Here is a 54913-nt window from a genome sequence, read left to right on the forward strand (position 1 = left end):
GGGCGTCGTCGCCATCCAGGGCACCAACGAGATCGTGCTCCGTGCCTCCCGCGACGCAGCCGTGCGAACGGCTGCCCCGGCGACGGCGCGGGCCGTCGCTGACGGTGTGATTCCTTGGCGGGTCGCACGCGCGGCACGGCTTTCGCGAGGCGGATGGCCGCTTCTCTCACGCCATCCGACCCCCCTCCCGGCGCAAGGCCGCCGTCGCCGCGAGATCGAGGCATGGGCGGTCCTCGCCGGCGATCACCACGCCGTACCGGGCTCGCGCCGCCGCCCTGCTAACCTTTTCGTCAATCACGTCCTGGAGCACCAGGGCGGGGTCACGGGTGAGAGGATCGCCCCAGCCGCCGCCGGAGGGCGTGACGTGGAGGAAGATGTCGCCGCGGCGCAGCCGGACCGGAACCGTCACCAGAACCGGCAGGGTGCGCTCGGCATCGCCCGAGAGCACGCGGTTGACCGGTCCGCTGCCGGCCTCTCCTCCGTCGAGCCCGTGCGGGGGGAAATCGCGCTTGTCCGACCGCAGGGTGAGGACGCCGCTCTCGCCCAGAAACTCGTATTCGCGCAGGAGCGCGTGGCCGCCGCGCTGGCGCCCGGGGCCTCCCGTATCCGGGGCGATGCCGTAGCGCCGGACCCGGATCGGGAAATTGGCCTCGATCAGCTCGACCGGCACGTTGGCCTGGTTGGCGCCCATATGCGGCACGCCCTCCTGGCCGTCATGGCCCCGTGCCGCGCCCCAGCAGCCCATCAGGGTCTCGGAGAACACGAACGGGCGCCCGTCGTGCCAGCCGCCGATCGCCGGCACCGAGGCGCCGCCCGGACCGTCCGCCGTGACGCGGTCGGGCAGGACCGGGGCGAGCGCCGCGATCACGCAGTCGATGATGCGGTAGCCGGTGATGCCGCGCGCGCCGGTCGGCGCCGGGTAGACCGCGTTCACCACGGTGCCGAGGGGGGCCGTGACCGTCACCGCCCGGGTGAAGCCGTGGCAGTTCGGCAGCTCGGAGCCCATGATCGAGCGCAGCGCCGTGTAGACCCCCGCCTTGGTGAAGGGCAAAGGCGTGTTGACCCCGCCCTCGACCTGGGCCGAGGTGCCCTCCCAGTCGATCGTGATCGCGTCGCCCGCCACCGTCACGGCGACCTGGAATACGATCGGCTCAGGGGTCTCGCCGAGGCCGTCGATGTGGTCGGTGAAGCGGTAGGTCCCGTCGGGAATCTCGCGGATCTCGGCCCGGGTCAGGCGCTCGGTGTAGTCGTGCAGTTCCTCGGCATAGGCCAGCACCTCCTCGACCGAGTAGCGGGTCATCAGCTCGGTCAGGCCGCGCCGGGCGGCGGCGCAGGCGGCGATCTGGGCGTTGAGGTCGCCGGTGAGCTGGTCGGGCACCCGCACGTTCAGGCGCAGCATCTCCCACAGCTTGGCGTCCGGCCGGCCGCGCTCCTCGAGCTTGAGGAAGGGCACCCGGATCCCCTCCTGGATGATCTCGGTCGCCCCGAGCGCGTTCGAGCCCGGGACGATGCCGCCGACATCGGCGTGGTGCGCGACCGTGGTGGCCCAGCCGACGAGGCGCCCGGACAGGAAGATCGGCTGCACGATGTAGAAGTCGGGCAGGTGCTGGCCGGCCGCCGCGTAGGGATCGTTCCCGATGAAGGTGTCGCCCTCGTGCACGTCGCCGGCGTAGCGCGTGATCAGGTGGCGCATGGCGTCGTAGAACGAGCCGAGATGCATCGGCGTCGTCACGCCTTGCGCCAGGGTCTGCCCCTCGGGGTCGCAGAGCGCGGTCGAGAAGTCCATCGAGTCGCGCACGATCGGCGAGTGGGCGGCCCGCATCAGGATCAGGGCCATCTCGTCCGCGATGGTGTCGAAGGCGTTCTTCATCACCTCGAGGCGGATCGGGTCGATGTCACGCATGGGTGGGGCTCCGCTGGGCTGGGTTCCGCGCGGTGCCCGCCGCGGCGGCTCCGAGCGCGATCAGGATGTTGCCGTCGGGATCGAGGCGGGCGGTGCATCCGGGTGGCACCAGGGTCGTGCCCTCGTACTCCTCGACCACGAGGGGGCCGGGGCGCGGGACCGGGCCGAGGTCGGCCCGGCCGATCACCGGGGTGTCGTGGGCGCCGAGGTCGCGCCCGAAATAGACCCGCCGGGTCTCCCGGGGCGTCGCCACGGCGCGGCCGTGGCCCGGAGCCGATGCGTCCCGGGGCAGCCGCCCGGTCACCCGCAGGGTGACGATCTCGATCGGGTTCCCCGGCAGGTCGTAGCCGTAGCTGCGCCGGTGCGCCTCGGAAAACAGCCGCGCCGCCTGGGCGAGGTCGCGGCCCGCGTCGAGGTCGAGGGTCAGCTCGAAGGCCTGGCCGGCATAGCGCAGGTCGGCGGCGCGGGTGAGGACCAGCCGCTGCCGCGTCTCGCCGAGCTCGGCGAGGACCTGCTCCTCCAGGGTTTCGTAGGCGGCCTCCAGGGCGTGGGGCTCGGCGGCGTCGAGGCGGCGCGGATGCGCGACGGAGGCGCCGGTCTCGACCTCGGCGTAGAGGAGGCCGAGCGCGCTGAACACGCCGGCCCCCGGCGGCACCACGATCCGGGTGATGCCGAGCGCCCGGGCGAGGGACGCCGCGTGGATGCCGCCATTGCCCCCGAAGGCGAGCAGCGCGAAATCGCGCGGGTCGCGCCCGCGATAGGTCGAGACGCTCTTCACCGCCCGGGTCATCACGGTCGTGACGAGTTCGTGCACGCCGTGGGCGGCCTCGTCGAGGGACAGGCCGAGGGGCTCGGCCACGCTCTCGCCGAGCGCCCGCCGGCTCGCCGCGGCGCTGATCGGCACGCTGCCGCCGGCGAGCGCCCGCGGGTTGAGGTAGCCGAGGACGACGTTGGCGTCGGTGACGGTCGGGGCGGTGCCGCCGGCCTCGTAGCAGGCCGGGCCCGGCACGGCGCCGGCGGAATGCGGCCCGACCTTCAGCGCCCCGGCCTTGTCGATCCAGACGATCGAGCCGCCGCCGGCTCCGACCTCCGAGATGTCGATCACCGGCAGCTTGAGGGCGTAGCCGCCGCCCTTCGACAGCTTGGACGAGAGCGAGATGCCGCCGCCGACCTCGTACTCGTCGGTGCGCGAGAGCGCACCGTTCTCGATCAGCGATGCCTTGGCGGTGGTGCCGCCCATGTCGAAGGAGATCACGTCACGGTATCCCGCCGCAGCGCCGCGATGACGGGCGCCGAGCACCCCGGCGGCCGGACCGCACTCGACGATCTGGGCCGGGCGGCGCATCACCGTGCGGGCATCGACGATGCCGCCGGCCGAGTGCATCATGAACAAGCGCTCGGGCAGCCCCTCGGCGGCGAGCCGGGCGACGAGCGATTCGAGGTAGGCCCGCACCGCCGGTCCGACATAGGCGTTGATCACCGTGGTCGAGGTGCGCTCGTATTCGCGCATCTCCGGCAGCACGTCGACCGAGAGCGACACGAAGGCGTCGGGCAGGCGCTCGCGCAGGAGTACGCCGATGCGCCGCTCGTGCTCCGGGTTGGCGTAGGAATGCAGCAGGCAGACCGCGACCGCCTGGACGCCCTCGGCGGCGAGCCGGTCGATCGCCCGGATTACGCTTCCCTCGTCGAGAGGTTCGAGCACCCGGCCGGCGAAGTCGAGCCGCTCGTCGACCTCGAGACGCAAGGAGCGCGGCACCAGCACGGGGGGCTTGCGGTAGAGCGGGTCGTAGAGCCGCGGCACGCGGATGCGGCGCAGCTCCAGCACGTCGCGAAACCCCGCCGTGGTGATGAGGCCGGTCTTCGCGCCCTTGCCCTCCAGGATCGCGTTGGTGGCGACCGTGCAGGCGTGCAGCACCTCCGACACCGCGCCGACCGGCACGCCCTCCGCCGCCAGGATCTGGCGGATGCCCTCGACGACGCCGCCCGCGTAATCCGCCGGGGTCGATGGCACCTTGCGGGTGGCGATGCGCCCGTCCGGATGGATCAGCGCGACGTCCGTGAAGGTGCCGCCGATATCGGCGGCGACCCGCACGCCGCCCCGTTCTATGCCGCTCGTCATGCCCGTCATCACGGCGCTCCCCATCCGCCCCCGCAGGGGGTCTCCACGATCACCATCTCGTCGGCGCCCACGCCGTGCGAGCCCTTGCCCGGTACGGTCCGGGCCGCGCCGTTCCGGTCGACCAGGCGGTTGATGCCGGGCCGCCCGTCCTCGCCGCCGTGCAGGCCGTAGGGCGCGTGGCGGCGCCGGTCGGTCTGGAGCGAGACCCGGGCCTCGTGATCGAGGACCCGCAGTGCCCGCACGACGCCGCGCCCGCCCGGATGCAGGCCGCCCCCGCCCGGCACGTCGCGGAGCTCGTAGCGCTCGACCCGCAGGGGATAGGCGATCTCGAGCGATTCGACCGGCGTGTTGAGCGTGTTGGTCATGTTGACCTGGACCGCATCCATGCCAGGTCCGCGCGGGCGTCCGCCCTGCCCGCCGCAGATCGTCTCGATGTAGGTGTAGGATCGGCCGGTGCGCGGATCGCGTCCGCCGATGCCGATCAGGTTCATGGTGCCCTGGCTCGCCGCCGGGATGCGATCGGGCGCGACCTGCGCGAAGGCGCGCAGCACCGTGTCGCAGACCCGTTGCGTCGTCTCGGTGTTGCCGGCGCAGACCGCCGCCGGGTGGCGGGCGTCGAGGACGCTGCCTTCCGGGATGCGGATCTCGATCGCCCGCAGCACCCCGGCATTCGGCGGCAGGGTCGGGTCGGTCAGCACCTTCACGGCGAAGAAGGCGGCCGATTGCGCCATCGGGGCGACCGCGTTGACGTTGCCGGCGCGCTGCGGCGCCGTACCGGCGAAGTCGAGGATCAGCCGCTCCGGCGAGACCGTGACGGAGACCCGGATCGGCACCGGCTCGTCCGAGGTGCCGTCGTTGTCGAGGCAATCCTCGGCCACGTAGGTTCCGGGCGGCAGCTCGGCGAGGCGGCGCCGCATCCGCCTCTCGGAATAGTCGAGGATCGCGTCGAACCCGGCGACGAGCGTGTCGGCGCCGTAGCGCCCGGCGATCTCGGCGAGGCGGCGTGCGCCGACCCGGAGGCAGGCGAGCTGGGCGTTGAGGTCGCCGCGGCGCTCCTCCGGCGTGCGGACATTGGCGAGGATCAGCGCCATCACGTCGGCCTGCTCGGCGCCTGCGCGCACCAGGCGCACCGGCGGGATGATCAGGCCCTCCTGGAACACCTCGGTCGAGCGGCCGGGCATCGAGCCGGGCTCCATCCCGCCGACGTCGGAATGGTGGGCGCGGCAGGCGAGGTAGCCGACGAGCCGGTCGCCGTGTTGCGCGTCTCGGACATGGACCGGCGCCACCAGGGTGATGTCCGGCAGGTGGGCACCGCCGACGAAGGGATCGTTGACGACGATCACGTCGCCGGCTTCGAGCGGCCCGGAGCGGGCGAGGATCGCCGGCATCGCCCGCATCATCGCGCCGAGATGGACCGGGACGTGCTCGGCCTGGGTGACGAGCTGGGCGCGGGCGTCGAAGATCGCCGTCGAGGCGTCCATGCGCTCCTTGATGTTCGGCGAGAAGGCGGTGAGCTTGAGCACCGCGCCCATCTCCTGCGCCACCGCCTCCAGGGCGTTGCGCAGCACCTCGAGGGTGATCGGATCGACGGTCATGCGGGCATCTCCACGATCAGGCTGCCGGACGCGTCGGCGACGGCGCGGTCGCCCGGGTAGAGGATGGTGGTGGCCGAGACCTCCTCGATCACCGCCGGGCCCTCGACGACGTTGCCGGCGCGGAGCGCGGCGCGGGCGAAGACCGGTGCGTCGTGGAAGCCCGGGATGTCGGTTCGCGACAGCGCCTCGAAATAGACCGGGCGCGAGCCGGTCCGTGCCTCCGGCGGGGGCACCGCCCCGCCCTCCTCCAGGACCGGCAGGACCGGGGTGTCGATCCGCCCGACCGCGGTGACGCCGAAGCTGACGCACTCGACGGGGGCGGACGCGTCCGCATGGCCGAACCGCGCGCGGTGGGCGTCGTGGAAGCGGGCCGGTACGCCCGCCCAGTCCACCTCGTCGAGGCGCGCGGGAAGTGCGATCGGCAGCTCGTAGCTCTGGCCGACGTAGCGCATGTCGACGAAGGCGGAGACGGTCCGCCGGTCCGGCGGGACCGTGTCGGCGGCGAGCAGCGCGTCGCCGCGGGCGGTCAGCGCCGCGACGATCCCGGCCGCCCGCTCGGCTGCGAAGTCCGCGTGGGCGCCGACATGGGTCTCGACGAGGTCGTGGCGCAGGTCCGACACGAGCTGGCCGAGCGCGCACAGGATGCCGGGGGTCGGAGGGACCAGGAGGCGCGGGATCGCCAGGTCGCGGGCGACCGGGGTGCCGTGCATCGGCCCGGCGCCGCCGAACGGCACCAGGGCGAAGTCCCGCGGATCGAGCCCGCGCTCCACCGACACCACCCGGATGCCGCGCACGATGGTGGCGTGCGCCACCCGCAGGATGCCGGCCGCCGCCGCGACGACGTCGAGGCCGAGCGGCGCGGCGATCGTCGCGACCGCCGCCCGCGCCGCCGCGAGGTCGAGGGTCAGGTCGCCGCCGAGCCTCGTGTCGGCGCCGAACCGGCCGAGCACCAGGTTGGCGTCGGTGACGGTAGGCCGGGTGCCGCCGCGACCGTAGCAGGCCGGGCCCGGCACCGCCTCGGCGCTCATCGGTCCGACCCGCAGGGCGCCGCCGTCGTCGATCCAGGCGATGGATCCGCCCCCGGCCCCGATGGCGTTGATGTCGATCACCGGCAGGCGGATCGGCACCGTCTCGAGCCGGGCCTGTCGGGTGAGGATCGGTTTCCCCTCGCGGATCAGGCTGATGTCGGTCGAGGTGCCGCCGATATCCATCGTGACGATGTCGCGGATGCCGGCGAGCCCGGCGACGTGGGCGCTGCCCACCACCCCGCCGGCGGGCCCCGACAGCACGGTGTGGACCGGCTTCTCGCGGGCCGAATCGAGGGTCATCAGGCCGCCCGAGGCCTCGATCACCATCACGGGGCTGGTCTCGGGCAATCCGAGCCCGTCCTCCCGGTCCGCGAGCAGACCCGCCAGGGAGCCGAGATAGGTTTCCATGATCGGGCGCAGATAGGCGTTGAGCACCGCGGTCGAGGCGCGCTCGAACTCGCGGAATTCGGCGACGATCTCGGTCGAGGCGCAGACCGGCACGCCGGGCAGGAGGCGCTCCAGCAGGGCCTTGGCGGCGCGCTCGTGCGCCGGGTTGGCGTAGGAATGCAGGAACGTCACGGCGACCGCCTCGACGCCCCGTGCCCGCATGTCGGCGGCCGCCGCTTCGAGGTCGGCGAGCGAGAGCGGCTCGATCTCACGCCCGGCGGCATCGATGCGGCCGGCGGCGGTGTAGCACAGCTCCTGCGGCACCAGCGGCGGCGGCCGGACGTCGTCGAGATCGAACAGGCTCGGGCGGTCCTGGCGGCCGATCAGCAGGAGGTCGCGAAACCCCCGGTTGGTGACGAAGGCGGTGCGGCCGCCCTTGCGCTGGATCACCGCGTTCGTCGCCGTGGTCATGCCGTGGCCGACATAGGCTATCTCGGCGCCGGAGAGACCCTGCGCGGCGACCGCCCGCTTCAGGCCCGCCACCGTGCCCAGCGCGCGGTTGCCGGGCGTCGTCGGCACCTTGGAGACGCTGATGCGGCGGCTCGCCTCGTCGTAGGCGATGCTGTCCGTGAAGGTGCCTCCGACGTCGGAGGCTACACGAAGCCGGGAGGCGGCCATGATCGCTCCTCTCAATTTGAGTGTAACAGTACCGTTTCCGTTACTTTTATCTCTAGGGAAGTGGGCTCGGGGGGCCCCTCCCCTACTTCACGAAGGTCCGCGACAACCCGGCGGTGCGATCGACCACCAGCACGATCACCACCGTGAGCGCGATAAGCAGCACCGAGACCGCGGCGACGAGCGGGTCGGCCTCGTTCTCGACGTGGTGGAACATCCAGACCGGCAGGGTCGTCAGGCGCGGCCCGGTGAGGAAGAGCGAGATCACCACCTCGTCGAAGGAAACGAGGAAGCAGAGCGAGGCCGAGGCCGCGAGCCCCGGGCGGATCGCCGGCAGGGTCACGCGCCAGAACACGCGCAGGGGCGAGGCGCCGAGCGTGGCCGCCGCCTCCTCGGCCGCGAGCGGCGCCGCGGCGAGCGCGGTCGAGAGGACCCGCAGGGCATACGGCAGCGTCACCACCAGATGGGCGCCGACGAGGCCCGGGAAGGTGGCCAGCAGCCCGAGCGGCGCGAACACGATCAGGATCGCGAGACCGAGCACGATCGCCGGCAGCAGCAGCGGAGCGGTGAGGAAGCCCTCGAGGGCGCTGACCCACCCCCAGCGCAGCCGCACGAGCGCGACCGCCGCCGGCAGGGCGGTCAGCAGGCTGAGCGCGGTGACGATCAGCGCCAGGACCACGCTGGTCGCGAAGGCGTCGAGCACCGCACCGCCGGAGAACGCGGCGCGGTACCAGCGCAGGCTCCAGCCGGAGGGCGGGAAGGACAGGTAGGGATCGGCGCTGAACGAGATCGGGATCGTGATCAGCACCGGCGCCAGCAGGAAGGCCAGCAGCGGCACCGCGAGCAGAACCAGGCCGGGGGACACCTTGCGCTCGTCCATGGTCATCCGCTCCTTCGTTACCCGATCTTGCGCACGAGGCGGCCGTAGAGGACGAGGGCGAGGCCGAACATCGCCAGGATGACGATCGACAGGGCGGCGGCGAGCGGCCAGTTCAGGGTGACCATCGCCTGGTCGTAAATCTCGGTGGCGAGCAGGAAGACCCGGCCGCCGCCCAGCAGCTTCGGGGTGATGAAGGAGCTGAGCGCCAGCACGAAGGTGAGCAGGCAGCCGAGCGCGATCCCCGGCAGGGTGAGCGGCAGCACGACCCGCAGGAAGGTGCGCAGCGGCGAGGCGCCGAGCGTCGTCGCCGCCTCCTCGCAACGCGGATCGAGGCGCCCGAAGCCGGCGAGCAGCGACAGGATCATGTAGGGCATCAGGATCTCGGTGAGCCCGATCACCACGCCCACCGTGTTGAACATCAGCCGCAAGGGGGCCGACATCCCGAGCGCCATCAGCACGCCGTTGACGAGTCCCTGGTCGTAGAGGAGCGCGACCCAGCCATAGGTGCGCACCACCGCCGAGGTCAGGAGCGGGGTGATGACGAGCACGAGGAGCAGGGTGCGGACCGTGCCGCGGCAGCGGTGGATCAGCAGCGCGATCGGGTAGCTCAGGACCAGGGTGAGCCCGGTGATGAGCGCACAGGTGCGCACGCTGTCGACGAGGAGTTCGGCGTAGAACCCGTCGGTGAGGATCGCGCGCCAGCTCGACAGGTCGAAGCTCTGGCGCAGGGTGCCGATCGCGTCGACCTTGAGGAAGGACAGGCGCAGCAGGTTGAGCACCGGCGCGACGAAGCCGAGCAGGTTGACGGCGACGATCGCCGCCAGCAGCGCCGGGCCGGCGGGCAGGCGCCTCGGGTTCGGCATGTCGGGGGGCGGCACGGCGAGCGCGGCGGTCACGGGCGCATCCTCTCGTCTCACGCGGCGGCTGCGAACAGCAGGGTATCGTCCGGCCGCCACGACAGCCGCACCGGAGTACCCGGCGCCACCGGCCCGGCATGGGAGCGCGTCGCCTCCTCGACGCAGAGCATGGCGCCGCCGACCGCGACCTCGTAGTGCAGCACGTCGCCCGCGAAGGTGGTGCGTGCCACGGTCCCGGCGACGGTGTTGAGGGGCGCGTCGGACGTCTCGGCCGGGGCCGAGGCCGGGGACAGGGCGATGCGGTGGGGCCGGATCATCACCTCGACCGGTCCCTCGGCCGGCCCCGCCCCGGTGATGCGCGCCTCGCCGAGGCTGACGGTGCCGCCGGCGGCGCGGGCCCGGAACTGGTTGATGCGGCCGACGAAGCGGGCGACGAAGGGGGTCGCGGGACGCTCGTAGAGGTCGAGGGGGGTGCCGAGCTGCTCGAGCCGCCCGCCATTCATCACCGCCACCTTGTCGCACATCGTCAGCGCCTCGACCTGGTCGTGGGTGACGAAGATCGCCGTGATGCCGAGGCGCTGCTGGATCTCGCGGATCTCGACCCGCATCTCGTCGCGCAGCTTGGCGTCGAGGTTGGACAGGGGCTCGTCGAGGAGCAGGATCTGCGGCCGGATCACCAGGGCGCGGGCGAGCGCCACCCGCTGCTGCTGCCCGCCGGAGAGCTGGGCCGGGCGATGCTCCTCCTTGCCGGTGAGGCGCACGAGGGCGATCGCCTCGCGCACCCGCGCGTCGCGCTCGGCCCGGCCGATGCCGCGCATCTCCAGCCCGAAGGCGACGTTGCGGGCGACCGAGAGGTGCGGGAACAGGGCGTAGGACTGGAACACCAGGCCCATGTCGCGCCGGTGGGTCGGCACGCCGGTGAGGTCGCGCCCGCCGACGACGATCCGTCCGCCGCTCGCCGGCACCAGCCCCGCCACCATCCTGAGCGACGTGGTCTTGCCGCAGCCCGAGGGGCCGAGGAAGGCGAGGAGTTCGCCGCGGGCCACGTCGAGATCGAGGCCGTCGACGGCGGTGAAGCCGCCGTAGCGCTTCGTCAGGCCGCGGATCGCGAGGTGGCCGGGCGCGTCTGTGGTCATCGGCGCCTCCCTAGCGGCTCAGCGGGATGACGCGGCGGCGCCACTGTTCCAGGATCGCGTCGCGCCGCCCGGCCATGGCGATCCAGTCGAGGGGGATCATCCGGTCGGCGTGCTTGAGCGCCGTGCGGTCGATCGCCTCGGGCGAGACCGCCGCCCGCGCCTTGGCGTTCGAGGGGACGTAGAACATCGCCTCGGTGAAGGCCTTCTGGGCTTCGGCGCTCAGCGCGTAGTCGATGAACTTCTTGGCGGCGGCGGCATTCGGGCTGTTGGCCGTCAGGTTGATGGTGTTGGCCTGGAAGACGCTGCCCTCCTTGGGCAGCACGGCCGCGAGCTTGCCGCCGGAGATGTCGTGGTTGAGCTGCGCCCGGGCGTTCCAGCCGGCCCCGATCGCGGCCTGCCCCGAGACGATCGGCGCGTAGACCTCCGGCCGCGGGTCCCAGGTCTGGACGTTCGGGGCGATGGTGCCCAGAGCCGCGATGCCCTTGTCGACAGTCTTCAGCGGATCTTGCCCGCCCTCCGCCTTGTCGAGGATCACCGTCAGCGCCAGCCCGACGATGTCGGGCATCGCCGGAATCGCGACCCGTCCGGCATAGGCCTTGTCGCGCAGGGCGTACCAGGAATCCGGGCGTTCCTTGACGAGGTCGGTGTTGGTGAGGAGCACGAGGTTGTCGAAGGTGACGCCGACCCCGGCGAGCTCCGGGCGGCGTGCCTCGGGCACCAAGTCCTTCATGTTCGGGATCTCGGCCTCGTCGAGCTTGGCGAGCAGGCCCTCGTCGGTGCCGGCCTTCGAGACCGCCAGGTCCATGATCACGACGTCGATCTGAGGCGCGGCCTTCTGGGCGCGCAGCGTGCCGAGCATCTGGGCGGAGCTCGGAAGGCCGAAATAGCTGACCTTGATGCCGGGATTGGCCTTCTCGAACGGCGCGATCACCGCCTTGGTGTAGCGCTCCTGGAACAGCACCGGGAACGACATCAGGTTGACGGTCTCGGCGGCGGCGGGCCGGGCGAGCAGCCCGAGCAGAAGGGCGGCGCCGGACAGGATCCGGGTAACAGGGCTCATCGAACACCTCGCGGAAACGGGGTTGTCGGGACGCGCACTTCTCGGGATTTGATGTTTTTGTAAAAAACGCCACGCTCTGGTTTTCGCTGCTCGCGAAAATCCGGCTGGGACTACTGTCGAAATCACCCCAGGGAGGGGATCCCGCGTCGCTTTCCTCGGGAGAGCTGCCCAGCCGTTCGGGGCCGCGCCCCTCTCGCTCGTAGGCTCACCCAAAGAAAGGTAACAGTAACGGTCCCGTTACTCAAGTGGGCATCGCATCCGAAGGTGCGGGTTTGTCCGCCACCGGTGCGAGAAAGGCGTGCACCACGCTGAGGATGTGAGCGAGACGATCGGCGCCGATCGCGGGGTTCGCGGCCGCCGGACCGAAGGTCGCCGCGATGGTGTACTTGTTGGCGACCGAGAACCAGCACATCGCCGCGATCGAGATCCACAGTTGCACCGGGTCGATGCCGGGGCGGAACTCGCCGCTTGCCTCGCCGCGCCGCACGATGTCCCGTATCAACTCGACCAGCGACGACCGCAGGCGCGGCAGGTGCTCGGAGGCGGCGATGTGCTCGGCCTTGTAGAGGTTCTCGGTCGCGACGAGCGAGATGAAGTCCTCATGCTCGAGGTAGTACGTCCAGGTGAACCGGATCAGCCGGTCGACGGCGTCCCGGGGCGCCAGCAGGTCCAGGCCGAGACCCTGCTCGGCCTGGCGCATCGCCGCGTAGGCGGTCTCGAGCACCGTCCGGAACAGCTCGTCCTTGCCGCCGAAATGGTGGTAGACGAGGCGCTTGTTGGTGTTGGCAGCCTCGGCGATGTGCTCGATCTTGGCGCCGGCGAACCCTTCGCGCACGAAGACCGCGTGGGCGGCATCGAGGATGCGCTGGCGCGTGCGCATCGAGCGCTCGGCCTGGCTGCCGGGCCGGTGAGCCGGCTCGGGACGGTCCTTGGAGGCGCGGTCTGTCGTCGTCATCCCGTCCATCCGCGGCGAGTGATCGCCCGCCGGCGCGGGACCGCCCCCGTCCTAGCCGGGGGATGGGAGACGAACAACTGCCAAGGCGTGGACCGAATCTAGGCCATGCCGAGGACGATGGCCAGCGAGCGGGTCACCGCCAGCAGGCGCTCGTCTTCGAGACGGCCGAAGGACGATCCGATCGTCTCCCGCTTCGCCGACATGGGTGAATGGGGCGCAAGCCCGCCGCCCGCAGAGCATCGCGGCGCTTGCGAACCCTCCGACCGGCGAGCACCGGCATGCACGCCTCCGTCGATCCGTTGCATGGAGCGGATAAACGGTGAATCGACGAGGCAACGAGCGGACGGCGCCCTACCGCGAAAGCCGCCCCTCGTCATCGATCAGCGTCAGGCGTGCGGGTATCGCCCCAACGCCGCAGGACGAGGTTCGGGTCCTGGTCGCCCGCCCCGGGTGCGAAGCTGCGAACCGGGAGGCCGTGGAAGCCCTCGCCCATGAGTCGCCGCGCGAGGCCTTGCGTCGGCGCCTCGCCCAGCGCCCGCATCCGGTCGCGCCGGGCCGGGTCCGCGAGGCCGTCGCGGTCCTTGCCGACCGTTCTCAGCGCGGCCTCGTCCCGGCCGTCGAAGACGGGATCGATCTCGGCTTCATGGGAAACCAGCGTGGTCGGCTGCAGACTGCCGATGTGCAATCTCTGTGCGCTGCCGCTGCGGCTGACGCGAGATGGCGCCGGATCGTGCGGCATCCGAGAGGCGGCGCCCCGGACTCAGCAATCCAGCGTCGTATCCCGTTCCCACTGGGTCAGGTGGCGGCAATAGGCGCTCCACTCCTCGTGCTTGAGCTTCAGGTAGCTCGGCACGAAGTCCCCCAGGGCCTCGCTCAGGACGGCGTTGCCCTCCAGCGCCCGCATCGCGTCGAGGAGGTTGAGCGGAAGGCGCTTCACGCCCTCCACCGTGTGGCCGTGAGTGTACATGTTGAGGTCGAGCCGCGGGCCGGGGTCGCGGCGGTGGCGCATCCCGTCGAGGCCGGCGGCGAGGATCGCGGCCTGGAGCAAGTAGGGGTTCACCGCCCCGTCGGCGAGGCGGAACTCGAAGCGGCCGCTGCCGGGAATGCGGATCATGTGGGTGCGGTTGTCGCCCGCATAGGTCACGGTGTTGGGCGCCCATGTCGCCCCGGAGGCGGTGCGCGGGGCGTTGAGGCGCTTGTAGGAATTCACGCACGGGTTGGTGATGGCGGCCAGGGCCTCGGCCGAGTGGATCAGCCCGCCGATGAAGTGGTAGCCGGCCTGCGACAGCCCGACGGCGTCGCTGCGGTCGCAAAAGGCGTTCTCGCCCCCGCGCCACAGCGAGACGTGGGCGTGGCAGCCCGTGCCGGTCAGGTCGGCGAAGGGCTTTGGCATGAACGTCGCCCGCAGGCCGTGCTTCTCGGCGATCGAGCGGGCCATGTACTTGAAGAAGGTGTGGCGGTCGGCGGTGACGAGGGCGTCGTCGTACTCCCAGTTCATCTCGAACTGGCCGTTCGCGTCCTCGTGGTCGGTCTGGTACGGCTTCCAGCCCAGCGCCAGCATCGCGTCGGAGATCTCGCTGACGACGTCGTAGCGCCGCATCAGGGCGGACTGGTCGTAGCACGGCTTCATCTGCCGGTCGGCGGTGTCGGCCGGGGCCGCGCCGTCGGGCGTGATGAGGAAGAACTCGCACTCGACGCCGGTCTTCATCTGCAGGCCGTCGCGGGCGGCCTCGGCGATCAGGCGCTTGAGGAGGTTGCGCGGCCCCTGCGCGACGGGGCGGCTCGCCATCGCGAGATCGGCCGGCAGCCAGCCGACCTCGGGCTTCCAGGGCAGCTGGATCAAGCCGTCGGGATCCGGCACCGCGACGAGGTCGGGATCGGCCGGGGTCATGTCGAGCCAGGTAGCGAAGCCGGCAAAGCCCGCGCCGTCGCGACAGGCCGACCCGATCGCCGCCGCCGGCACCAGCTTGGCGCGCTGGGTGCCGAACAGGTCGGTGAAGGAGACGAGGAAGTACTTGATGCCGCGCTCCCTGGCGGCGGTCTCGAGGTCGAGCGACATCGCGAAAAACCCTCTGGTGGGCGAGGACGGCCGGATGCGGGAGCCGCGCCCGTCCGGGGCGCGGCTCGGAGGGGCGTGAACGGGCGGCTTCAGAGAAGTCCCTTGCCGGGGATCCAGCCGGTCCCGGCGAGCGGCACCTGCGCCATCGCGGCGGCCTCGATCGTCAGGGCGACGAGGTCCTCGGGTTCGAGGTTGTGCAGGTGGCTCTTGCCGCAGGCCCTGGCGATGGTCTGGGCTTCCAGCGTCATCACCGCGAGGTAGTTGGCGAGCCGCCGCCCGGCCAGTTCGGGGTCGAGGCGGGCGGACAGTACCGGGTCCTGCGTGGTGATGCCCGCGGGGTCCCTGCCCTCGTGCCAGTCGTCGTAGGCGCCGGCGGTCGTGCCCAGGGCCTCGTACTCGGCCTGCCAGCGCGGATCGTTGTCGCCCAGCGCGATCAGCGCCGCGGTGCCGATGGCGACCGCGTCGGCCCCGAGCGCCAGCACCTTGGCGACGTCGGCGCCCGAGCGGATGCCGCCGGAGACGACGAGCTGCACCTTGCGGTGGAGACCGAGATCCTGCAGCGCCTGCACCGCCGGGCGGATTGCGGCCAGCGTCGGGATGCCGACATGCTCGATGAACACGTCCTGCGTCGCCGCGGTGCCGCCCTGCATGCCGTCGAGCACCACCACGTCGGCGCCGGACTTCGCCGCGAGCGCGGTGTCGTAGTAGGGTCGCGAGGCACCGACCTTGACGTAGATCGGCTTCTCCCAGTCGGTGATCTCGCGCAATTCCTCGATCTTGATCGCGAGGTCGTCGGGTCCGGTCCAGTCCGGGTGGCGGCAGGCCGAGCGCTGGTCGATGCCCGGAGGCAGGCAGCGCATGCCGGCGACGCGCTCGGTGATCTTCTGGCCGAGCAGCATGCCGCCGCCGCCGGGCTTGGCGCCCTGGCCGACCACGACCTCGATCGCGTCGGCCCGGCGCAGGTCGTCCGGGTTCATGCCGTAGCGGGACGGCAGGTACTGGTAGACCAGGGTCCGTGAGTGCCGCCTCTCCTCCGGCGTCATCCCGCCGTCGCCGGTGGTGGTCGAGGTGCCGGCCAGCGTCGCGCCGCGGCCCAGGGCTTCCTTGGCGTTCGCCGAGAGCGAGCCGAAGCTCATGCCCGCGATCGTCACCGGGGTCTTCAAGCGGATCGGCTTCGAGGCGAAGCGGGCGCCCAGCACCACCTCGGTGCCGCAGCGCTCGCGGTAGCCCTCGAGGGGATAGCGGCTGATCGAGGCGCCGAGGAACAGCAGGTCGTCGAGATGCGGCAGGGCGCGCTTCGCCCCGGCGCCGCGGATGTCGTAGATGCCGGTCGCCGCGGCACGGCGGATCTCGGCCATGACGTCCGGGGTGAAGGTCGCCGACAGGCGCGGGGCCGTGCGCGGGGCGGGCGGATGCTCGGCCATCAATAGGCTCCGGCGTTGTCGACGTGGAAGTGGTAGAGGGAGCGGGCCGACCCGTAGCGGCGGAACTCGCCCGGATCGACCTCACCCGCGAGCCCCGCCGCCTCGAGCTTGGCGAAGACCTGCGCGCGATGCTCGTCGCGCATCGCCTTCTCGACGCAATCGGCGCCCAGGCTCGCGACCGCGCCGCGCACGTAGAGCCTCGCCTCGTAGAGCGAGTCGCCCAGCGCCTCGCCGGCATCGCCCAGGACGGTGAGGGTGCCGGCCTGGGCCATGAAGGCCGACATGTGGCCGATCGAGCCCTTCACGAGGATATCGACGCCCTTCATCGAGATGCCGCAGCGCGCGCCGGCATTGCCGTCGATGAGGAGCATCCCGCCATGGGCGGTCGCGCCCGCCGCCTGGCTGGCGTCGCCGCGCACGTGGACGAAGCCCGAGATCATGTTCTCGGCCACGCCGACGCCGGCATTGCCGTTGACGACGACGCTCGCCCGCTTGTTCATGCCGGCGCAGTAATAGCCGACATGACCGTCGATCTCGACGCTCACGGCCGCGTCGAGCCCGACCGCGACGGCGTGGCGCCCGTCCGGGTTCCCGATCAGCCAGCGCGTCTCGTTGGTGTCGGGCCGCAGGGCGTGCAGGGCCCGGTTCAGCTCGCGCAGGGGGGCGGTCCGCAGGTCGAAGCTCGGCATCAGTGGCGCTCCCAGACGTAGACCCGGGCCGGCTCCGGCTCGAACACGGTGGCACCCGCGATGCCCGGCAGGCCGACCAGCGCCCGGTACTCGGACCCGAAGGCGACGTAGTCGTCGGTCTCGGCCATCACGGCGGGTTTGCAGGCGATCGGGTCGCGCAGGACGGCGAAGCCCGTCTCGGTGCCGACCACGAAGGTGAAGAAGCCGTCGAGGTCGTCGAGGCTCGCTTCGAGGGCCTGACGCAGCGAGGCGCCCTCGCGCATGCGCCAGGTCAGGTAGCCGGCCGCGACCTCGGTGTCGTTCTGTGTCGAGAAGGACAGGCCGGCGCGGCCGAGGCGCCGGCGCAGGTCGTTGTGGTTCGACAGCGAGCCGTTATGGACCAGGCACTCGTCCGTGCCGGTGGAGAACGGGTGGGCGCCGTCGGTGGTCACCGCGCTCTCGGTCGCCATGCGGGTATGGCCGATGCCGTGGCTGCCCGCCATCCCGGCGAGATCGAAGCGCGCAGCGACCGCCGCCGGCAGGCCGACCTCCTTGTAGATCTCCATCCGCCGCCCGGCCGACACGACGTCGAGCCCGGGGGCGCTGGCACGCAGCCAGGTCCGGATCTCGCCCTCGGCCTCGGCGGGCATCGACAGGACGGCGTGGGTGTCGCGCATCTCGATCGGGAAGGACCGACCGGTCGCCGCCGCGAGCGCCGCGATGCCGGCCCTCAGGGCCGCCTCGCTCGGTCCCCGCAAGGTCAATTTCAGGTCTTCCGCTGCGGAACCGTAGACGGCGAAGCCCGCACTGTCGGGACCGCGATCCGTCATCGTCCCGAGCATCGATGCGAGGAGCGCGCCGAGCTGTGGCTCGAGCTGCGGATTCTTGAGAAACAGGCCGACGATCCCGCACATCCGGAGATTTTCCCGCGCCGTTTGGTGTGAATACGGTTCGCACGGGAAACAGGGCGCGTCAACTAAGGATCACAAAAATTTCTTCTCAGGAAAAAGACGGTCGTGAGATCCCATGCAACAGCGGTGCCGGCCCGGGGGTGCGGACGGATGCCGGCAGAGGAACGAACCCGGCAGGCGGCGCACTGCGATCACGGAAAGCTCGAATTCCCCCGTCGCGGACCGGGGCTGACGGCATCAGGACGAGGCGCGGTGTCCCCCCTCCCCCGCGGGTGGCGAAAGGCCCGAGCTCCGAAGAGGCTCACGGGAGCCCGATCTCCGAAGAGGCTCATGGGAGCCCGATGGGCGAGGGTCAGGTGCCGGAGGACCCCCACGCGTCGAGCCCCCCTCGCTCTCGCTCGCGCTGCGCCTCCGCCAGCGACAGGGTCGCCGGACCCCTCTTCCCGCCCGTGGCGGAGAGGGGAAAACAGCGTTTTGCCTTCTCCGGACTGCACTGCACGGTGGGAGATTGGGAAGAGCCGCGCTCTTTAACCGTTCTGACGGCTTCCGCGGGAGCGTACGGGAGAAAGGATCGCACGGATTCCGGTTGCCGGGGCGGTCGCATGACGACGTCGGCAGCCCCTATCGCTCGAGACGCCGCTCACCGCACCGCGACGACGTAGCCGAACTCCGCCGCCGCCTCATCGAGCCACCTCCAGACGCTCCCGGCGAAGCTGCGCGGCACGGCGAGATCGTAGGTCGGCGCCGCGTCGAGCTGCCAGAGCTGGGCACCGACATGGGCGATCACCGTGACGGCGGCGTCGCCCGGCCCGAAGGCGCGGGGATGCAGGTCCACCGCGACGCCCTTGCGCAGGGCGTCGCCGGCGCGGGGACCGGTGAGGCGCAGGACGGCACGGGAATCGCTCTGCTCGGTCACGGCGGCGAGCCCATGCAACTCCTCGGCGAGGCCGGACAAGACGCCGGGTTCCTCGGCGACGGCGAGCCACTGGCCGGGCGCCGACCAGACGAGGCCGCGCTCGCCCGTGAAGCGGGCTTTGCCGGGCCCGGGGAGCCCGCCGAACGCCCGGAGGCGATCGGCCAAGACCGCTTCGCACCCGTCCGCGGCGACGATCGTCGCGAGCCCGAGCCCATCGCGCAGTGCGACGTGCATGCCCGGTGCGCCCGTCGCCGCGCCGTGCCGGCCCGGCTGCGCGAGGCCCACCCAGGGGCTGCGGGATTGCCAGAGGGCGCGCGCCGCCTCAGCCATGGTGTCTCTCCCCGTCCGGATCGATGAAGGTGGGCGCGCAGATCTCCACCACGACGTCGCCGCCGCGCACCGGATCGTAGGCACGCACACGCTCGCCGTATCGCTCGGGCCCGCGCCGGATCAGCCCGAGGCCGATCCAGTGGCCGAGGCTCGGCGAGTAGGCGACGGACGTCATCACACCCTCGTCGGCCCCCAGGCTCGGGGCGGCGCCGAGCGCCAGGAAGTGCGCGCCCGCGCGCAGGCGCTCGCCCACCGCGACCGGGCGGAAGCCGGCGAGCGCCGGCCGGTCGGGGTCGGTCAGGCCCGGCCGGTCGGTCATCCGGCGGCCGACGAAGTCCTTGTCCCCCGCGACCATGCCGGCGAGGCCGAGGTCGCGGGCGGTGGTCCGACCGTCGATCTCGGGCCCGGCGGCGTAGCCCTTCTCGATCCGCATCACCCCGAGCGCCTCCGAGCCGTAGGGCGCGATGCCGAACGGCTCGCCCGCCGCCATCAGCGCCCGCCAGGCCGCATCGCCGTAGGAGGCGGGCACCGCGATCTCGTAGGCGAGCTCGCCGGAAAACGAGAGCCGGAACAGCCGCGCCGGAAGGCCACCCCCGACCGTCACCGCGCCGCATGCGAGGAACGGGAAGGCGTCGTTCGACAGGTCGAACCCGTCATCGACCACCGCCCTCAGGGTGTCGCGAGCGCGGGGACCGGCCAGCGCGAACTGTGCCCATTGCTCGCTCACCGAGGCGAGCTGCACGTCGAGGTCCGGCCACAACCATTGCCGGCCATATTCGAGGTGCTCCATCACCTTGGCGGCGTGCGCGGTCGAGGCGGTCATCACGAAATGCCGCTCGCCCATGCGGGCGATCGAACAATCGTCCTTCAGGAAGCCGTCCTCGCGTAACATGAAGGCGAAGGCGGTGCGGCCGACCGCCAGACCCGCGAGTGAATTGGCGCAGACCCGCTCCAGGAAGGCGAGGGCGTCCGCGCCCTGGATATCGATCTTGCCGAGGGTCGTGACGTCGCACAGCCCGACCCGGGCCCGCACGGTCTCGACCTCGCGGATCACGGTCTGGAGCCAGTCGGTCTCCCCTGCCCTCGGGTAGTAGGCCGGGCGCAGCCACAACCCGGTCTCCACGAAGACGGCACCGTGTTCCTCGGCCCAGGCATGCGAGGCGACGCAGCGGGTCGGGCGAAACGCGCGGCCGCGATGCGTCCCCGCGAAGGCGCCGATCGCCACCGGGGTGAAGGGCGGTCGGCACACCGTGGTGCCGACCGCCGGAACCGGCTGCCCGGTCAGCTCGGCCATGAGGCCGAGGCCCGCGAGGTTCGCGGTCTTGCCTTGGTCGGTCGCCATGCCGAGGGTCGTGTAGCGCTTCAGGAGCTCGACCGCCCGGAAGCCCTCCCGGTGGGCCAGCGCGACGTCGTCGGCGGTGACGTCGTTCTGGAAATCGACGAAGGCCTTGCCGGACGCGCGCCGGCCGGGCGGATGCGCCACCCGCCACACAGGCGTATGGGCGGCGCTCTCCGGGTCGGTCGCGGGCGCGGGGACGGATTCGGTGGCAAAGCCGCACTCCGTCGCCGCGGCGGCACCGGCCGCACTTCCCGTCTCCAGGCACTCGGCGAGGGTCAGGCGGCCCGCGGCGGCACCCGCGGTGATCATGCCGCCGGGGGCCGGGCTCGGCACGAAGGCCTGAATCGCTTCGGACCAGGCCGGCCGGCGCGACAGGTGCGAATCGAGATGGATCGCGGGGTTCCAGCCGTTGGCCATCGCGAGGCCGTCGCACGCGATGGTGGCGCCCACGCCGCGCCCATCGACGACCTCGATCGCGGCGAGCCCGAGGCGGCCACGGGTACCGATGACGGCGCCGCCGAGAATCACCCGGGCGCCCGCCGCCTCGGCCCGGCGGCGCAAGGCCTCCGGTGCCTGCGGGCGCGTGTCGATCACCGCCGCGACCTCGCCGCCGGCGGCGAGCACGTCCGCCACCGTCCGCCAGCCGTCGTCGCCGGAGGCGAGGATCGCGATCCGGCGGCCCGGCAGCACGCCGTAGCGGTTGAGGTAGGTCCGCACCGCACCGGCCAGCATCACGCCGGGGCGGTCGTTGCCGGGAAAGACGTGCGGGCGCTCGATGGCGCCGGCGGCCAGCACCGCGCGGCGGGCCGTGATCCGCCAAAGGCGCTGGCGCGGGGCGTGGGGCGGCGGCACCGCCAGATGGTCGGCCACCCGCTCAACCGCCCCGTAGGCGCCGTGGTCGTAGACGCCGAACAGGGTGGTCCGGGCGAGGAGACGCACCTCCGGCAGGCTCCGCAGCTCGGCGAGCGTCGCGGCGAGCCACTCGGCGGCGGGACGCCCGGCGATCTCCCGGCGCTCGCCGTTGAGGCGGCCGCCGGGCACGACATCCTCGTCGACCACGAGGACCCGGGCGCCGGCGCGCCCGGCTGCCAGCGCCGCGGAGAGGCCGGCCGGACCGGAGCCGATCACCAGGACGTCGCAATGGGCGTGGGTCCGGTCGTAGCAGTCCGGATCGGCCTGGCCCGCGGCCCGGCCGAGGCCGGCGGCGCGGCGGATCAGCGGCTCGTAGAGCTTCTCCCACAGGCCCGCCGGCCACATGAACGTCTTGTAGTAGAAACCTGCCGAGAGCACCGGGCCGACGAGGCCGTTCACCGCGAGCGCGTCGAGGGCGAGCGACGGCCAGCGGTTCTGGCTCGCGGCTTCGAGGCCGTCGTAGAGCTCCGCCACCGTGGCGCGGGTGTTGGGCTCGCGCCGGGCGCCACCGCGCAGCTCGACCAGGGCGTTCGGCTCCTCGGAGCCCGCCGACAGGATGCCCCGGGGTCGGTGGTACTTGAAGGAGCGGCCGACGAGGCGAACGCCGTTGGCGAGCAGCGCCGAGGCTAGGGTGTCGCCGTGGAAGCCGCCGTAGCGGCGTCCGTCGAAGGTGAAGGCGAGAGGCCGGGTGCGGTCGATGAGGCCGCCGGCGACCCGCTGCGGCTGCGCGGATGCCGGGGCGGCGGGCGCGTCGGCGCGCGCGAGGGCGAGCGCGGTCATGCGGCGTCTCCTTCCTGCCGCGCGCGGGCCACGGCGCGGGCAGGCACGACGGCGGCGATGGCGTGGCTGCTGGTGTCGCGGGTGACGACGAGCCAGGCGCGGCAGCCGGCGGCGTGGAACCACAATTCGTCGATCGGGCCGGCCGGGTTGTCGCGCAGGTAGACGGCGTCGTGCACGGCCTCCGGCGTGTCGGCATCTCTCCCGGAGAGCCGCGGCGCGGCGTCGCCGCGGTAGCTGAACTCGCCGTTGTCGCGCTCGCCGCAATACGGGCATCGGATGCGCATCGGTGCCGGTCCTCAATGCAGGTTCGGTTGCGCGCCCACGCCCTTCTCGTCGATGAGATGGCCGGTGGCGAAGCGGTCGAGGCGGAAGGCGGCGGCGTCCGGATGGGCTTCGTCGCGGGCGATGAGGTGCGCGAAGCAGAAGCCGGCGGCGGGCGTGGCCTTGAAGCCGCCGTAGCACCAGCCGGCATTGAGGTAGAGGCCGTCCACCGGCGTGCGGTCGATGATCGGCGAACCGTCCATCGACATGTCCATGATCCCGCCCCAGTGGCGCAGCAGGCGCAGGCGGCCGAGCCCCGGCCACAGGGCCATGCCGCTCTCCATCACGTCCTCGATCGTCGCGAGGTTGCCGCGTTGGGCGTAAGAATTGTAGCCGTCGATGTCGCCGCCGAAGACGAGGCCGCCCTTGTCCGACTGGCTGATGTAGAAGTGACCGGCCCCGAAGGTCATCACGCCGTCGATCAACGGCTTCACGCCCTCGCTGACGAAGGCCTGGAGCACGTGGCTCTCGATCGGCAGGCGCAGGCCCGCCATGGCGGCGACGAGCGAGGACGACCCCGCCACCGAAAGGGCGACCTTCCTCGCCCGGATCGGCCCGCGGCTCGTCTCGACGCCGACGACGCGCCCGCCCTCGCGCCGGATCCCGGTGACGGCGCAGTTCTGGACGATGTCGACGCCGCGGGCGTCCGCCGCCCGGGCGTAGCCCCAGGCGACCGCGTCGTGGCGCACGGTGCCGCCGCGGCGCTGCAGGAGGCCGCCCTTCACGGGAAAGCGCGCATTGTCGAAATCGATGAACGGGACGATCGCCCGCACGCCCTCGCGGTCGAGGAGCTCGGCATCGACGGCGGCGAGCCGCATGGCGTTGCCGCGCCGCGCATAGGCGTCGCGCTGGCCATCCGAATGGTAGAGGTTCAGCACCCCGCGCTGGCTCACCATCGCGTTGTAGTTGAGGTCCTGCTCCAGCCCCTCCCATAGCTTCATCGACCGCTCGTAGAACGGGATGTTGCCGGGCAGGCCGAAATTCGAGCGCACGATCGTGGTGTTGCGCCCGACATTGCCGGAGCCGACGTGGCTCCTCTCCAGCACGGCGACGTCGGTGATGCCGTGCTCCTTGGCGAGGTAGTAGGCGGCGGCGAGGCCGTGGCCGCCTCCGCCGACGATGACGACGTCGTACGCGTCGCGCGGGCCGGCATCCCGCCAGTGCGGCGTCCAGCCCCGCTGCCCCCGCAGGGCTTGGCCTAGGACGCTGAGGAGCGAGAAGTGCATCGGGGAACCTGTCGGGAGCGCCGGGCGACCGCCCCTCGATAGCCGGCATCCAGGCCGTCCCGGCTTGCATTTCGCGACGCATTTCCGGCAAATCGCGCCGAAATCCTCGTCGTGTCCCTCGGAGGCGGCCCTTGGCGACGATACCGGGAGCGGCGATCGCGGGCGGGACGGAGCGGGTCCGGCGGACGATCGGGTTCGTGCTCGTGCCCGACTTCCCGCTGATGGCCTATGCGGCGGCGGTCGAGCCGCTGCGGGCCGCCAACACCCTGTCGGGCGCCGATCTGTACCGCTGGTGGCACGCCGCACCGGGGGGCGGCCCTGCGCGGGCCTCGAGCGGCATCGCGATTCCGACCGACGTCGCGGTCGGCGCTGCGGCCCCGGGGGCCGACCGGGTCTTCGTTTGCGCCGGCGGCAACCCGGCCGCCTTCGACGATCCCGCCCTCTCGGCCTGGCTGCGCGATCTCGCCCGGAGCGGCGCCGTGATCGGCGGGATCTCGGGCGGTCCCTATTTCCTCGCCCGGGCCGGCCTGCTCGAGGGCCGCCGCTGCACCGTGCACTGGGAGCACGTGCCGGCCTTTGAGGAGCAGTTTCCCGAGGCGGACGTGGTCCGCTCGCTGTTCGAGATCGCGGGCAACCGCGTCACCTGCTCGGGGGGAACCGCCGCCCTCGATCTGATGCTCCACCTGATCGGACGCGACCACGGCCCGGGCCTCGCAACCGGCGTGAGCGACTGGTTCCTGCACAACCGGATCCGGGAGGGCCTGAGCCCGCAGCGGATGGACCTGCGCCAGCGCCTCGGCGTACGCGATCCCCGCTTGCTGCGGGTACTCGCCGCCATGGAGGCCAACCTGGAGGCCCCCCTGGCCCGGACGACGCTCGCCGCGCTCGCGGGCGTCTCGGTGCGTCAGCTCGAGCGCCTGTTCGCCGACGGGCTCGGGCACGGGTTGCACCGGCACTATCTCGGCGTGCGCCTCGACCGGGCGCGCCAGTTGCGCCGCGAGACGGCGCTGACAGCGGCGCAGATCGCCGCGGCGACGGGCTTTGCCGGGGCGGACGAGCTGTCCCGGGCCGAACGACGGCGGGCGGCTGGAACCGCGGCGCGGCAGCGAACGGCCGAGGCCAGGGACAGGCCCGAAGGTCCTTAAGTCCGCGGATACGCGATGATCGACAAATACGTCATCGGCCGCTCGATCAGCTCACGCGGCCCGTGCAGTGCCTCCGCGTCGAACAGCAGCGCGTCCCCGGGCTTCAGGTGATAGTCCTGGCCGGCATGGTGGTAGCGCACCTCCCCGCTCAACATGAAGATGAACTCGACACCGGCGTGGCGAAAGCCCGTATAGGCCTCGGCGTCCTCTTCCAGCGTGATGAGGTAGGGCTCGAGCACGGTCTCGCCGCGGATGCCGGCGCCGAGAAGCTCGTAGATGTGGCCGACCTTGGTGCCGCGCCGCTCGATCACGACGCCCGTCCCCTTCCGCACGTAAGAGCAGTCGCGGCTCTGCTCGAACGCGGCGAACAGGGTGGTGATCGGTACGTTCAGCGCCCGCGCCAGGGCGTTGATCGTGGCGAGCGACGGGGAGATCTGTCCGTTCTCGATCTTCGAGACCATGCCGTGCGAGATGCCGGCCGCGGCCGCGAGATCGGCGAGCGAGAGGTCGCGCTCCCGGCGCAGCGTCCGGACCTGATGGCCCAGGGCGCGCTCGAGGCTCTTGTCGTCTTCGATGGGCGCGTTCGAACCGGTCTTCAGCATGGCTTGCCCGTGAACTTCGGACGAGGGCGAAGCCGGGGGGCCCGGCTCGCTCGATCGGCGCCGTCATAGCGGATCTGGGCTCCCCGCGCCCCGCCTTCTCGCCCGCACGACCGCGCAGGCGACCACCGATCAGGTGGGCGGTCGCGGTCTCGGCGTCCCCGATTGAACCGCCCCGGGTTTCTCGGAGGCTGTTTGTGTCGGGTCAGGCGGCTGGTGCGCGCAGTGGGCGAGCGGCGAGACCGAGGCGGGCATCGGCTATCCCCCGCTCGCCCTCGTGTTTCAACACGCCCCCGGGCCCGGGACAATACAGCTCCATCTGATGCCAGTGACTGTATCCAGAGCAAAGCACTGATCGCGGAGCGATGCGACGCGCTTCGCGACGTGGGGATTCCCGGGCGCGACCGCCGACCGGCTACCGTGCCGCCTCGCGGTCTTCCCCCTCGCCGCCGCCACGCAGCAGTTCCCCCGCCACGTCGCCCAGCCGCGGCGCCGGCTCGCGGGTGAAGGGCAGCGGTCGGCACACGGCCAAGGCCGCGAGCCCGAACCGTGCCGTCATCAGGCCGTTGAGCACCCCCTCCCCGAGCTTGGCCGAGATCCGCGCCGCGACGCCGAGACCCAGCACCGACTGCACCAGGCTGTCGCCGACCGCGACGCTGCCGGTGACGGCGAGGTGGGCGAGCGCCGCGCGGGCGAGGCGCAGGAAGCCGAACAGGCCGGGCCGGCCGCCGTAGATGGTGGCGATGCGGCGCAGGAGCCGGACGCCTGCGAAGATCACGAAGGCGACATCGACGATCGCCCGCGGGCTCAGTGCCGTGACCGCCGACACTTGCTTGGCCGCATCGGCGACCGCGGCCTTGGCGGCTCGGTCGAGGGATCGCAGCAGTTCCGCCTCGGCGATGCCGAGCCGGTCCTCGACGTCGAGGATCTGATCGTCGAGGGCGGCGAGGCGGGCACGGGCCGCCTCGGCCGCCGGGCGGCCGGCATAGAGGGCCGAGAGACTGCGCACCACCGCCTTGGCGGCGCTGTGGTCGCGCGAGCGCAGGGCGTCGAGGGCGTCGCCCCGCAGCGCCTCGATGCGGCGCTCGCGCAGGACGCCCGCGACCTCGCGCCAGACGATGGCGGCGAGCGCCACCACGGCCACTGCCAGCAGCACCAGCGCGACGATGCCGAGCCAGGGCGCGGCGGAGAACAGGTCGGCGATCAGCCGCTCGACCGCGAGGCCGATGCCCAGCGAGGCCAGCCCCCCGAGGGCCGAGAGGAGCAGGGTCGCCCAGGGTGCGCGAGAGCGCGGCGCCACCGGGACCGGCATGCCGTCGGCGGCCTCGACGATCTCGAACGGCTCCTCCACCACCCGGATCCCGTCGGGAAGCGCCGTCTCGCTGCCGGGCGGCGGCGCGCTGGCGGTCTGCGCGCCGGCGGGGGGAAGGCGGAAGGCCCGGGGCTTTGCGGGAGGCGGCTGGGTCATGGAAGAGCCCTCAGGCGAGGCGGTCGCCGATCAGGAAGTTCAGGGCGCGGTCGAGCCGGATCTGCGGCAGGCGACCCGGGCGGCCCAGCGCATCGCGAGGGACGGCCGGCGGGCGGAAGCGCGGGAAGCGCAGCGAGCCCGGGGTCACCGCGCCCTCCAGCACCGCCTCCGGCCGCTCCGGCAACTCGCCCGGGAAGATCGCGGCCTCGGTCTCGCCGTCGAAGGTCTCGCCGTCGATGCTCTCGCCGGCCTCCGGCGTGCCGGCCACCGCCCGGAAGCTCGCCGGCCCGTCATGCACCACGGTCTCGCGGGTCGAGCGCACGGAGGCGAGCGCCTGGGTGCTGACATGGGCGCCCGCGGCCTCGGTGCGGCGCAGGGAACGGGCGACGAGGAGGCGCAGCAGCGCGTCGAGCCGGTCGTGGCTCGCGTGGTGGAGGTGGTCGGCCTTGGTGGCGGCGAACAGGATCCTGTCGGCCCGCGGTGCGAAGAGCCGCGACAGGACGGTGTTGCGCCCGACCCGCAGGCTCATCAGCACCCGGTCGAGGGCCTCCTCGAGCTCGGCGAGCGCCGCCGCCCCGGCATCGACCGCGGCCAGCACGTCGACCAGCACGATCTGCCGGTCGATGCGCTGGAAATGGTCGCGGAAGAACGGCGTCACCACCCGGCTCTTGTAGGCCTCGAAGCGGCGCTGCATCAGGCCGCCCAGGCTGTCGGGGTTGACCGGCCCGTCGAGGATCAGCGGCGCGAAGGTCAGCGCCGGCGAGCCGGCGAGGTCGCCCGGCATCAGGAAGCGGCCCGGCGGCGTGGTCGCCACCGCCTCGGGGCCGGCGCGCACCGCGGCGAGGTAGGTGGTGAAGGCCTCGCTCGCCCGCTCGGCCACGACCTCGTCGAGGGGCTGGTTGGGGTCGAGGGCCCGCAGGGAGGCGAGCCAGGGCGCGGCCATCGCGGCCCGGCCGGGGCGCTCGGCGGCGACGATCGTCTCGCGCGACCAGCCCTCGTAGGTCTGCTCGATGAGGGCGAGGTCGAGCAGCCACTCGCCCGGGTAGTCGACGATGTCGACCATCAGGCTCGCCGGTCCGGTGCGCCAGCCGCTCTTGCGCTCGTAGTCGATCTCGAGGCGCAGCTGGCTGATCCGGTCGGTCGAGCGCGGCCAGCGCCGCGCCTCGGTCAGCGCCGCGAGGTGATCCTCGTAGGAGAAGCGCGGCACCGCGTCGTCGGGCTGGGGCACCAGGCGGGCCCGGCGCAGGCGCCCCTCCTGCGAGGCGCGCAAGGCCGGCAGCGGGTGCAGGCCGGTGAGCTGGTGCACGAGCGCGGTGGTGAACACCGTCTTGCCCGACCGGGCGAGGCCGGTGACGCCGAGGCGCACCGTCGGCTGGACCAGAAGGTCGTTCGAGGCCTCGGCCAGGGAGCGCGTGGCCTCCGTGACGGATTTGACGAGGGAGCCGGCACGCGCGGCGAAATCGGTCAGGGGCGGCACGCGGATACGCTCTCGCTTGGTCTGGTCCGGGAGGTGGCGCGGGGAGCGGGCTTCCGCAAGGGCTCAGGGCGCCGCTGGAGGGCCGGCCTCGGCCTGCCGGCGCGCGGCCGTCCGCTCCGCATCCGCCCGCGCGATCGCCGCGGCGACGAGGGCCGGGCTCGCCCGCAGCGCGCCGAGCTCGACCGACGACATCGCCAGGAGGACGGGCGCGAGGCGCGGGGTGGCGCGGCCGTCCGCCGTGAACAGCTCGAGATCGTCGCCGGGCTTGACGCCGACGCTGCCGGCGATGCGGGCGGCATAGGCCTGGATGCGGACCTCGTCGGAGCCGCAGAGGGGCGCGGGCGGGCGCAAGGCCGGCGGCAGCGACGAGGCCGGCACGGCGGCGAGCGTCGGCAGGGCGGCGGCCTCCGCGGCCAGCCGCGCGCCGTCGAGGATCCGGCCCGGCTCGACCGACCCGCCGGTCGAGCCGGTGGCGCGCGGCGCCTCGCCGATGCCGGTGGCGATGGTGGGGAGCGCCGCCGCCGTGACGGCCCGCACCGGCCGGCGCGGCCGGCCCTGCATCCGGGCGAGCGCCGACCAGGGCTGGACTCGCAAGGGGTTGCCGGCGACCGGGCGGGCGGGCGCCGCCGGGCGGGGCATCCGAGCGACCCGCCGGGGCGCCCCGCCCCGGCCGTGGCTGGCGAGGAAGCGCGCCCGCAGGGTGCGGCCGAGGCCCTGCGGCGCCAGGGCGGCGAGAACCGGGGAGGCCGGGACCGCGGCCGTGTGCCCCGGCGCGGCGCGGGACGCGACCGGGCCCGCGCATTCCGCCGGAGCCCAGCGCCGGACGATGGCGAGCGCCGAGCGGCGCCCGTACTCGCCGTAATAGCGCCGGAGCAGCGACACGGCGGCGTCGGCCCCGTGCCCGGCGGTGGCAAAGCCGGTATGGCCCTCCTGGTCGCCGCCGATCTCGCCGTCCCAGCGCGCCCGCTTGATGCACCAGTAGTTGTTGAGCTTGACGCAGCGCGCCACGAAGGCCGGATCGGCCGGTGCCGCCCAGGCGGTCCAGGCGAGCGAGAGCGGCATCAGCCCGTCCCTGGTCTCGCCGCGCCAGTTCGACACCGCCCGCGCCTCCGGGCGGTAGACCGGCGCCTCGCGCGCCGGTGCCGCGAGGGCGGCGGCCGCGGCGAGCCCGTCCCGGACCCCGTCGGACAAGCGCGTCGCGCCGTCCCGGGCCAGGCCGGCGGCGTCCTGCGCGGCGGGACCGGCCGCGAGGCTCAGGGCGAGAAAGGCGGTGAGGATCACGGGGCCCACGGGTCTCCGGTCGCGGCTCGGCTCTCACAAACGGCCGTGGGGCGATCCGGTTCGCCGCAGCCCGCCCTCACTCGTCCTCGCCGTGCCCCAGGGTCTTGGGCGTCACGAACCGCTCGACCTCGCCCTCCCCGGCCTCGACCTCGCCCCACGCCGTCGCGGGCAGGTCGATCACCGCGATTCCCGCCGTCGGGTACTTCCTGGTCAGGGCGCGGCGCGCGTCGCCGGGCTTCGACAGCAGCCGGGCGAGGTCCTGGAAGCCGGGATTGTGGCCGATCATCAAGGCGGTCGCGACCTCGTCCGGGATGCTCCGCACGACGTCGAGGAGACGCGAGACCGGCGCCTCGTAGATCTGCGGCACGGTCTCGTCCGGGACGGTCCCGAGGGCCGGCCGGACGAGGTCCCAGGTCTCCTGCGTGCGCCGGGCCGGCGAGACCAGCACCCGGTCGGGGATCAGGCCCTCCGCCGCCAGGTAGGCGGCGATCTTCGGGGCGGCCTCCCGCCCGCGCGGGGCGAGCGGCCGGTCGATGTCGGACGCGCCGTCCGGCCAGTCGGACTTGGCGTGGCGCAGGAGGATCAGGCGGCGCATGGCTCTAGCGTCCCTCGCGGCGGCTCAGGAAGGCGAGCTTCTCGAACAGCCCGACATCCTGCTCGTTCTTCAGGAGCGCCCCGTGCAACGGCGGGATCAGCTTGCGGGGGTCGCGCTCGCGCAATTGCTCGGGGCCGATATCCTCGGCCATCAGCAGCTTGAGCCAGTCGAGGAGCTCGGAGGTCGAGGGCTTCTTCTTGAGGCCGGGGGCCTCGCGCACCTCGAAGAAGACCCGCAGGGCCTCCTCGACGAGGCGCTGCTTGATGCCCGGATAGTGCACGTCGACGATGGCTTTCAGCGTGTCGGCGTCCGGGAACTTGATGTAGTGGAAGAAGCAGCGGCGCAGGAAGGCGTCCGGCAGCTCCTTCTCGTTGTTCGAGGTGATGATGACGATGGGGCGGCGCGCCGCCCGGACCGTCTCGCCGGTCTCGTAGACGTGGAACTCCATCCGGTCGAGCTCGAGCAGGAGGTCGTTCGGGAACTCGATGTCGGCCTTGTCGATCTCGTCGATGAGGAGCACCGGCCGCTCGGGCGCCGTGAAGGCGTCCCACAGCTTGCCGCGGCGGATGTAGTTGGCGATGTCGGAGACCCGCGGGTCGCCGAGCTGCGAGTCGCGCAGGCGCGAGACCGCGTCGTACTCGTAGAGGCCCTGCTGCGCCTTGGTGGTCGACTTGATGTGCCAGGTCAGCAGCGGGGCGCCCAGGCCCCGGGCGATCTCCTCCGCCAGCACGGTCTTGCCGGTACCCGGCTCGCCCTTGACGAGGAGCGGCCGCTCCAGGGTAATGGCGGCGTTGACCGCGATGGTCAGGTCGCCGGTGGCGACGTAGTTCTCGGTTCCGGTGAAGCGCATCGGGCTCGTGTCACGTCGTTCGAGGATCCGGTCCGACCCTATGCGGGGACGGCCGTGCTGGCGAGACCCGCCCTGGAGGTTCGCCCGGGCGCCGGGGCACCCGGGCGGCCCGGTTCATGCGAAATCCGATCGATTGCCGCGCGATGCGGATTTCGGCTTCGCTCAAGCGCCGCGCCGGCTGCTGATACAAGATCCGGAAGCGATCTTCCGGATCTCGTATCAGAGGATGAACCGGCTCAGATCCGCGTTCTGCGCCAGGCTCTCGACCCGGTCGCGGACGTAAGTCGCGTCGATCGTCACCGTCTCGCCGGAGCGGTCGGGGGCGGTGAACGACACGTCGTCGAGCACCCGCTCCAGCACCGTCTGGAGCCGGCGCGCGCCGATATTCTCGACGGACGAGTTCACGTCGACGGCGACCTTGGCGAGCGCGTCGATCGCGTCCGCGGTGAAGTCGATCGTGACGCCCTCCGTGGCCATCAGGGCGACCGCCTGCTTGGTCAGGCTCGCCTCGGTCTCGGTCAGGATGCGGCGGAAATCGTCGACGGTGAGCGGGCTCAGCTCGACCCGGATCGGCAGGCGCCCCTGCAGCTCCGGCAGCAGGTCGGAGGGCTTCGAGACGTGGAAGGCGCCGCTGGCGATGAACAGGATGTGGTCGGTCTTCACCGGCCCGTGCTTGGTCGCCACCGTGGTGCCTTCGATGAGCGGCAGCAGGTCGCGCTGCACGCCCTCGCGCGAGACGTCGGCGCCCGAGCGCCCTTCCCGGGCGCAGATCTTGTCGATCTCGTCGAGAAAGACGATGCCGTTGTCCTGCACGTCGCGCAGCGCCTCCTGCACCACGCCGTCCTGGTCGAGGAGCTTGTCGGATTCCTCGTTGATCAGCGGCCCGTGGGCGTCCCGCACGGTCATGCGGCGCGGCTTGCCCTTCTGGTTGCCCAGCGCCTTGCCGAGCATGTCGCCGAGGTTGATCGCCCCCATGGCGGCACCCGGCATGCCCGGGATCTCGAACATCGGCATCCCCTGGGGGGCGCCGCCGGCCAGTTCGAGCTCGACCTCCTTGTCGTCGAGCTCGCCGGCGCGCAGGCGCTTGCGGAAGGCGTCGCGGGTGGCCTGGCTCGCGGTCGGGCCGACGAGGGCGTCGAGCACGCGGTTCTCGGCCGCGGCCTCGGCCTGGGCCTGGACGCCGCGGCGCTTCTCCTCGCGCTTCAAGCCGATGCCGATCTCGACGAGGTCGCGCACGATCTGCTCGACGTCGCGGCCGACATAGCCCACTTCCGTGAACTTCGTCGCCTCGACCTTCAGGAACGGCGCGCCGGCGAGCCGCGCCAGGCGGCGCGAGATCTCGGTCTTGCCGCAGCCGGTCGGGCCGATCATCAGGATGTTCTTGGGCGCTACCTCCTCGCGGAGCGGGCCCTGGAGCTGCTGGCGGCGCCAGCGGTTGCGCAGCGCGATCGCGACCGCGCGCTTCGCGTCGCCCTGGCCGACGATGTAGCGGTCGAGCTCGGAAACGATTTCGCGGGGGGAAAAGGTGGTCATGAGGCTCTTCTGGCGGGCCCGCGGCCCTGTGCGAGGGAGGTGAGGTCCGGGCGGTCCGCCGTCAGGCGGCGTCCAGGCTCTCGATCACCAGGCTGCCGTTGGTGTAGACGCAGATCTCGGCGGCGATCCGCATGGCGCGGCGCACGATCGCCTCGGCGTCGAGCTCCTGCTCCTCCAGCGCCCGGGCGGCGGCGAGCGCGTAGTTGCCGCCCGACCCGATCGCCATCACGCCGCCCTCGGGCTCCAGCACGTCGCCGGCGCCCGACAGGAGCAGGCTCACGTCCTTGTCGGCGACCAGCATCATCGCCTCGAGGCGGCGCAGGTAGCGGTCGGTCCGCCAGTCCTTGGTGAGCTCCACGCAGGCGCGGGTGAGCTGGCCCGGATACTGCTCGAGCTTGGCTTCCAGCCGCTCGAACAGCGTGAAGGCGTCGGCGGTGGCGCCGGCAAACCCCCCGATCACCGACCCCTTGGCCAGCCGCCGGACCTTGCGGGCATTGCCCTTGACGATGGTCTGGCCGAGGCTGACCTGCCCGTCGCCCCCGATCACCACCCGGCCGCCCTTGCGCACCATCAGGATCGTCGTCGCATGCATGCGGGGGGCGCCCCCCGCGTCGTCGTTGGCCAAGGATGTCTCTCCGGGCAGGCTGTCTTCGTCGTACTGCGGCGTAGGTGGGGGCTGCGGGGGCATTCGTCCAGCCGGGCGGGCAAGGGGCAACGATCCGGAGGGCAGGCTACCGGCCCGACGTTGGTCGACGTGGTACAACGAGGTCGACGAGCGGTCCGCGTCCGCCTTCCACCATCGCGAGCCTGCGCCATGCTGATCGTGTTCGCCGGCCTGCCCGGGACCGGAAAGACGACGATCTCCCGCGCCGTCGCCGAAACCCTCGCGGCGACGCATCTGCGCGTCGACATCATCGAGCAGGCGATCCGGGATGCAGGCGTCCTGGCGGGCCCTGTCGGCGCGTCCGGCTACGCGGTGGCCCAGGCGCTCGCGGGCGCGAATCTCGGCGAGGGGCGGGTCGTCGTGGCCGATTGCGTCAACCCGGTCGCGGCCAGCCGCGAGGGGTGGCGGGCGGTGGCGACCCGGGCCGCCGTGCGGTTGATCGAGGTCGAGGTCGTGTGCTCGGACGCGCAAGAGCATCGCCGCCGTGTCGAGGGGCGGGTTTCCGACATTCGCGGCTTCGTCCTACCGTCGTGGGACATGATTCTGCGCCTCGACTACGAGCCGTGGGACCGGCCGCGTTTCGTCGTCGATAGCGCGGCCCTGTCGCCCTTCGAGGCGGTCGCGGCCGTGCAGCGGATCGCGGCGCCAGACGGGCCGACGTGAGCCCTGAGGGACGGGCCGGGCAGAGCGCGTGATGAGCTCACGACGTGGCAGGGGTGCCGAGAGGCACGAGGCGCGCTCGCGCCGCCTGTCCGCCCGATGGATCCGACGAACGATGGGTGCTGGTCCCTACCGGCGCTTTTGCGCGAGGATCCCCGGTCCCGAACGGGGCCGGCAGGATCCGTCGTCGGTCGCCGTCGAGGCCCATCGAATGCGGGACGGCCGATCGCCGCTCTCCCCGGTCGCGGAATCCGTCACCAGTAGAGCTGCGCCCGCCCGATGAACGCGTCCGCGTCGATCGTCCGGCGGTTGAAGTTCAGGCTCGCCGGCGAGGGCGAGGTGTGGGAGCGGACGTAGTCGAACACGAAGCGGATGTTGCGGTCCGGGTACCAGTTCACGCCGGCGGTGAAGTCCTGCTCGATGCCGCCGCGGATGGCGCGGTCCTCGAGGTCGATGGCGCTGTAGCGCAGCCCCAGCTCAAACACCCCGGTGCCGCCGCGGCTGACGCGCTGCGCCTCCTCGACCTCCACGCCGCCGAACACCGCGTACTCGGTGGCGTATTTCGGCGCGATCGCGTAGCGCCGTCCCTTGCCGTTGAGGAGCAGGCCGGCCTGGATGTAGCCGCCCTGGAAGGTCAGGGACGGCGCCCCGCCCGAGCGGCCGATCTCGGTCAGGATGTACTCGGCCTGGAGCCGGAACGGCCCGGCCTGCCAGGCGGCCTCGAGCCCGATGCGGCCGATGCTCGCCGCGTCGCGGATGGCGCCGGTGTTGACGAACTGGCGCGCGAACAGGAACGCCTCGGAGCGGCTCGACAGGGTGAGCGCGCTGCCGTCGTTCGGCAGCGAGCGGTAGCTGCCGGCGACTCCGACATGCAGCACGTCGTTGCCGTCCTGGCTCAGGTAGGGCGCGTAGGTCAGGCGGGTGGTCGAGGCGACGCCCTGGTCGCCGATGGCGGCGTTGTTGATGTTGCCGCCGAACACGCTCGTCACCGCGGTCCAGCGTTCGCCGTGGGTGCCGATCGCGAAGCCGAAGTTGCGCGCCGGCGCGAAGGCGTCGGCGAGCGAGCGCTCGGTGAACAGGGTGTTGTTGTCCGAGATCAGCTGGTCGAGGCTGAACGGCTCCTTCATGTTGCCGATCGCCACGATGACGTTTTGGAAGCCCTTGTAGGCGACGACCGCGTCGTTGATCGGCCGGTTCGGTTCGGCGAAATCGTACTGGAAGGCGAGCTCCAGTTCCTTGCCGAGCGTCAGGTAGCTCTCGATCCAGGAGCGGCGCACGGCGATCGGGGTGTCGAACACCGTGCCGAAGCCGCGCTGCTGCACCCGCCCGGTGCCGAAATCGAGCTGGAGCCGCCCGCCGATCCGCAGGGTCGCGGCGTCGTCGGGAAACTTCAGGGTGATGCCCTTCTCGTCGATGGTCAGCGTCTCGCCGAAGGGGCCGGGCGGGCCCTCGACCGCGCCGGCGGGCAGGCTCGCGCAGCAGGCGAGCAGGAGAACGGCGATCGGCCAGGACGGGCGCGACGGCGGGCGTTTGCGGTGAGACATGGCCGGCTCCTCGCGGCTGATATGCCGGAGGCTGCGCGTTATTCCATGACGGGGCTGCGACCTCCGGTGGATCCGGCCCTGTTCGCCGGCCGGTGTGGCGCACCCGCCACGTCCAGGCGAGCCGCCGCGTGGGTGGGGCGAACCGTGACGCGACGGCGGGGTTGTGTCGGGGACGATCGAGGAACCGCCATGCCCCCCGCCATCGACCGCCGTCTCTGCCTGTCGGGCCTCGCCGCCCTCGCCCTCGGACCGCTGACCGGCGCCGCCCGCGCGCAGGGCGCGGCCCCTCAAGGCACGCCCGTGCAAGCCGCACCCATGCAGGGCGCGGCCGGCCGGTCCGACACCCTCCTGGTGATGGAGAAGGGCGACCACGCCCTGAGCTTCTACGAGCTCGCCAGCGGCCGGCGCACCGGGCGGGTCGAGCTGCCGGGGGAGTACCCGCACGAATTCGTCGTCGACCGGGCCGGGACCCGCGCCTACGTGGCGCTCTACGGCGCCAAGTCCTCGACCACGCCGGGCCCGGGGGGCGATGCCGTCTACGTCGTCGATCTCGCCGCCCGCAGCCTCGCCCGCACGATCGATTGCGGGCCGTTCCGGCGCCTGCACGGGATCCGCCTCGATGCGAGGGACCGGCTCATGGTGCTGAGCGAGGACCGCGACGTGCTCCTCGGCATCGACGCGCCGGAGCGGGCCGAGCGGCCGGACCGGGCGGTGGCGACCGGCGGCATCAAGGGCCACCTCTTCTCGCTGTCGCGGGACGGCGAGACGGCCTACGTCGCCAACATCCTGTCGAACACCGTGAGCCGGGTGCGGCCCTTCGCGCCCGCGGAGGCGCCCCGCATCGCCGCCACCGGCCCGTGGCCGGAGGGCAACGCGCTCTCTCCGGACGAGGCGACGCTCTACGTCGCCCACCGCCGCGGCGCGACGCTGGCGGCGCTCGCCACCGAGGCGATGACGGTGACCCGCAGCGTGCCGACGCGGGGCGACGTGGTGCGGGTCGATTGCGGGCCGGAGGGCGACCTGATCCTGGCCAACTACGCCGAGAAGAGCCTGTCGCTGCTCGATCCCGCACTCAAGGAGATGGCGGTCGTGCCGCTCGGGGCTGCGCCGGTGGCGCTCGCCCGCCACCCGTCGAGCCCGCTGGCCTTCGCGGCCCTGGAGGACGACCGGATCGCGGTGGTCGATCTCGAGGGCCGTCGGGTCCAGGGCACCCTCGCCACCGGGCGCGAGCCCGACGTGATGGTGCTGCTGCCCGGATGATCGATGACCGGGCCCCGCGCCGCGGGGTCCGGCTCCGGATCAGGCCGCCCGCATCGGGCGCTTCGGCGGCTCGAACACCGTCGCGTAGTGGGTGCGGCACCAGCGCTTGCCGGTGAGCACGCGGCAGCCGCAGACGCGCTTGGTCTCGATCGCGGTGCCGTCGCCGTCGGCCCAGAGCGGGAAGGTGCAGTCGAGGAGGCCGGCCTTGAGGAACAGCACGCCCTCGCCGCCATCGGCCGCCGCCGCCGGTACCCGGCGGGACATCGGCAGGGCGACGACGCTGCCCTCGGACGGGGGCGCCATCAGCCCCGGCGCCGCGGCGGGCTCCTGGAATGCGGGCTCGCGAACCGCCGGCGCCTCGACGGCGCGCGGCAGCGGGGCTTGCGCCCGCGGCGCCTCGGGCTGCGGGGCGGCCGGCTTGACGACCGGCGCGGCGGCGACCGCGGGCTTCGCCGCGGCGGGGCTCGCGGCCCGCGCGACCGGCGCGGCCTTGCGGGCCGGCGCCGGCGCCTTGTTGGCGGCGAGGAACGCCCGGGTGGCCTCCTCGAGGGCGCGCGCGCTCATCACCGGCGCCTCGGCGCGGGCGGGCTCGGCGGCCGGCTTTGCCGGGACGGGCTTGTCGGCGACGACCGGCTTGGTGACGACCGGCTTGGCCGCCACCGGCTTGTCCTGCGGCGCCTTGGCGGGGGCCGGCTTCGCGGCGGCCGCCGGGGCAGCCTTAGCGAGTTCGGCCTTGGCGGGTTCGGCTCGGGTGGGCTCGGCCTTGGAGACGTGCACCCTGGCGGGGGCGGCCGCCGCGGGCTGCAGGGTGGAGGGCAGGATCCGCGACGGCAGGATCCGGGGAGCGGCCTTGGCGGGCTCGGTGCCGGCCTGGGCCTTCGCGGCCTCGCTCCGGGCGGGCTCGACCTTGATGGCCGGTTCCGCCTTCGCGAGAGCGACGGCCTGTGCCGGGGCTTCCGGCTTGGGCTGGGCGGCCGCCGTCTGGGCGGCTGCCTTGGCCTGCTGGCGCGCCAGGGCGGCCTGCGCCACCCGGCCGATCACGTCGGCCACCGACGTGCCGATCACGCCGGCGATCTCCGCCGGGTCATGTCCCTCGATCCACAGCGCGACCGCCTTCTCGGTCGCCTCAGCCGTCCACACCGCGTCGTTCATTTCCAAAGAGGCTCGTTCCAGTTCGAATCGGAAAGGCGGGATATACGGTGAGTCTCCTCACCAAGTCCCTTCTCATGACGCAGGGGTGGGATGCGACCGATCGCCAGCCCGCGCGGAGCGCGGCCACGCTCGTGCCTCAAACCGCCGCCCCGCGCATGACGGCGTCGGCCGATTCTGCCACGGGTGGCACGCCGTCGACGAGGTTGCTCGCCGCGTCCCCGGTTTTCAAGGCGTCTTTGGCCTGAGCGGTGCCCTCGGCGTCCGGGGCGTTCACGCCGTCCTTGGCCTTTAGGGCATCCTTGGCCTTCAGCGCCTGGGCGGCCCGGGCATAGCCCCCGTCCTCGCCGTCGACGAAGTGGACGTGGTCGCGCAACGCCGCCACCGGGGTGATGCAGGTGGTGAGCGCCGCGCCCTGGCGGTGCAGGCCGAACCGCACCAGGCCTGCCGCCTCCGCCGCCTCCAGCCGCGCCTCGATCCGCGCCGCAAGGTCGGGGCTGCAATCGAGGGTCATGCGCAGGCCGTCGTCGTATTTGCGGAAGTCGGTGTTGGCGACCAATTCGTCGAGATAGCGCGGCGCCGAGAAGCCGCCGAGCCGCAGGCCGAGGCGGAAGATCAGGTGGCCGACCAGCGTCGCGCCCAGGACGTGCAGGCGGCGCAAGGCCAGCGAGCCCTTGAGCGGTCCCCGCGCCCGCACCTCGTGGGCGAGGCCCGGCGGCGGCCAGCGCAGGCGCGGCCCGCCCGGCGGCAGAGGGTGGCCGCGGGCCGGCGCCTCGCCGGCCAGCCGCACGACGTCGGCGATCGCCGCGCGGGCCGCCGTCCGGTCGGCGCCGTCGGCCGCGACCACCAGGACCGACAGGATCAGGCCGTGCCGGGCGCGCGCCGGCTCGAACCGGCAAGTCAGGCCGGTGAGGTCCGGCTGGGTGCCGGGCGGCGCCGGCGCCACGGCATGGAGCCCGCGCTTGAGCACCCGTTCGGCATAGGCGAGGCCCCCGCCCATGAACATCGCGTAGGCGACGTCCGGCGAGGGCGCGTAGCGCGCCACCTCCACGGCGTGGCCGGCGGCGCGGATCTCCCGGACCGGCACCAGGGCGGCCCGCAGGTTCAAGGCCATCGCGTCGCGGGCCCAGGCCACCGTGGCGGCGAGCGCCGCCCGGGCCGCCGCCTCCTCGTCGGGCGCGATCAGGACGCTCGCCCCGTCGCCCCCGAACACGAACGGCAGCTCACGCCGGTCCAGGGCGTTGCGCAGGGCGGCGATCACCGCCGCCCCGGCGAAGTTCACCGCCCGGTAGCGCCCCGCCGCGATGGCACCGGTGGAATCGACCACGTCGGTCACCGCCACCCACCAGCCGTCCGGCACGGGGCGGTACTGCGCGTCGTCGAGCACGCTCAGGAAGTCCGTCGCCGGGGTGAGGTCGGCGTAGCGGAAGCCCTCGGCCGCCGAGGACGTGCCGAGGGGCGCCGCTATGGGCGCGGCGGCACGAGGGGTGGCGTCGGGCGTCGTGGGTATCGCGGTCTCCATCCGTCCCGAACGTCCGGGCCCGCGGCTCTGGTTCCCCGCGCGGGCGTATCGGCGGGGTGATACGGCGGTGAGCGCCCGAAACGGGACGAGCGCGGATCGTCTCCTCTCCGCGGAGAGAGAACCGATCCGCGCCTCGCATCCCGGCGGGCCAGCCGGAGCGGCGCGAGCCCTCAGGCCCGGCCCGGGCCCCGAGGTCCCGTACGGGGCCTACGCCATGCCGAGGGCCTGCATGTAGAGCTCGAGGATGGCCTCCTCCTCCTGGCGCTCCGAATGGTCCTTCTTGCGCAGGCGCAGGATGGTGCGGACCGCCTTCACGTCGAAGCCGCGGCCCTTGAGCTCCAGCATCACGTCCTTGATGTCGCCCTGGAGGCCGGCCTTCTCCTCCTCCAGGCGCTCGATGCGCTCGATGAACTGCTTGAGCTCCTCGGCGGCGACGCCCGACGAGGCGACGTCGGCATCCGGCATGCTGTGCGCGTTCATTCACGAATCTCCTTGCCGACGGGTCCGGTGCCGCCGCGGGCGGACGCGGCCATCAGGCACCCCAACCCACTGACGGATGGCGGCCTTCGCGGCACGCCTTCCCGGATCTTGATAGATGCGCAACCTTACCGAGTTCTTGCGCGACCGGGGCCGGGCGAGGCTCCGGAGCGCCTCGCCCTCCCCCCGGCGCCGGCGGAAGTTTTCAGTGCTTCTCCGCCCGCGCCGCGAAGGCCGCCGCCTGCTCGGGGGTCGCCTCGTTCTGGTGACGCGCCTTCCACTCGTCGTAGGGCATGCCGTAGACGTGCTCGCGGCTCTGGTCCTTGGTGAGGGCCAGGCCGCGGGCGTCGGCAGCGTCTTTCAGCCAGTTCGACAGGCAGTTGCGGCAGAAGCCCGCCAGATTCATCAGGTCGATGTTCTGCACGTCGGTGCGCCCCTGCAGGTGCGAGACCAGGCGGCGGAAGACCGCGGCCTCGAGCTCGGTGCGCGTGGTGTCGTCGATGCCGTCCATCGGAAGTTCCTCTCGGCCAGTGCGAACGGGAAGTCGGGGCGTGCGCCCGTCCGGTCAAGCGCGGGCGACCAACGGCCCCAGCAGGGCGGCGAAACGCGCGGCCCAGTCCTCCGCCCCGGCCGCGTCGCCGATCAGGTCCTGGCGGATCTCGATCAGGGCGTTGGGCAGGCCCCGGGCCATGGCGTGGCGGTCGATCGTGTCGCCCGGCAGGCCGCCGCCGTAGGGCTGGTTGTCGCCGACCGTGAACCCGGCCGGGTCGGCGCGCAACCCTGCGATCAGCGGGCCGGCGAGGCGGTCGTCCCGGTCCCACAGGATGCCGACCTGCCAGGGCCGCGCCACCCCGCGCCAGGCCGGGGTGAAGCTGTGCACCGTCACGATGGCGGGCGGCGCGCCGGCCTCCATCGCGGCCGCCACCGCGGCGTCGATGGCGTGGTCGTAGGGGTCGTAGAAGCGCGCCAGCCGCTCGGCGACGCCGTCGGGCCCGATCCGCGCGTTGCCCGGGACGATCGCCCCGTCGGAGAGGCGCATCACCAGGGTCGGGTCGGTGCGGCCGCGATTGGGATCGATGATCAGGCGCGAGAAGGTGGTGAGCAGGGCCGGCGCCCCGAGACGCCGGGCGAGCGCGCGCGTCACCGCCGCCGCCCCGATGTCGTAGGCGATGTGCCGCTCGAAATGCGGCGCGGCGACGCCGAGGTTGTCGAGGTCCGGCGGTACCGCGTTCGAGGCGTGGTCGCACAGGAGCAGCAGGCCGCACCCGGGATCGCCGGGAACCGTCTCGACGGGCTGGGGCGGGTGGCGGGGGGAAGGAGCGGCGGTCATCCGGGCGATCGGTCTTTTTGGGGGGAGACGAGGGAGGAGCCCGGCCGCGCCCGAGGGCGCGCGGCGGGATCCGGCCGTCCTCCATACCCAAATGGCGGGGCGGCCTCCATCGGTGCGCCACGGTGACGCCGGGCGCGACATGCCATAGTGACGGACGCGACCGACGATTCCCCCGCTCCGGGAGCGCGCTGCGCGAAGGCCCGCCGATGTCCCGCACCCCCCTGCCCGACCTCGCCGCCGGCGCCCCGGCCGCCGGCCCGCCGGCTACCGCCGATCTCGGCCCGGCGCTCGCCGCCCTCGTCGCCGGCGCGGTGGCGATGGGCCTGTCGCCGGTCCTGGTGCGGGTGGTCAGCCCGGAGGTCGGGCCGTTCGCCAGCGCGTTCTGGCGCGTCGCCCTGGCGCTGCCGGTGCTGTGGGGCTGGATGCGCTGGGAGGAGGCGCGGGCGCCGCACCTGCGCCGCGGCATCACCCCCTCGGCGCTGCTCGCCGGGCTCGCCTTCTCGGGCGACCTCCTGTTCTGGCACCTCGCGATCCTCGGCACCACGGTGGCCAACGCCACCTTCTTCGCCACCACGGCGCCGGTCTTCGTGGTGCTGTTCGCCTGGATCGGCCTGCGCCGCCGGCCCGCCGGGCGCACGCTCGCCGGCCTGGCGCTGTGCCTCCTCGGCGGAGCCGCCCTGGTCGGGCAGTCGGTCCAGGTCGATCCGAGCCGCCTCGCCGGCGACCGGGACGGGGTGATCACCGCGCTCTTCTTCGCCCTCTACTTCCTCACGGTGGAGCGCGCCCGCGCCCGGGGAATGGGCGCCGCCCGCGTCACCTTCGTGGCCTCCTGCGTCACCGCGCTCGTGCTCCTCGGCGCGGTCGCGCTCCTCGAGACCCGGCCGGTCCTGCCGCGCTCCCCGGGGGCCGCCGCCGGCCTCCTGGCGCTCGCGCTGATCAGCCATGCCGGCGGCCAGGGGCTGCTCTCGGTGGCGCTCGGGCGCCTGCCGGCGGGCTTCTCCTCGCTGGTGATCTTCCTCGAGGCGATCGCCGCCGCGCTCCTGGCCTGGCTCGTGCTCGGCGAGGCGCTCGGCCCCCTGCAGGGGCTCGGCGGCGGCCTGATCCTGGCCGGGATCGCGGTCGCGCGGCCGCGGCGCGCCCGGACGACCTCACCCTAACAGACGAGAACGAGACCGGTACGAAGCCGGTTCGAACCGTGACCGACAGCCCGGCGTGATCGCCGCCCAGAGAGGAGCCGCCCCCCGTGACCGATGCCTCCCACCGAGACGCCTCCCCCTCGGAGACCCCCGACGCGGAGACCCGCGCCCTGCTGCTGCGCCTGCTCGACGCGGGCGTGACCGCCGCCCATCCGCGCGGCTGCCTGGTGCCGCATCTGCCCCCCGTGCCGGCCGGGCGGCTGGTGATCCTCGGCGCCGGCAAGGCCGGGGCCAGCATGGCGGCGCTCGCCGAGCGGCACTACCGGGCGCACGGGGTCGACCCGGCCCGCATCGCCGGGCTGGCGGTGGCCCGCCACGGCTACGGCGAGCCGGCCGGGGTGATCGAGGTGGTGGAGGCCGGCCACCCGGTGCCGGACCAGGCCGGCATCGCGGCGACGCAACGGGCGCTGGACCTCGCGGCTTCCGCCGGTCCCGACGACCTCGTGCTGGTGCTCCTCTCCGGCGGCGGCTCGGCCAACTGGATCGCGCCGGCGGGCGACCTGACGCTCTCCGAGAAGCAGGGCATCACCCGGGCGCTCCTGCGCTCGGGAGCGGCGATCGACGAGATCAACTGCGTGCGCAAGCACCTCTCGCGGATCAAGGGCGGGCGCCTGGCGGGAGCCGCCCGCAACGCCGGCCGCATCCTGACGCTGGCGATCTCCGACGTGCCCCGGGACGACCCCGCGGTGATCGCCTCGGGCCCGACGGTGCCGGACCCGACGACGCTCGCCGACGCGCGGGCGATCTGCGCCCGCCGCGGCATCCCCCTGCCCGCTTCCGCCGAGGCGCTGCTGAACGACCCCGCCAACGAGAGCCCGAAGCCCGGCGACCCTGCCTTCGCCCGCAGCGAGTTCCGGATCATCGCCCGGCCGGTCGAGGCCATCGAGGCCGCCGCCGCGGCGGCGCAAGCGGCCGGCTACGAGCCGGTGCTGCTCGGGGCCGACCTCGAGGGCGAGGCCCGCGAGGTCGCGGCGGCGCATGCCGCCCTCGCCCGCGAGATGGCGGCTGCGGGCCGCAAGGTGGCGCTGATCTCCGGCGGCGAATTGACCGTGACGATCCGGGGCGAGGGCCAGGGCGGGCCGAACCAGGAATACGCGCTGGCGCTGGCGCTCGCCCTCGACGGCGCCCCCGGCATCGCGGCGCTCTCGGCCGATACCGACGGCACCGACGGCGGCCGCGGCGAGGCGACCGACCCGGCCGGTGCGATGATCGATCCAACGACGCTGGCCCGTGCGGCGGCGGCGGGGCTCGACGCGCGGGCGAGCTTGGGAGAGAACGACTCGACCCCGTTCTTCGACCGGATCGGCGACCTCGTCCGCCCCGGGCCCACCCGCACCAACGTCAATGACCTCCGCATCATCCTGGTTGGCTGACCTCCCCTCCCTCCGCCGCGCCGCGCTGCTCTCGCTCCCGCTCCTCGCCCTGATGGGCGCCGGGCCGGCGCGGGCGGACCTGCGGATGTGCAACATGACCGGCAGCCGCATCGGCATCGCGCTCGGCTACCGGGATTCCGGCGGCTGGGTGACGGAGGGCTGGTGGAACCTCTCGGCCAAGGGCTGCGAGACCCTGCTCAAGGGCGCGCTCGCCGCCCGCTACTACTACGTCTTCGCGGTCGACTACGACCGCGGCGGCGAGTGGAGCGGCCGCTCGCTGATGTGCACCCGCGACCGCGAGTTCACCATCCGGGGCGTCGAGGATTGCCTGGCCCGCGGCTACGACCGCAACGGCTTCTTCGAGGTCGATACGGGGGAGCAGAAGAGCTGGACGATACAGCTCACCGATCCTGGGCGGGCGGGGCCGTGAGAGGCGGCTTGCGAGATCGGGGGCGGGGCTTGGCGGCATTCACGGAACGCGGACCGTACCGCGTCTCATCGCTTGCCGTGACCCTGCCTCGTCTCGCGCTCGTCGAGACGCATCGCGCCGTAGCCCGTGGCGAGGACGACCATGGAAAGCGCCACGTAGACGTAGATCCCGAGTTCCGTCACTTCAGCCCCCGAGGCGTCCGTAGCGCCATCGCGTGCGGCCCGCCGGCCACCACCAGCCAGTGATCGGTTCGAAGGCGCGGCGGAACCTCAGATCGAATCGCCGGCCCTCACGCCGCCCGCAACTTGCGCGCCGCCTTTGCCAGCGCCTCGTTCATCCGGGTCTGCCAGCCCGGCCCCGTCGCCTTGAACGCGGCCAGCACCTCGGCATCGACGCGTAGCGAGATCGGAACGCGCTTCGCGTCGGCCTTCGGGCGTCCGCCGCGATTTCTGAAGGCAGCCGCGAGATCCGGAGGCAGTCCTTCCGGCCCGAGCCGAAGCCGGGACAGTTCCTCGTCCGTCAGAGGCGGGTTATCGGACACCTCGTCCCAATCTTCCTGGGAATAATTCGGATTCGGGACGTAGCCTGGAGCGTGCCTAGAGCGCGTCATAGATGGCTCTTTCCTTACGGGCGGCGTGACGGATGCTGACGATGTCGATCGCCTCCGAGCCGAGCGGAGAGACGATCGCCACGACAACGGTCACGCCGTACCACGTGCCGACCAGCTTGTGCCGGGTGCGGCCGGTGGGGCTGGGCTTGGCCGGCAGGACGGCGTAGCGGTCGAAATCGAATGCCTCCTCGAACTCCGCGAAGTCGAAGCCGTGCTTTGCCAGGTTTGCCTGCCGCTTCGGCTCGTCGTAGCTGAACAGCATCGTCTGAGTGTATACGAAAACCCGGCTTGGGCGAAGGGCTCCAGGGCACGTTCTGGCGCTGGCCGGGCACCGTCGACGGTTCGCTCACGCTCCGTGCGCGTCGGTCGTGCTTCGTCTCCGCACGGTTCCGCTAGGCCGCCCGCCCCTTGCCCCCGACCCAAAATCGCCAATTGACCCGAGGCCACCGACCGGCTTTCCGTACGGTCCACCCTCCGCCCATCGCACACCCTCGGACGACACACCCATGAAGCGCGCCCGCCGCACCAAGATCGTCGCGACCCTCGGCCCGGCCTCCGAGGACCCGGCGGTGATCGAGGCGCTGTTCGCCGCCGGCGCCGACGTGTTTCGCATCAACATGAGCCACCTGCCGCGCGAGCGGCTGAGCGAACGGGTGGCGACGATCCGGAGCATCGAGCAGAAGCTGAAGCGGCCGATCGCCGTGCTGGTCGATCTCCAGGGCCCCAAGCTCCGGGTCGGCCGCTTCGCCGCCGACGCGGCGATGATCGAGAACGGCCAGGACTTCGTCCTCGACGACGACCCGACGCCTGGCGACGCGACCCGGGTCCACCTGCCCCATCCCGAGATCCTGTCGGCCCTGGAGCCCGGCCACGCGGTGATCGTCGACGACGGCAAGCTGCGCCTCGTCGTCACCGAGGTCGCGCCCGGCCGGGCGGTGACCCGGGTGGTCACCGGCGGAAAGATCTCGAACCGCAAGGGCGTGTCGCTCCCCGACACCACGATTCCCGTCGCGGCGATGACCGAGAAGGACCGCCTCGACCTCGAGGCCGGGCTGGCTGCGGGCGCCGACTGGATCGCGGTGTCGTTCGTGCAGCGGCCCGAGGACGTGGCCGAGGTCAAGGCGGTGGCGCAGGGCCGCGCCCTGGTGATGGCCAAGATCGAGAAGCCGCAGGCGGTGACGGCCCTCGACGCGATCATGGCGGTGGCCGACGGGCTGATGGTCGCCCGCGGCGACCTCGGGGTCGAGATGCCGCTCGAGCAGGTGCCGGGCGTGCAGAAGCGCATCACCCGCGGCGCGCGCCGCCTCGGCAAGCCGGTGGTGGTGGCGACGCAGATGCTCGAATCGATGATCTCCGCTCCCGTACCGACCCGGGCCGAGGTCTCGGACGTGGCGACCGCGGTCTACGAGGGGGCGGATGCGGTGATGCTCTCGGCCGAGAGCGCGTCGGGCGCGTTTCCGATCGAGGCGGTCTCGACCATGGACCGCATCGCCCAGCAGGTCGAGCGCGACGGAATCTACTGGTCGATCATCGCGGCCCAGCGCAACCAGCCGGAATCGACCGCCTCCGACGCCATCGCGGCGGCCGCCCACCAGATCGCCGACACGCTCGGGCTCAAGGCCGTGATGGCCTGGACCGCCTCCGGCTCGACGGCGCTCCGTCTCGCCCGCGCCCGGCCCGACGCGACGGTGATCGCGCTGACCCCGAAGCGCGAGACGGCGCGGCGCCTCGCGCTCGCCTGGGGCACCCACCCGATCGTCACCAACGACGCCAGCGACATCGACGACATGTCGTTCCGCGCCTGCAAGTTCGCGGTGCGGGAGAACTTCGCCGGCATCGGCGACCGGGTGATCGTGGTGGCGGGCCTGCCCTTCGGCACCCCGGGGGCGACGAACCTCGTGCGGATCGCCACCGTGACGCCGGAGCACGCCGCGAAGGCGTGACCGGGCCGCGCGCGAAGAGCCGCGACGGGATCGGGGGCTAGAGAGCTTCACGATCGCGTTGCAATCGCGAAGCTCTCTAAGCATTTGTTTTGTCGCATTTTCTCCGACGAACCGGTTTCCACTTCGTCGGAAAATGCTCTAGTCCGCCCCCACCCGCTCGCGCGCCGCCAGGGCCTCGATCTCCGCCACCACCGTGTCGGCGGCGATGTATTGCAGCATGTGGCCGACACCCGGCAGCACCACGAGCCGGGCGCCGGGCACCTCGCGGGCGAGCGCTCTCGCGTGGATGTCGGTCTTCACCACCGGGTCGATGTCGCCCGCGACGATCACGGTCGGGGCGGTGATGGCGGGGTAGCGCGGGCTCTGACGCTCCAGGAAGGCGTAGAGCCCGTCGAGGTCGCGAAGATTCGCCGCGAAGGTCGAGGGGCGCAGGATCAGCGGCACCCTCGCCCCGTCGAGGTAGCCCACGGGCAGCCCCTGCGGGCGAAACACCACCTCGGCGAAGCGGTCGAGGGTGGCGAAGCCCAGCGGCGCCGCGACCGTGTAGGTGGCGAGGTTCAGCAGCATCCGCCCGGGCAGCGAGCGGTACCAGGCGGCGTAGCCCCCGACCGAGCCGCCGGGCCAGGGATGGCTCACGGGGGCGAGCAGGGCCAGGCCGGCGACGCGCTCGGGAAAGTCGAGGGCGAGTGCGGTGGCGAGCGCGCCGGACCAGGAATGGCCGACGACCAGGGCCGGGCCGACCTTCATCGCCGCAAGCGCCTCGGCGATCAGCCGGGCCTGCACCGCCGGCGAGGCGGCGTCCGGGGCGATGCGGTCGCTGTAGCCGAAGCCGGGCCGGTCGAAGGAGAGCACCCGGAAGCCGTCGCCGGCGAGTCGCCGGCCGATCGCCAGCATCGGGTCCATGGCGTTGGCGGACGCCCCGTGCAGCAGCACCACCGTGCCGCGGCTCGGCGCGCCCTCGCCCGGGCCGGCCTCGATGACCGCGAGGTGCCCGCCCTCGACCGCAACCCGGCGGCCCGCCGGGGGATAGCGCGCCTCGACCACGAGGGTGATGATCCAGGTCGCCAGCAGGCCCGCGGCGACGAGCGCCAGCACGGTGCCGGCGACGAGGCCGGCGATCAGGGTCAGCACGCGGGAGATCCGTCCTCTGGACCGGCGCGGCGGCCGGTCGGTCACAGGTCGCGGCCGTCGACGTCGGGGGCGAGGCGCTCGATCGCCTCGTGGACCTTGCCCATGCGGGGATAGATCGCCTCGGCGCGGCGGAACGCGGCGAGCGCCCGGCCCTTGTCGTCGCTCGCCATGTAGATGTGGGCGAGCGCCGCCCAGGCCTCGAAGTGGCGCGGCTCCAGGCTGAGGGTGCGGTGCAGGTCGGCGAGCGCGCTCGCCTGGTCCTCGAGCAGGAAGAAGGCGGTGGCGCGCCGGCTCCAGCCCTCGGCCCAGCCGGGCTCCAGCACCGTCACCCGGTCGAGGAGCTCGACGGCGAGGGGATAGTCCTTGGCCTGCATCGCCTCCGCGGCGCGGCTCGCCAGCAGGTCGACGGTGTCGCTGCCGGAGCGGTCGAGGCGGCGCTCGATCAGCTGGGCGACGCCGCGGGCCTCGCCGTCGTCCTTGGCCGCCTTCAGCCGGGCGAAGAGGTCGTCGAGGGTGACGGGCGCCCTCGGGGCCTCCTTGGGCGCATCCTTGCGGGACGCCTCCGGGGCCGCCGTCGCGGCGGGGGCGGTCGCCAGAACGCAGAAGGCCGGCGCTCCGAGGAGGCCGGCCGTCATGCAGATCGAGAGAGAGAGACGGCGCATGCCGGCACTGTCCGGCGCCGGTGCGGTCCCGTCAACGCGATGGCTTGCCGCGGTATCTCCCGCAGCAGGCCACCCACGCCTCAGCCCTGGCGGGCCTTGTAGCGCTTCTGGGTCTTGTTGATGACGTAGACCCGGCCCTTGCGGCGCACGAGCTGGTTGTCACGGTGCCGGCCGCGGAGCGACTTCAGCGAGTTGCGGATCTTCATCGGTCTGGTCTCACGTCGGTGCGCCGGAACGCCCGGGCGCGGATGGAAAAACGGGCTCGCGGCGCCCGTCCGGGATGGAGACCACCCTGGGCGAACGCCGACGCCGGGCGATGCGGAGCACCGCCCGTGCGGAGGCGCGTGACTTACCCGGCGGCGGCGTGGCGAGTCAACCGGATCCCCGGCGAAAACGTCGCGGGCCGGTCGACCTCGCCAAGGGTGTCCGAGCCGTTCGCCTCACGGCCGGGCGAAGGGCGCATCCGGGGTCGCGGCGGGCGAGCCGGGGGGCAGCGGTCCATCGTCGCCGATCACGCTGGTGGTGCCGCCGGGCGGACCGTCGAAGCCGACGACGCCCATCGGGTTGCTCGGCGTCACGTTCGGGTTCGGGCGCAGCGGCCGGACGCTGCCGGTCGAGAGCGGGTCGGCCGGCGCGGCGCGCGGGCTCACCGTAATGTCGAGGGCCTGCTGGGCGAAAGCCGGGCCGGCGAGGGTGAGGCCGAGGAGGCCGGCGAGGACGAGGGGCGTCTTATGAAGAACGGTCATCATGGCGGCGGGGCTCCGGTGCGGCCGCAGGGCCGCTTCTGGCGGGTCAACCCGCCCGGTTGTCCCGGGGTCCCTGACCGAACGGCATGCCTCCGGCGCGGCAACTTGCGCCGAGGCCCGCGCGTTGACCCGCCTCTCCCCGGGCCTAGCTTGTCGGGAACGGGCGCTCTCGCCCGCTCGGGAGAAACGTGATGGCGGGGTCCTCGGTCGCGGTGGTCGGCGGCGGGTTGGGCGGTCTGGCGGCGGCCTGCGTGGCCGCCTCGCGCGGGCACGACGTCACCCTCTACGACAAGAACGCCTGGATCGGCGGAAAGGCCGCGGTCCTGCACGAGGGCGGCTTCCGGTTCGACATGGGGCCGACGATCCTGACGGTGCCCCGGGTGCTCGAGCGGATCTTCGCCGAGTCGGGCCGCTCGGTGCACGACTACATGGACCTGCGCCGGCTCGATCCGCAATGGCGCTGCTTCTTCGACGACGGCAGCCGCATCGACCTGATGGAGAACGTCGCCACGATGGCGGCGGAGATGGACCGCTTCGCCCCCGGCCAGAAGGCCGGCGAGGGTTACAAGCGCTTCCTGGCTCTCTCCGAGCACCTGCACGGCGTCTCGGAAAAATTCTTCTTCTGGAAGCCGGTGCAGGACCTGTTCGACACGATCGACATCCGCGCCAACCTCAATCCCGGCACCCTGCGCGACGTGCTCTCGCTGCGCATGCACGCCTCGGTCGCCGGCACCATCCGGGGCAAGGTGCGCGACGCCCGCCTCGCCCAGATGCTCGACCACTTCGTGCAGTATGTCGGCTCCTCGCCCTACGGCGCGCCGGCTGTGCTCTGCGCCATCGCCCACATGCAGACCGCCGACGGCGTCTGGTACCCGATGGGCGGCACCCGGGCGGTGGCCGAGGGGCTGATGAAGCTCGCCGGCGACCTCGGCGCGACCCTGAAGCCCAACAGCGACGTCGAGGGCGTCGCGATCGAGAACGGCGCCGTCAAGGGCGTGCGGGTCGGCGGCGGCGTGGTGCCGTACGACCGCGTGATCTCGAACATGGACGCGGTGCGCACCTACCGCGAGCTCGTCGGCGGCGAGGTCGGGCGCTCTTACGAGAAGCGCAGCTTCGAGCCGGCCTGCTCGGGCGTGGTGCTGTATCTCGGCCTCAACAAGCGCTACGACCACCTCGCCCACCACGACTTCGTGTTCTCGCGCGACCCCGAGGAGGAGTTCGACGCGATCTACCGCAAGGGCGAACCGGCGCCGGACCCGACCGCCTATCTCGCGGCACCCAGCGTCACCGACCCGTCGGTCGCGCCCGAGGGCGGCGAGGCGCTCTACGTGCTGGTCCACACGCCGTACCTCCGCCCGCACCATGACTGGTCGCAGATGCTGCCGGCTTACCGGCAGAAGATCCTCGACAAGCTGAAGCGCACCGCCGGCATGCCGGACATCGAGGACCGCATCGTCGTCGAGCGCCACCTGACCCCGGCGGACATCCATTCGCGCTACAAGGTGCTGAACGGCGCGATCTACGGGCTGGCCTCCCACGGCCGGATCATGGGGGCGTTCAAGCCCGGCAACCGCTCGCGGGAGGTGCAGGGCCTCTACCTCGCGGGTGGCGCCGCCCATCCGGGGCCGGGCATGCCGATGGTGATGATGTCGGGCTGGATCGCCGCCGACGCCCTCGACCAGGACGCGCGGGGTACCGCCGAGGACCTGAAGGCGGCCTCGTGAGCGGGCGGGCCCGCCCGTCCGGGCGCGGTCTGCCGCCCGATCCGGTCGCCGCCCGCTCCCCCGCCGTCTGGGGCTTCATGGGCGTGTACTTCGCCCGCTACGCCCGGCGCCATCTCAATGCCGTGCGCATCGCCGGCTGGGGGGCGGCGCCGGCGCTCCCCGCCTCCGGGCCGGTGGTGATCTACTGCAACCACCCGGCCTGGTGGGACGCGGCGATCATCATCCTGCTCGCCCAGCGCTTCTATCCGGAGGCCGAGAGCTACGCGCCGTTCGACGCCGCGATGCTCGCCCGCTACCGGATCTTCTCCCGCATGGGCGCCTTCGGGGTCGACCTCGATTCGCCTCGCGGTGCGGCCGCCTTCATGGCCGCGTCGCGGAAGATCCTGGAGCGGCCGGGGCGCGTCATGTGGATCACCGCGCAAGGGCGCTTCAGCGACGTGCGCGAGCGGCCGCTGGGATTGCGCCCCGGCGTCGCGCGGCTGCCCGAGCTGGCCCCCGACGCCCTGGTGGTGCCGCTCGCCCTCGACTACGCCTTCTGGGAGGAGCGCGGGGCGGAAGCCTGCGCCGCCTTCGGGCCGGCGGTGCCAGCCCGCGACCTCCTCGCCCTGTCCCGCCCGGAGCGCCTCGCCCGCCTGGAGGCCGACCTGACCGCGACCCTCGACCGCCTCGGCGCCGACGTGCGCAGCCGCGATCCCGCCCGCTTCACCCCGCTCGTCGACGGGCGGCGCGGCGTCGGCGGCGTCTACGACGCCTGGCACCGGCTGACGGCGATGCTGACCGGGCGCCGCTTCGTCGCCGGCCATCGCGAGGGCCGGGCGCCGTGACGATCCTGGCCTGCCTCGCCCTGGACGTCCTCGCCCTGGCCCTGGCGTTGCTGCCGGCCGGCCTCGCGATGACGAATCTCCTGGCCCTGCGCCGGCGTTCGGAAGCGCCGGCGCCGGACGGCCTCGTGTCGATCCTGATCCCGGCCCGCAACGAGGCCGCCAACATCCGCCCGACCCTGGAGGCGGCGCTCGCCGGCACCGGCGTCCCGATCGAGGTGATCGTCGCCGACGACCACTCGACCGACGCGACGGCGGCGATCGTCGCCGAGATCGCCGCGCGGGATCCGCGTCTGCGCCTGATCGCGGTGCCGCCCCTGCCGACGGGCTGGACCGGCAAGAACCACGCCTGCCACGTCCTCGGGCAGGCCGCGACCGGGCGCCACCTCCTGTTCATCGACGCCGACGTGCGCCTCGCCCCCGGCGGCGCCGCGGCGCTGGCGGGCGCGGCGGCGAATGCCGCCCTCGTGAGCGGCGTGCCGCGGCAGGTCACCGGCACCTGGGGCGAGCGCCTGACCGTGCCGATGATCAACTTCGTGCTGCTTGGCTACCTGCCGATCCCGCTGATGCGCCGGTTGACCGATCCCGGCCTCGGCGCGGCCTGCGGCCAGATCGTGATGGTGGAGGCCGAGGCCTATCGCCGGGTCGGCGGCCACGGGGCGATCCGCGGGTGCCTGCACGACGGCGTGCGCCTGGCCCGGTTGTTCCGCGGAGCCGGCCTCGCCACCGACCTCGTGGCGGCCACCGACCTCGCGACCTGCCGGATGTACACTGACTTTTCCCAGGCCTGGGCCGGCTTCTCGAAGAACGCCCACGAGGGCATGGCGACGCCCCGGGCGCTCCCGGTCTGGACCCTGCTGCTCGGCGCCGGCCACGTCCTGCCGCTGCTGCTCGTGATCGCGGCGCTGCTGGGTGCCGGCAGCCTGCCGCTCGCCGCCGCCGCGCTCGCCCTGTCGCTCGCCACCCGCGCGGCGATCACGCTTGCCACCCGCGAAGACCCCTGGACGATCGCGCTCCATCCCCTCACCGTGGCGTTGGCGCTGGCCTTGCAATGGAACGCGCTCCTGCGCCCGCGCCGGGCGGGGGTGGCCACCTGGAAGGGGCGCACCTACCCGGCAGCGTGACGCGATCGAAGGGAGATTCGATGACCGAGATCCGCGACCTCGACGGCACCGCCACGCTGCACGCCTACCGCGACCGCACCCTGTCGCCCCGGGAGGTGGTGGCCGACGCCCTCGACCGCATCGACCGCCACGGACCGGACCTCGACGCCTTCGTGCTCGTCGACCGCGACGGCGCCCTGGCGGCGGCCACCGCCTCCGCGGCGCGCTGGGCCAAGGGCGAGCCCCGCGGCCCCCTCGACGGCCTCACCTTCACGGTCAAGGACAACATCGCCTGGGCCGGCCATCCGATGCGGCGCGGCTCGCTCACCACCTCGGACGCTCCGGCGACCGAGAACGCCCCGATCGTCGACCGCCTGATCGAGGCCGGCGCCATCCCGCTCGCCAAGACCACGATGCCGGAATTCGGCTGGAAGGGGCTCGGCGACTCGACCCATACCGGCCCGACCCGCAACCCCTGGGACACGCAGAAGACCACCGGCGGCTCCTCGGCCGGGGCCGCCGCGGCGGCGGCGCTCAACCTCGGGCTCCTGCATATCGGCACCGACGGGGCCGGCTCGATCCGCATCCCGGCGGCCTTCTGCGGCATCTACGGGCTGAAACCCAGCTTCGGCCGGGTGCCGGCCTTCCCGCCCTCGCCGTTCGGGCCGGTGGCGCATCTCGGCCCGATGACCCGGGGCGTGCGCGATTCCGCCCTGATGATGCAGGCGATCAGTCGTCCCGATTTCCGCGACATGGCGGCCGCGCTCGCCGAACCGCCGGACTACCTCGCCGGCCTCGAGGACGGGGTGCGGGGCCTGCGGATCGCCTGGAGCCCGCGCCTCGGCTACGCCACCGGCATCGACCCCGAGGTGGCGCGGCTGACCGAGGCGGCGGCCAAGGCCTTCGCGGATCTCGGCGCCACCGTGGAGGAGGCCGATCCGGGCTTCGCCGACCCGGTCGAGACCCTCAACGGCATCTGGCTCGTCGGGGCCTGGTGCGTGCTGCGGGGAATCCCCGAGGACCAGCGCAGCCTCGTCGAGCCGGCCCTGCGGGCGGCGGCCGAGCGCGGACGGCAGATCTCGGCGCCGGATTTCGTCGCCGCCCTCAACGCCCGGGGCGCCCTGTTCACCGCGATGGCGCGGTTCCATCAAACCTACGACCTGCTCCTGACCCCCGCCCTCGCCACCCCGGCCTTCACGGCCGACAACCTGACGCCGCCGGGCGGCGCCTTCGGCGACGACTGGCTGAACTGGACGCCATTCTCCTACCCGTTCAACCTCACCGGCCAGCCGGCGGCGAGCGTGCCCTGCGGGCTGACGGAAGCAGGCCTGCCGGTCGGCCTGCAGATCGTCGGGCCGATGGGGGCCGATGCCCGGGTGCTCGCGGCCTCGCGCGCCTTCGAGGCGGCCCAGCCCTGGCCCTCCTTGAGCGAGCCACGGGTCACGCATCGGGGATAGAGGGCGGATCCCGGCGCGGCGCTGCGGTCCGGGGCGCCGTCCCCGGGGCGGTCCCGGCCGGGTCACGAACCCGCGAGCCGGCGAGGCGCGACGAAAGGGCTTCGAACCGCCCCAGCGGCCCGACGTTGTCCGGCCCTGAAGGAAACCCTTTCTTCACGATCAGGAGGTGGTGCCATGAGGCATCTCGTTCTCGCATCCGCCCTCGCGGCCGGCGCCCTCGCCCTGTCCACCGCCGGGGCCGATGCCCGCGGCGGCTTCCGGGGAGGCGGCTTCGGCGGCGGCGGCGGCTTCCACGGTGGTGGGTTTGGCGGCGGCGGCTTCGGCGGCGGTGGTTTCCGGGGCGGCTTCGGCGGGGCTGGGTTCCGCGGCGGCGCGCTCGGCGGCGGCTACAGGGGCGCGGGTTTCGGCGGTGGGTACCGGGGCGTCGGCCTCGGAGCCGGCTACCGGGGCGGCCTCGGCGGTTACCGCGGCGGCTACCGGGGCGTCGGGTTCGGCGGATACCGCGGCGGTTATGGCGGGTATCGCGGCTACGGCTATCGCGGCGGCTACGGGCGCGGCCTGGGCTACGGCCTCGCCGGGGTCGGCCTGGGTCTCGGGCTCGGCTACGGGCTCTCGAACGTCGGCTATTACGGCGGTTACGGCGGCGGCTACGGCGTTTCCTACGCGGGCTGCGGTCCCTACG

At 72.9% G+C, this 54913-nt stretch carries 50 protein-coding genes (1 of these 50 only partly in view); 12 read left to right on the forward strand and 38 right to left on the reverse strand.

Translation table 11 applies throughout. From position 1 onward, the window contains the following. Window positions 1-166: 166 nt before the first annotated feature. The 18 genes from V3T34_RS21435 to V3T34_RS21520 all read right to left on the reverse strand — a co-directional run bounded on the left by V3T34_RS21435 (window position 167) and on the right by V3T34_RS21520 (window position 23481). Window positions 167-1903 carry a hydantoinase B/oxoprolinase family protein gene (locus V3T34_RS21435; RefSeq protein WP_091886908.1) on the reverse strand — a complete coding sequence of 579 codons (1737 nt, stop codon included), beginning with the start codon at window positions 1901-1903 and terminating at the stop codon, window positions 167-169. Next, on the reverse strand, window positions 1896-4031 hold the full coding sequence (locus tag V3T34_RS21440) for a hydantoinase/oxoprolinase family protein (RefSeq protein WP_305078356.1): 2136 nt from the start codon (window positions 4029-4031) through the stop codon (window positions 1896-1898). The genes V3T34_RS21435 and V3T34_RS21440 overlap by 8 nt, the downstream gene beginning before the upstream one ends. Next, window positions 4031-5617, reverse strand: a complete 1587-nt coding sequence (locus V3T34_RS21445; RefSeq protein ID WP_305078355.1) for a hydantoinase B/oxoprolinase family protein — start codon at window positions 5615-5617, stop codon at window positions 4031-4033. The genes V3T34_RS21440 and V3T34_RS21445 overlap by 1 nt, the downstream gene beginning before the upstream one ends. After that, a complete protein-coding gene (locus V3T34_RS21450; protein ID WP_305078354.1) occupies window positions 5614-7710 on the reverse strand; it encodes a hydantoinase/oxoprolinase family protein in 2097 nt (698 codons plus the stop codon). The genes V3T34_RS21445 and V3T34_RS21450 overlap by 4 nt, the downstream gene beginning before the upstream one ends. Before the next feature lie 82 nt (window positions 7711-7792). Then, the gene (locus tag V3T34_RS21455) at window positions 7793-8587 is read right to left on the reverse strand and encodes an ABC transporter permease (protein ID WP_305078353.1); all 795 of its coding nucleotides are present in this window, start codon (window positions 8585-8587) and stop codon (window positions 7793-7795) included. Window positions 8588-8604: 17 nt separating this feature from the next. Next, window positions 8605-9483: an ABC transporter permease gene (locus V3T34_RS21460; protein WP_244537583.1), complete on the reverse strand. Its 879-nt coding sequence runs from the start codon at window positions 9481-9483 to the stop codon at window positions 8605-8607. Window positions 9484-9500: 17 nt separating this feature from the next. Beyond that, window positions 9501-10580: an ABC transporter ATP-binding protein gene (locus V3T34_RS21465; RefSeq protein ID WP_305078352.1), complete on the reverse strand. Its 1080-nt coding sequence runs from the start codon at window positions 10578-10580 to the stop codon at window positions 9501-9503. Window positions 10581-10590: 10 nt separating this feature from the next. Then, window positions 10591-11640: an ABC transporter substrate-binding protein gene (locus V3T34_RS21470; RefSeq protein WP_305078351.1), complete on the reverse strand. Its 1050-nt coding sequence runs from the start codon at window positions 11638-11640 to the stop codon at window positions 10591-10593. Between the two features lie 241 nt (window positions 11641-11881). After that, on the reverse strand, window positions 11882-12595 hold the full coding sequence (locus V3T34_RS21475) for a TetR/AcrR family transcriptional regulator (RefSeq protein WP_305078350.1): 714 nt from the start codon (window positions 12593-12595) through the stop codon (window positions 11882-11884). 373 nt (window positions 12596-12968) lie between these two features. Then, window positions 12969-13334 carry a hypothetical protein gene (locus V3T34_RS21480; protein ID WP_331369284.1) on the reverse strand — a complete coding sequence of 122 codons (366 nt, stop codon included), beginning with the start codon at window positions 13332-13334 and terminating at the stop codon, window positions 12969-12971. 21 nt (window positions 13335-13355) lie between these two features. Beyond that, window positions 13356-14654: a type III glutamate--ammonia ligase gene (gene glnT, locus V3T34_RS21485; protein ID WP_060846282.1), complete on the reverse strand. Its 1299-nt coding sequence runs from the start codon at window positions 14652-14654 to the stop codon at window positions 13356-13358. 89 nt (window positions 14655-14743) lie between these two features. Further along, window positions 14744-16078, reverse strand: a complete 1335-nt coding sequence (locus tag V3T34_RS21490; protein ID WP_060846283.1) for an FMN-binding glutamate synthase family protein — start codon at window positions 16076-16078, stop codon at window positions 14744-14746. Next, window positions 16078-16767, reverse strand: a complete 690-nt coding sequence (locus tag V3T34_RS21495) for a GltB/FmdC/FwdC-like GXGXG domain-containing protein (RefSeq protein ID WP_060846284.1) — start codon at window positions 16765-16767, stop codon at window positions 16078-16080. The genes V3T34_RS21490 and V3T34_RS21495 overlap by 1 nt, the downstream gene beginning before the upstream one ends. Next, entirely contained in the window at window positions 16767-17660 is an 894-nt protein-coding gene (locus V3T34_RS21500) for a class II glutamine amidotransferase (RefSeq protein WP_305078349.1), read from the reverse strand. The genes V3T34_RS21495 and V3T34_RS21500 overlap by 1 nt, the downstream gene beginning before the upstream one ends. A gap of 637 nt (window positions 17661-18297) precedes the next feature. Continuing rightward, entirely contained in the window at window positions 18298-18903 is a 606-nt protein-coding gene (locus tag V3T34_RS21505; RefSeq protein ID WP_305078348.1) for a sarcosine oxidase subunit gamma, read from the reverse strand. Further along, complete coding sequence (locus V3T34_RS21510; RefSeq protein ID WP_305078347.1) at window positions 18896-21934, reverse strand: sarcosine oxidase subunit alpha family protein; 3039 nt, start codon at window positions 21932-21934, stop codon at window positions 18896-18898. Before V3T34_RS21510 ends, V3T34_RS21505 begins: the two co-directional genes overlap by 8 nt. Next, entirely contained in the window at window positions 21931-22218 is a 288-nt protein-coding gene (locus tag V3T34_RS21515; protein ID WP_305078346.1) for a sarcosine oxidase subunit delta, read from the reverse strand. Before V3T34_RS21515 ends, V3T34_RS21510 begins: the two co-directional genes overlap by 4 nt. Window positions 22219-22230: 12 nt before the next feature. Further along, complete coding sequence (locus V3T34_RS21520) at window positions 22231-23481, reverse strand: sarcosine oxidase subunit beta family protein (RefSeq protein WP_305078345.1); 1251 nt, start codon at window positions 23479-23481, stop codon at window positions 22231-22233. 221 nt (window positions 23482-23702) lie between these two features. Between V3T34_RS21520 and V3T34_RS21525 the strand changes: the two genes are divergently transcribed. Continuing rightward, window positions 23703-24626, forward strand: coding sequence for a GlxA family transcriptional regulator (locus V3T34_RS21525; RefSeq protein ID WP_305078380.1), 924 nt, complete (start codon window positions 23703-23705; stop codon window positions 24624-24626). Here the strand turns inward: V3T34_RS21525 and V3T34_RS21530 are convergent. The 8 genes from V3T34_RS21530 to hslV form a co-directional block, all read right to left on the reverse strand. Further along, on the reverse strand, window positions 24623-25228 hold the full coding sequence (locus V3T34_RS21530) for a helix-turn-helix domain-containing protein (RefSeq protein ID WP_305078344.1): 606 nt from the start codon (window positions 25226-25228) through the stop codon (window positions 24623-24625). The two genes, V3T34_RS21525 and V3T34_RS21530, sit on opposite strands and share 4 nt — an antisense overlap. 412 nt (window positions 25229-25640) lie before the next feature. Next, on the reverse strand, window positions 25641-26693 hold the full coding sequence (locus V3T34_RS21535) for a TIGR01620 family protein (RefSeq protein WP_305078343.1): 1053 nt from the start codon (window positions 26691-26693) through the stop codon (window positions 25641-25643). Window positions 26694-26703: 10 nt separating this feature from the next. Beyond that, complete coding sequence (locus V3T34_RS21540; RefSeq protein ID WP_091886872.1) at window positions 26704-28170, reverse strand: YcjX family GTP-binding protein; 1467 nt, start codon at window positions 28168-28170, stop codon at window positions 26704-26706. A gap of 63 nt (window positions 28171-28233) precedes the next feature. Continuing rightward, window positions 28234-29385 carry a hypothetical protein gene (locus V3T34_RS21545; protein WP_407942750.1) on the reverse strand — a complete coding sequence of 384 codons (1152 nt, stop codon included), beginning with the start codon at window positions 29383-29385 and terminating at the stop codon, window positions 28234-28236. A gap of 142 nt (window positions 29386-29527) precedes the next feature. After that, window positions 29528-30046 (reverse strand): SixA phosphatase family protein, encoded by a 519-nt coding sequence (locus tag V3T34_RS21550; protein ID WP_091755018.1) that lies wholly within the window; start codon window positions 30044-30046, stop codon window positions 29528-29530. Window positions 30047-30050: 4 nt separating this feature from the next. Continuing rightward, window positions 30051-30896, reverse strand: coding sequence for an AAA family ATPase (locus V3T34_RS21555; RefSeq protein WP_060846171.1), 846 nt, complete (start codon window positions 30894-30896; stop codon window positions 30051-30053). A gap of 219 nt (window positions 30897-31115) precedes the next feature. Continuing rightward, the gene (gene hslU, locus V3T34_RS21560) at window positions 31116-32429 is read right to left on the reverse strand and encodes an ATP-dependent protease ATPase subunit HslU (RefSeq protein ID WP_060846172.1); all 1314 of its coding nucleotides are present in this window, start codon (window positions 32427-32429) and stop codon (window positions 31116-31118) included. Between the two features lie 61 nt (window positions 32430-32490). Next, window positions 32491-33021 carry an ATP-dependent protease subunit HslV gene (gene hslV / locus V3T34_RS21565; protein WP_060849237.1) on the reverse strand — a complete coding sequence of 177 codons (531 nt, stop codon included), beginning with the start codon at window positions 33019-33021 and terminating at the stop codon, window positions 32491-32493. 222 nt (window positions 33022-33243) lie between these two features. Here hslV and V3T34_RS21570 point away from each other — a divergent pair, with 222 nt between their 5' ends. Then, a complete protein-coding gene (locus V3T34_RS21570; RefSeq protein ID WP_305079427.1) occupies window positions 33244-33756 on the forward strand; it encodes a P-loop nucleotide/nucleoside kinase family protein in 513 nt (170 codons plus the stop codon). Window positions 33757-34007: 251 nt separating this feature from the next. Here V3T34_RS21570 and V3T34_RS21575 read toward each other — a convergent pair whose 3' ends face one another. Beyond that, complete coding sequence (locus tag V3T34_RS21575; protein ID WP_305079428.1) at window positions 34008-35297, reverse strand: OprO/OprP family phosphate-selective porin; 1290 nt, start codon at window positions 35295-35297, stop codon at window positions 34008-34010. A gap of 189 nt (window positions 35298-35486) precedes the next feature. Here V3T34_RS21575 and V3T34_RS21580 point away from each other — a divergent pair, with 189 nt between their 5' ends. After that, window positions 35487-36557: a YncE family protein gene (locus V3T34_RS21580; protein ID WP_305079429.1), complete on the forward strand. Its 1071-nt coding sequence runs from the start codon at window positions 35487-35489 to the stop codon at window positions 36555-36557. Between the two features lie 39 nt (window positions 36558-36596). Here V3T34_RS21580 and V3T34_RS21585 read toward each other — a convergent pair whose 3' ends face one another. The 5 genes from V3T34_RS21585 to V3T34_RS21605 all read right to left on the reverse strand — a co-directional run bounded on the left by V3T34_RS21585 (window position 36597) and on the right by V3T34_RS21605 (window position 41035). Continuing rightward, window positions 36597-37709: a hypothetical protein gene (locus V3T34_RS21585; protein ID WP_305079430.1), complete on the reverse strand. Its 1113-nt coding sequence runs from the start codon at window positions 37707-37709 to the stop codon at window positions 36597-36599. A 136-nt stretch (window positions 37710-37845) separates the two neighbouring features. After that, a complete protein-coding gene (locus V3T34_RS21590; RefSeq protein WP_305079431.1) occupies window positions 37846-39228 on the reverse strand; it encodes a DUF3095 domain-containing protein in 1383 nt (460 codons plus the stop codon). A gap of 207 nt (window positions 39229-39435) precedes the next feature. After that, entirely contained in the window at window positions 39436-39693 is a 258-nt protein-coding gene (locus V3T34_RS21595) for a DUF2312 domain-containing protein (RefSeq protein ID WP_236012505.1), read from the reverse strand. A 217-nt stretch (window positions 39694-39910) separates the two neighbouring features. Then, a complete protein-coding gene (locus tag V3T34_RS21600) occupies window positions 39911-40216 on the reverse strand; it encodes a DUF1244 domain-containing protein (RefSeq protein WP_048429439.1) in 306 nt (101 codons plus the stop codon). A gap of 54 nt (window positions 40217-40270) precedes the next feature. Continuing rightward, window positions 40271-41035: an N-formylglutamate amidohydrolase gene (locus V3T34_RS21605; RefSeq protein ID WP_060846178.1), complete on the reverse strand. Its 765-nt coding sequence runs from the start codon at window positions 41033-41035 to the stop codon at window positions 40271-40273. A gap of 206 nt (window positions 41036-41241) precedes the next feature. On the opposite strand from V3T34_RS21605, the gene V3T34_RS21610 reads away from it, so the two are divergent. The 3 genes from V3T34_RS21610 to V3T34_RS21620 all read left to right on the forward strand — a co-directional run bounded on the left by V3T34_RS21610 (window position 41242) and on the right by V3T34_RS21620 (window position 44034). Next, window positions 41242-42192: a DMT family transporter gene (locus V3T34_RS21610; RefSeq protein WP_091886851.1), complete on the forward strand. Its 951-nt coding sequence runs from the start codon at window positions 41242-41244 to the stop codon at window positions 42190-42192. Window positions 42193-42278: 86 nt separating this feature from the next. Continuing rightward, on the forward strand, window positions 42279-43604 hold the full coding sequence (locus tag V3T34_RS21615) for a glycerate kinase type-2 family protein (RefSeq protein WP_305079433.1): 1326 nt from the start codon (window positions 42279-42281) through the stop codon (window positions 43602-43604). Further along, a complete protein-coding gene (locus tag V3T34_RS21620; protein ID WP_407942748.1) occupies window positions 43576-44034 on the forward strand; it encodes a DUF1036 domain-containing protein in 459 nt (152 codons plus the stop codon). Before V3T34_RS21615 ends, V3T34_RS21620 begins: the two co-directional genes overlap by 29 nt. Before the next feature lie 289 nt (window positions 44035-44323). Here the strand turns inward: V3T34_RS21620 and V3T34_RS21625 are convergent, their stop codons facing one another. Together V3T34_RS21625 and V3T34_RS21630 are read right to left on the reverse strand one after the other, a co-directional pair. Next, the gene (locus tag V3T34_RS21625; protein ID WP_060846181.1) at window positions 44324-44575 is read right to left on the reverse strand and encodes a BrnA antitoxin family protein; all 252 of its coding nucleotides are present in this window, start codon (window positions 44573-44575) and stop codon (window positions 44324-44326) included. A gap of 55 nt (window positions 44576-44630) precedes the next feature. Continuing rightward, window positions 44631-44906, reverse strand: a complete 276-nt coding sequence (locus V3T34_RS21630) for a BrnT family toxin (protein ID WP_091886842.1) — start codon at window positions 44904-44906, stop codon at window positions 44631-44633. Window positions 44907-45150: 244 nt separating this feature from the next. Between V3T34_RS21630 and pyk the strand changes: the two genes are divergently transcribed. Next, a complete protein-coding gene (gene pyk, locus V3T34_RS21635; RefSeq protein ID WP_060846183.1) occupies window positions 45151-46587 on the forward strand; it encodes a pyruvate kinase in 1437 nt (478 codons plus the stop codon). Between the two features lie 138 nt (window positions 46588-46725). On the opposite strand, the gene V3T34_RS21640 is transcribed toward pyk, so the two are convergent. The 4 genes from V3T34_RS21640 to V3T34_RS21655 all read right to left on the reverse strand — a co-directional run bounded on the left by V3T34_RS21640 (window position 46726) and on the right by V3T34_RS21655 (window position 49129). Next, window positions 46726-47718 (reverse strand): alpha/beta fold hydrolase, encoded by a 993-nt coding sequence (locus V3T34_RS21640; RefSeq protein ID WP_305079434.1) that lies wholly within the window; start codon window positions 47716-47718, stop codon window positions 46726-46728. A 41-nt stretch (window positions 47719-47759) separates the two neighbouring features. Further along, window positions 47760-48380 (reverse strand): tetratricopeptide repeat protein, encoded by a 621-nt coding sequence (locus V3T34_RS21645; RefSeq protein WP_305079435.1) that lies wholly within the window; start codon window positions 48378-48380, stop codon window positions 47760-47762. Window positions 48381-48460: 80 nt separating this feature from the next. Next, on the reverse strand, window positions 48461-48586 hold the full coding sequence (ykgO, locus tag V3T34_RS21650; protein ID WP_012334921.1) for a type B 50S ribosomal protein L36: 126 nt from the start codon (window positions 48584-48586) through the stop codon (window positions 48461-48463). A gap of 234 nt (window positions 48587-48820) precedes the next feature. Continuing rightward, complete coding sequence (locus V3T34_RS21655; protein WP_305079436.1) at window positions 48821-49129, reverse strand: hypothetical protein; 309 nt, start codon at window positions 49127-49129, stop codon at window positions 48821-48823. 188 nt (window positions 49130-49317) lie between these two features. On the opposite strand from V3T34_RS21655, the gene V3T34_RS21660 reads away from it, so the two are divergent. From V3T34_RS21660 to V3T34_RS21680, 5 genes are all read left to right on the forward strand, one after another. After that, window positions 49318-50850 (forward strand): phytoene desaturase family protein, encoded by a 1533-nt coding sequence (locus tag V3T34_RS21660; RefSeq protein WP_407942749.1) that lies wholly within the window; start codon window positions 49318-49320, stop codon window positions 50848-50850. A 77-nt stretch (window positions 50851-50927) separates the two neighbouring features. Further along, window positions 50928-51674, forward strand: coding sequence for a lysophospholipid acyltransferase family protein (locus V3T34_RS21665; RefSeq protein WP_305079443.1), 747 nt, complete (start codon window positions 50928-50930; stop codon window positions 51672-51674). A gap of 68 nt (window positions 51675-51742) precedes the next feature. After that, window positions 51743-52795: a glycosyltransferase family 2 protein gene (locus tag V3T34_RS21670; protein ID WP_082742743.1), complete on the forward strand. Its 1053-nt coding sequence runs from the start codon at window positions 51743-51745 to the stop codon at window positions 52793-52795. Between the two features lie 20 nt (window positions 52796-52815). Further along, window positions 52816-54231, forward strand: a complete 1416-nt coding sequence (locus V3T34_RS21675) for an amidase (protein WP_305079438.1) — start codon at window positions 52816-52818, stop codon at window positions 54229-54231. Between the two features lie 174 nt (window positions 54232-54405). After that, window positions 54406-54913: the 5' portion of a hypothetical protein gene (locus V3T34_RS21680; RefSeq protein ID WP_305079439.1), read on the forward strand. The gene runs 53 nt beyond the window's last position; 508 of the gene's 561 nt are visible here — the first part of the coding sequence; its start codon is at window positions 54406-54408; its stop codon lies off the right edge, out of view.

The organism is Methylobacterium ajmalii (assembly GCF_036448855.1).
Taxonomy (GTDB): domain Bacteria; phylum Pseudomonadota; class Alphaproteobacteria; order Rhizobiales; family Beijerinckiaceae; genus Methylobacterium; species Methylobacterium ajmalii.

What these genes read in the sequence shown, in the direction of transcription:
- V3T34_RS21435 (WP_091886908.1), bottom strand. Translation starts at nt 1,903, where the DNA reads ATGCGTGACATCGACCCGATCCGCCTCGAGGTGATGAAGAACGCCTTC.
- V3T34_RS21440 (WP_305078356.1), bottom strand. Translation starts at nt 4,031, where the DNA reads ATGACGGGCATGACGAGCGGCATAGAACGGGGCGGCGTGCGGGTCGCC.
- V3T34_RS21445 (WP_305078355.1), bottom strand. Translation starts at nt 5,617, where the DNA reads ATGACCGTCGATCCGATCACCCTCGAGGTGCTGCGCAACGCCCTGGAG.
- V3T34_RS21450 (WP_305078354.1), bottom strand. Translation starts at nt 7,710, where the DNA reads ATGGCCGCCTCCCGGCTTCGTGTAGCCTCCGACGTCGGAGGCACCTTC.
- V3T34_RS21455 (WP_305078353.1), bottom strand. Translation starts at nt 8,587, where the DNA reads ATGGACGAGCGCAAGGTGTCCCCCGGCCTGGTTCTGCTCGCGGTGCCG.
- V3T34_RS21465 (WP_305078352.1), bottom strand. Translation starts at nt 10,580, where the DNA reads ATGACCACAGACGCGCCCGGCCACCTCGCGATCCGCGGCCTGACGAAG.
- V3T34_RS21470 (WP_305078351.1), bottom strand. Translation starts at nt 11,640, where the DNA reads ATGAGCCCTGTTACCCGGATCCTGTCCGGCGCCGCCCTTCTGCTCGGG.
- V3T34_RS21475 (WP_305078350.1), bottom strand. Translation starts at nt 12,595, where the DNA reads ATGACGACGACAGACCGCGCCTCCAAGGACCGTCCCGAGCCGGCTCAC.
- V3T34_RS21480 (WP_331369284.1), bottom strand. Translation starts at nt 13,334, where the DNA reads ATGCCGCACGATCCGGCGCCATCTCGCGTCAGCCGCAGCGGCAGCGCA.
- glnT (WP_060846282.1), bottom strand. Translation starts at nt 14,654, where the DNA reads ATGTCGCTCGACCTCGAGACCGCCGCCAGGGAGCGCGGCATCAAGTAC.
- V3T34_RS21490 (WP_060846283.1), bottom strand. Translation starts at nt 16,078, where the DNA reads ATGGCCGAGCATCCGCCCGCCCCGCGCACGGCCCCGCGCCTGTCGGCG.
- V3T34_RS21495 (WP_060846284.1), bottom strand. Translation starts at nt 16,767, where the DNA reads ATGCCGAGCTTCGACCTGCGGACCGCCCCCCTGCGCGAGCTGAACCGG.
- V3T34_RS21500 (WP_305078349.1), bottom strand. Translation starts at nt 17,660, where the DNA reads ATGTGCGGGATCGTCGGCCTGTTTCTCAAGAATCCGCAGCTCGAGCCA.
- V3T34_RS21505 (WP_305078348.1), bottom strand. Translation starts at nt 18,903, where the DNA reads ATGGCTGAGGCGGCGCGCGCCCTCTGGCAATCCCGCAGCCCCTGGGTG.
- V3T34_RS21510 (WP_305078347.1), bottom strand. Translation starts at nt 21,934, where the DNA reads ATGACCGCGCTCGCCCTCGCGCGCGCCGACGCGCCCGCCGCCCCGGCA.
- V3T34_RS21515 (WP_305078346.1), bottom strand. Translation starts at nt 22,218, where the DNA reads ATGCGCATCCGATGCCCGTATTGCGGCGAGCGCGACAACGGCGAGTTC.
- V3T34_RS21520 (WP_305078345.1), bottom strand. Translation starts at nt 23,481, where the DNA reads ATGCACTTCTCGCTCCTCAGCGTCCTAGGCCAAGCCCTGCGGGGGCAG.
- V3T34_RS21525 (WP_305078380.1), top strand. Translation starts at nt 23,703, where the DNA reads ATGGCCTATGCGGCGGCGGTCGAGCCGCTGCGGGCCGCCAACACCCTG.
- V3T34_RS21530 (WP_305078344.1), bottom strand. Translation starts at nt 25,228, where the DNA reads ATGCTGAAGACCGGTTCGAACGCGCCCATCGAAGACGACAAGAGCCTC.
- V3T34_RS21535 (WP_305078343.1), bottom strand. Translation starts at nt 26,693, where the DNA reads ATGACCCAGCCGCCTCCCGCAAAGCCCCGGGCCTTCCGCCTTCCCCCC.
- V3T34_RS21550 (WP_091755018.1), bottom strand. Translation starts at nt 30,046, where the DNA reads ATGCGCCGCCTGATCCTCCTGCGCCACGCCAAGTCCGACTGGCCGGAC.
- V3T34_RS21555 (WP_060846171.1), bottom strand. Translation starts at nt 30,896, where the DNA reads ATGCGCTTCACCGGAACCGAGAACTACGTCGCCACCGGCGACCTGACC.
- hslU (WP_060846172.1), bottom strand. Translation starts at nt 32,429, where the DNA reads ATGACCACCTTTTCCCCCCGCGAAATCGTTTCCGAGCTCGACCGCTAC.
- hslV (WP_060849237.1), bottom strand. Translation starts at nt 33,021, where the DNA reads ATGCATGCGACGACGATCCTGATGGTGCGCAAGGGCGGCCGGGTGGTG.
- V3T34_RS21570 (WP_305079427.1), top strand. Translation starts at nt 33,244, where the DNA reads ATGCTGATCGTGTTCGCCGGCCTGCCCGGGACCGGAAAGACGACGATC.
- V3T34_RS21575 (WP_305079428.1), bottom strand. Translation starts at nt 35,297, where the DNA reads ATGTCTCACCGCAAACGCCCGCCGTCGCGCCCGTCCTGGCCGATCGCC.
- V3T34_RS21580 (WP_305079429.1), top strand. Translation starts at nt 35,487, where the DNA reads ATGCCCCCCGCCATCGACCGCCGTCTCTGCCTGTCGGGCCTCGCCGCC.
- V3T34_RS21585 (WP_305079430.1), bottom strand. Translation starts at nt 37,709, where the DNA reads ATGAACGACGCGGTGTGGACGGCTGAGGCGACCGAGAAGGCGGTCGCG.
- V3T34_RS21590 (WP_305079431.1), bottom strand. Translation starts at nt 39,228, where the DNA reads ATGGAGACCGCGATACCCACGACGCCCGACGCCACCCCTCGTGCCGCC.
- V3T34_RS21595 (WP_236012505.1), bottom strand. Translation starts at nt 39,693, where the DNA reads ATGCCGGATGCCGACGTCGCCTCGTCGGGCGTCGCCGCCGAGGAGCTC.
- V3T34_RS21600 (WP_048429439.1), bottom strand. Translation starts at nt 40,216, where the DNA reads ATGGACGGCATCGACGACACCACGCGCACCGAGCTCGAGGCCGCGGTC.
- V3T34_RS21605 (WP_060846178.1), bottom strand. Translation starts at nt 41,035, where the DNA reads ATGACCGCCGCTCCTTCCCCCCGCCACCCGCCCCAGCCCGTCGAGACG.
- V3T34_RS21610 (WP_091886851.1), top strand. Translation starts at nt 41,242, where the DNA reads ATGTCCCGCACCCCCCTGCCCGACCTCGCCGCCGGCGCCCCGGCCGCC.
- V3T34_RS21620 (WP_407942748.1), top strand. Translation starts at nt 43,576, where the DNA reads ATGACCTCCGCATCATCCTGGTTGGCTGACCTCCCCTCCCTCCGCCGC.
- V3T34_RS21630 (WP_091886842.1), bottom strand. Translation starts at nt 44,906, where the DNA reads ATGCTGTTCAGCTACGACGAGCCGAAGCGGCAGGCAAACCTGGCAAAG.
- pyk (WP_060846183.1), top strand. Translation starts at nt 45,151, where the DNA reads ATGAAGCGCGCCCGCCGCACCAAGATCGTCGCGACCCTCGGCCCGGCC.
- V3T34_RS21645 (WP_305079435.1), bottom strand. Translation starts at nt 48,380, where the DNA reads ATGCGCCGTCTCTCTCTCTCGATCTGCATGACGGCCGGCCTCCTCGGA.
- ykgO (WP_012334921.1), bottom strand. Translation starts at nt 48,586, where the DNA reads ATGAAGATCCGCAACTCGCTGAAGTCGCTCCGCGGCCGGCACCGTGAC.
- V3T34_RS21655 (WP_305079436.1), bottom strand. Translation starts at nt 49,129, where the DNA reads ATGATGACCGTTCTTCATAAGACGCCCCTCGTCCTCGCCGGCCTCCTC.
- V3T34_RS21660 (WP_407942749.1), top strand. Translation starts at nt 49,318, where the DNA reads ATGGCGGGGTCCTCGGTCGCGGTGGTCGGCGGCGGGTTGGGCGGTCTG.
- V3T34_RS21665 (WP_305079443.1), top strand. Translation starts at nt 50,928, where the DNA reads ATGGGCGTGTACTTCGCCCGCTACGCCCGGCGCCATCTCAATGCCGTG.
- V3T34_RS21670 (WP_082742743.1), top strand. Translation starts at nt 51,743, where the DNA reads ATGACGAATCTCCTGGCCCTGCGCCGGCGTTCGGAAGCGCCGGCGCCG.
- V3T34_RS21675 (WP_305079438.1), top strand. Translation starts at nt 52,816, where the DNA reads ATGACCGAGATCCGCGACCTCGACGGCACCGCCACGCTGCACGCCTAC.